This is a genomic window from Kangiella taiwanensis (assembly GCF_020005165.1).
Taxonomy (GTDB): domain Bacteria; phylum Pseudomonadota; class Gammaproteobacteria; order Enterobacterales; family Kangiellaceae; genus Kangiella; species Kangiella taiwanensis.
This window is the reverse complement of sequence record NZ_JAHCLT010000002.1, coordinates 57,672-115,342: the sequence shown is the minus strand read 5'-3', so window position 1 is coordinate 115,342 and position 57,671 is coordinate 57,672. Positions and strand designations below refer to the sequence as shown.

Sequence of the window (57,671 nt, the reverse complement as noted above, 5' to 3'; positions counted from 1 at the left end):
ATTTTTTGTCTGGCGAGGAAAAGTCCATTGAGGATTATCGTGGGCAATGGCTGGTGATTAATTTTTGGGCTGAGTGGTGCCCGCCATGCTTGGAAGAAATCCCTGAATTGGGCAAGTTAGTAAAAGAAAATCCACACATTGCTGTGATTGGGGTGAGCTACGATAAGCTTACTAATGAAGAGCTGGAGGCCTTGGTGGATAAGCTTGATATTCAGTATCCTATCGTCGCCACAGAGCCGATGCCTTATTTACCAGTCGCTAAACCGCAAAGTCTGCCAGGAACCTACCTGATCAGTCCAAGTGGCCAAACCATGGGGCCTATACTGGGTAAAATTGATCGCTCAAAAATTCTTGAAACTATTAAGAAAGTAGAAGGGCGTAACAAACCTAACGCTTAGCGGCAGCTTCGATCATGGCGCGCATTTTTTGTTTCACATCTTCCAGTCGCGCCTGTATTCTCGTTTGGGCATAAGGATCTTCAGAGGTAGCGTGTAAAGCCAATTCAAAATGCTTTTTGGCCGTCCTTAAGTCGCCAAGTAACATCAAATACTGGCCAGTCGTTTCGTACATTTCCGGAGTATGACCTGCATCAGCTTGCGCTTTCGCTAACAGCTTAAGATAAGCTGGGTTGTTCTGATTAAGATCCGAGTATCGTAGTAAAAGTTTCTCAGCTTTTTCTGCTTTTCCTGCAGTCAAATAAATTTCCGATGTTGAAAGAATAAGCTTTGTAGAGTCAGGAGTTTTTGCTAACTGCTCTTCCAGTAATGGCAACATTTGTTGGCCGCTACCATTGGCTAAGTGAGCTTCTGATAAGCTGAATAGTAACAATTGGTTGCCAGGGTTCTCATTGTATAGCTTCGATAAAATATCGATAGCCAGCCTATAGCGAGCATTGTTTTTAAGTAACTCGGCAAACAAATAACGCTGCTCAACGGTTTTTAGTTGGTTACTTTGATACTTTTGCTCTATATCCCGAAAGGCTTCTCTGTCATTAATTAATGCTTTACTTCGGATTCGTGACTTAACTAACGTGTAGTCCAAAGAGTCTTGGTGCTCGACCTTCGGGTACAATTCCGCGCGCTCGCGTGCCGCGGCAATACGGTTTCGTGATAAAGGGTGAGTGAGTAAAATTTCAGGTGGTTTAAACGTATAGCGACTTGACTGCTGTAGCGTTTCGAAAAAGTCAGCCGCCGCTCGTACGTCAAAGCCGGCGGCAGACAGCATCGTAATTCCTATTCGATCAGCTTCTCGTTCATTATCACGAGTATGATTGATGATACTTTGCTGCCCAGCTGCTTGAGTCGCTGCAACCCCGGCCATTCCAGCTTCTGGATCTTGTGTTGCGACTAGCACCGAAGCGAGAAGGCCGAGAATACTAGGAAGTGATAGTTCATTTTGTCTTTCTAGGCGCCGAGCTAGATGTCGCTGCGTAACGTGAGCAACCTCGTGCCCAAGCACTGATGCAAGTTCGCTTTCGCTACGAGACGCGTTAATTAGGCCCGAGTGGATTCCAATATAGCCGCCGGGTAGTGCAAAAGCATTGATTGAGTTTTCGTGGATGACAAAAAACTGGAATTGGCGCCCGAGTGCATCAGGGTTGGCTGCCACCAGCTTGTAACCTAAATGCTGTATGTAATCGGTTACAATAGGATCTTTCATCAGAAATTCGCTGCGATGAATTTGACGCATAATTTGATCGCCAATTTGCTGCTCTTGGGCTATAGACAGAGTCGAGCCAGCAGTTTCGCCAATTTTAGGCAAATCGATGGTGTTAGCCGAAGACATAGAAGCAAAAGCCAGCCCCACTACTAAGGTAGTGCTGCTGATTAAGCTGAGTGTGGTTTTTAACGCGCTTCTGCTCATTCTGATAAAATAAATGTTAAGTTACTGTATATGATGGGGCTTGTGTGGTAAAAGTTCAATCACAAGTCAGTTTTACCCAAGCAAACTCTCTGGTAGTGTAAAAAGTAACCGTTTGTCTTGCTTAATCAACCAAGAATTCGTGAGTCGCTCATGACATCTATCTTTACTCGCTGGTTTAGACGCAATTTTTCAAGTCCTGCAACAATCGTGCTGACAATGCTGATTATTGTGGGCTTTTTTGTGATTTTAACCGTTGGCGATATTCTTGCACCGATCCTGTGGGCTTTGGTTATCGCTTATTTGTTAGAGTGGGGCGTTACTGCACTGCAAAATAAAGGTTTAGGACGTTTAACCTCAGTGTTGCTAGTGTTTACTGCGTTTATTGGAATTTCCATCGTGATTTTCCTTGGTTTGGTTCCTCTGATTTGGAAGCAAGGCTCGAGGTTAATTGGTGAATTACCAAATATTATGCTTAAACTCAAAGAGCAAGTTCTCGAGCTACCCAATAAATACCCTAACTTTGTATCAGCTGAGCAAGTTGATGGTTTTATTACCAGTCTTAACTCAGAGCTTGGTAGCCTTGGTGAAGCTCTCCTCAGTGCGTCGTTTAGCTCTCTGATCAGTATTGCTAGTTTGTTAGTTTATATTATTTTAGTTCCCTTACTCGTTTTCTTCTTTTTGAAGGACCGCCACCAAATTTTTGGATGGTGTAGTCAGTGGTTACCGCAGGAGCGTCACTTGGCTGAACGTGTATGGTCTGAGGTCAACCGCCAAATAGGTAATTATATTCGCGGAAAAGTGGTTGAGATCATTATCGTTGGTGTCGTGTCGTATATTACCTTCGCCATCATGGGACTCAATTACGCGCTGTTACTAGGCGTCTGTGTCGGACTCTCGGTATTAATACCTTATGTCGGTGCGGCACTGGTGACGATTCCTGTGGCACTTATAGCTTTCTTCCAGTGGGGTTTGACTCAAGACTTTTATATTTTGATGGTGGCTTATTTCATTATTCAAATATTGGATGGCAATGTCTTGGTCCCGTTGATTTTCTCAGAAGCTGTTAACTTGCACCCCGTTGCTATTATCGGTGCCATTCTCTTATTCGGCGGTTTGTGGGGCTTCTGGGGGGTGTTCTTTGCCATTCCGCTCGCCGTATTGGTTAATGCAACACTCGATGCTGTAAAGGAACATAAAAAACAGCAAAGCCAAGAAGACGAGGTCGCAGGCACTTTAGAGCATCAGCCTGAAGCTGAGTAATGGTGTATCTAACAGGTTAATTATCTAATTCGCCCATTGAATTAAAAAAGGCTCCGTGTTGGAGCCTTTGTCTTGGTAGCCTACGAAAATTGCTTACAGTAACTCTGAAGCGTAATCGGCTAGGCGTGAACGTTCGCCGCGTTTCAATGTGATGTGTCCTGAGTGTTTCCAGTTTTTAAAACGATCCACCACAAAAGTGATGCCAGAGGTCGTCTCGGTCAGATAAGGTGTATCGATTTGAGCGACGTTACCCATACAGACCACTTTGGTGCCTGGTCCTGCTCGAGTAATCAGGGTTTTCATTTGTTTCGAGGTCAGGTTTTGTGCTTCGTCGATAATAATGAATTTATTAAGGAAAGTACGGCCACGCATAAAGTTAAGTGAGCGGACCTTGATCCATTTACGCAATAAGTCGTGAGTGGCTGCTACGCCCCATTCATCGTTATCCGTGGGCGAGAGCACTTCGAGATTATCCATCAACGCCCCCATCCAAGGCGTCATTTTCTCTTCTTCAGTTCCTGGCAAGAAGCCTATATCTTCTCCGACTGAAACTGTCACCCGGGTTACTATAATCTCCTTATAGCGTTTCATTTCAATCGCTTGCTCAAGCGCTGCGGCAAGGGCTAGTAATGTTTTACCGGTACCCGCGGGTCCCTGTAACGTTACGAAATCTATTTCTGGATCCATGAGCAGGTTTAGAGCAAAACTTTGTTCACGGTTTCGAGCGGTAATCCCCCAAATGTTATGACTATCATTCCTATAGTCCACTAACAGCTCGATTAGAGCGGTAGGGTTGTCGCTATCACCGTCCTCAATGTCTCTAACGATAGCTTCAAAATTATCATCGGGCTGGTATAGGCATTGATTAACAAACCATTCTTTAACTAAAGGCCCCTGAATTTTATAGAAGGTGTGTCCTTCCTCCTGCCACGAGTCGATATCTCGGCTATGGGTGTCCCAAAAATCATGAGGCAATTCGTAAAACCCAGTATGGAGTTGCTCCACATCATCCAACACCTTGTCGTTGAAGTAATCTTCTGAGTGGACGCCAACGATATTGGCCTTGATTCGTAGATTGATATCTTTAGAGACTAGGGTAATGGTCTTATCATCATTCTTAGCTTGAAGGGCTAAGGCGACGTTCAAAATGGTGTTATCAGCTTTGCTACTGGGAAGAGAGTCTGGGAGTCGATCGATATGATCTTTGGTTTGGAAATAAATCTTGCCGTGCTTGTCAGGATCTTGAATTTGGGGGAGCATGCCGATTGGGATGCCTTCTTTCATCGGGTCTTTATCGTCTTCGGCGATTGAAAGAAGATCGTCGAGATACCTACTAACTTGCCGTACATTTCGGGCCACCTCCGAAAGCCCCTTCTTACCAGCATCTAGCTCTTCGAGGACCACCATGGGTATCAGGATATCGTGTTCCTCGAAGCGAAAGAGGGCGGTCGGGTCGTGCATCAGCACGTTTGTGTCTAATACAAAAAGACGTTTACCAGCAATTTTCGGTTTTACCATTTGGGCTCCTTTTGTAGGCTCCTTAGGAAAAGGCTGAAATTACAGTGCTTTGACTGCTTCTAGTACTTCATCCGCATGCCCTTTAACTTTTACTTTGCGCCATTCTTGACGGAGCTTTCCGCTTTTATCGATGAGAAAGGTGCTGCGTTCGATGCCCATGTACTCTTTGCCATACATTTTCTTTAGCTTGATGACATCATAGGCTTTACACATCTCTTCATCTTTATCGCTCAGTAAGTCAAAAGGAAATTCGTGCTTCTTCTTGAAGTTTTCGTGCACCCTGACGCTGTCACGAGATACACCGAGGATTTCCGTATCGAGTTTTTGTAGCTCTTTATATAAGTCACGGAAGTTTTGACCTTCAGTGGTACAGCCGGGTGTATTGTCTTTAGGGTAGAAATAGATAATGAGGTTTTTATCTTTGAAGTCTTTTAAAGAGAGGTTTTGTTCCCCAGTCGCGGGTAAATCAAAATTTGGTGCTTTCTTATTCAGCTGCGGTTGGCTCAAATTCAGCCTCCTGTATGCTTTTTATACTATCTGTTCGTTTATTGAGCACTTTGCAAGCGCAGTGTCTCAATTTGGTTATATTTAACAACTTTAACGTTCTTTTATTGAACTAATATGAACGTTATCATCAGTGTTAATATCACTTTACGTTAGAATTTTTATTGTCGCAAGTTATCCCAGCGTTTTTTCTATTATAGGTTGTGTTTAGGGCTATTGCTGGCTAACATAGCGACGCGTAATCAGAGGATTTAAAGATGTTTTCAGGCAGTATTGTAGCGATTGTGACCCCGATGACAGATGAGCATCAGCTTGATCTAGAAGCTTTGCGTCAACTGGTAGACTGGCATATAGAGCAAGGCACTTCGGGTATCGTAGTAATGGGTACCACAGGTGAGTCGGGAACTGTCACAGAAGAAGAATATTTTCTAGCGATTAAAACCGTGGTGGATCATGCCGCTGGTAAGATCCAAGTCATTGCCGGTAGCGGTGCCATGAGTACGGACAAAACCATTAAGTTGACTCAAGAGGTTAAAGCGCTGGGCGTTGATGGTGCTTTGGTTGTGACGCCTTATTACTGCAAGCCATCACAAAAAGGTTTATACGAACATTTTAAAGCGGTCGCTACTGTCTGTGATTTGCCGATTATTTTATATAACGTACCGGGCCGAACTGCCGTGGACATGCTTCCAGAAACGGTGGCTAAGTTAGCAAAACTGGATAACATTGTTGCTATCAAAGAAGCCACAGGCGATGTTTCGAGAGTTACGGAACTAAATCGACGCTTCGAAACTCCAATCACCATATTAAGCGGTGATGACGCGACAGCTTACGACTTTATGAAGTTGGGCGGCCATGGTGTGATCTCGGTGACAGCCAACGTTGCGCCGGGTCTGGTCAGTAAGATGTGTCAGTTGGCTGAAGCTGAGAATTGGAAGCAAGCTGCGCTCATCAATGATAAATTAATGGGGTTAAACGAAACGTTATTTTTAGAAGCTAACCCTATCCCTGTGAAGTGGGCTTTGTCCCGTATGAAAAAAATGGGGCGTGGCATACGTCTACCTTTAACTGAGTTGGATGAACGCTTTCACTCACAAGTTACAGAAGCATTGGAACAAGCGAATGTTGAATTACCTTAAAACAATTAAAACGATTTCTTTAGCTGTCAGCGCTACTCTAGTGCTTTCGGCTTGTGCAACCACTGATGGAACCGAAGATATAGACGACCGCTACATGCGCAGTGAAAAAGGTCCGGAGTTGCAAATTCCCCCTGAGACAACCGAAGTTAAAGTTACGGATAGTTATCGCGTTCCGGAAGGTGTTGTGATTACTAAACGTGATGCTCAAGGTAAACGGTTAAGCCTTGAGCCGCCTCAATTGTTGCTGGTGGCTGGCGATGGCGTTTGGGAAGACTCTGAGCGTGACCAGCCGACAGTCTGGGTACGTGGTGATAGCGAACAGCTAGTGACTTACATTCAACGCTTCATGGATGCACACAATATCAATTACCAAAATACTGATACAACTAGTGTGACCACTGATTGGGTCACAGATAGCGATGAGAATCAGGTGTCAGAATATTTAGGAACTTACTCGGTTGATGGTGAGCGCCATAAATTTAGTTTAGAAGTTGTGGAGTCGAAGCCTAATGAAGTTGCTCTTCAGGCTAGACATATAGCTTATCAACAAAATACCGATGACCAATGGACTGATGTTGAAACTTCCAGTCGTGTCGCAAAACAATTCTTGAACTACTTTATTGGCTATTACGACTCTGAGCGTACGCGAGAAGCTCGCCAGCGTATTTTACAGCAAGCAAAGATCAACGTTGAGTTGGGCTATAATGACCAAGGCTCGCTAGCGCTTGTGACGGAGCGTGAGTTTTTAGCGGTGTGGGATCAGATGCCAAGAGTACTAGAATCTTTGAACCTTGAGATTACTGACCGGGATCGCTCTGACAGAACTTACTACTTTAGAGTTAATGAGCCTGAAGATGGTTTCTGGTCTTGGTTTGGTGATTCCAATGAGGCTAAAGTCGATTTAGCGCCAGGTGATTACCAAATTAAGCTTTCAGACTTGAACGTCGGTGGTGTTAGCTTAAGTTTCTATGGTGCTGAGGGTGATTTATTAGATTCAAGCACTGTGACTCGTATTTATCCTGAGTTTGCAGCTGAGTTCAAGCGCGGCACAGGCAAGAAGTAAATGAGGCATAGATTCGGTGCTTAAGGTCGCTTCGCTGGGCTCTGGAAGCAAAGGTAACGCTACTCTTATCGCAACAGAAAAAGCCACAGTCATGGTTGATTGTGGCTTTACTTTGAAGGAGACCCTTAAGCGATTAGAGCGTCTTGAGGTGGCTCCTAGTTCTGTTGATGCGATTCTGGTGACACATGAGCATCAGGATCATATCAGTGGTGTGGGCCCCTTGAGTCGCAAGTTTGATATTCCTGTTTGGTCCACCAAAGGCTCTTTGCTGTCTGGCAAGTGTGGAAAACTGAAGAATTATTCGATCATTGAAGGGTTTCAAGGCTTTGAAATAGGGGATATTGATATTCTGCCCATTTCAGTGCCACACGATGCTAGAGAGCCTTGTCAGTACCTTTTCAGCGCTCACCAAAAACGTTTGGCAGTTCTCACCGACCTAGGCTCATACACCCCAGAAATTGTAGAGACATTGCAAGACTGTCATGGCTTACTACTTGAATGTAATCATGATGAAGAGATGTTATGGAACGGACCATATCCTTATTCACTTAAGCAACGAGTTGGTGGGCCTTTAGGCCATATGAGTAATAACCAAGCCATTAAGCTCTTGCAACAAGTCATCAGTCAAAATCTTGAATTATTAATAGCCAGTCATATCAGTGAGCAGAATAACTGTCCTGATTTAGTGAAAAAAACCGTTGCTGAAGCTGCTGGCTGGCCGCCAGAAAGAGTGTTTATTGCTGAGCAGGATGAAGGTTTTGGCTGGTTCGAACTGACTAAGAATTGATACTAATGATTGTCGTGACTACGACGTTTGTTTTTGAATTTGAATGCTTTTCGAGACTTCTTTTTCTTATCTGAGTGCTTTAAAGCATCTTCGGCTTCAATAATTGGTGATTTCTGCTTTAACGGCATATGTATCGTCAGTACCGCTCCACCAAGCTCTCGGCTGTCTTCTGCCCAAATAGTTCCTTGATGTCGATTGATAATTCCTTTAGCGATAGCTAAACCAAGGCCTGCGCCACCTGAGTCACGACTGCGACTGAAGTCTAGGCGTGTAAAGGGTTCAAATACTCGTGCACGTTTACCGGGTGGTATCCCTGGGCCATCATCTTCAACCCGTATCTCTATACTGTTTTTAAACTGAATGAGTGCGACTTTTACGCGCTTATTCGAGAAGCGTGCTGCGTTTCGGATAAGGTTAATCATGACGCGTTCGATTAGGTTGCAATCTGCAAACAGCGGAATCGATTTTGAAGGTTCTGAGTATAGGACGAACTGTGTTTCTGGGTAGATCGTTTTTACTTTATCAATGGTTTCAGAGCAGATTTTTCGTAAGTCAAAATGCTCGAGGCTTAAAGGAAAGCGACCATCTTTAAGTCGAGAGTAACCTAATACTTCTTTTACGAGATCATCTAACTCTTGCAGAGCTTCGTCCATATCGTTACTAAGCTCTTTGCGTCGGTCTTCTGACTCGGTTTGCGCAAATAGGTCAAGTGCAAAACTGAGCCTCGCCATTGGACCTCGGAACTCATGTGCAACGGCATGCATTAAATCACGCTGGTTATATAGGCTTTGCTGATGTTGTTTGCTTAAACCATTGATATGATTTACAACTCTAGGGGTGTTGACCGCAATATTAGTAAGCGGTGACTTGATTGGCTTTAATCTCAATCCTGTTAAATCGAGTTCTCGAATGGCGCGGATCGCAACCTTTAGGTATTCGTTGACATGACGATAAACAATGAGCACTGCGATACCATTAAAAACCATCAGAATGATCAAATAAAAAAACCAGTCTCGCAATCGTATTGAGTTATCGATTTTTGGATAGGGGCCAACGGTTAGTATCGTTTCATTATCGTTCAATAAGAGGTACGCCAAAGGACCTTCAGGCCTGTCCATATTAATACCATAACGATTTTCTTTGAGTGTTTCGAAGTTGCTAGGTTCCATCCCGAGCTGCTCACGTGTTCGTGCAATGACTTTAGTTTTCAGCTCATGCTCGGCTTTGGCTATGGTTTGCGGCGAATAACTGTAGTCAAGTAGAGACAACCTGAAGTTCAAAAAGCGGATGTCGGACAGTATGGATTCTTGTTGCTCTTTTCGATCGAGCTTTTCCATCCAAGGAAAGTAGACGTAGTACATTGCAATAAAGCTGCAAAGGTTTACTGCTATGAGAATTAAGAGTAGGGCGATACTGCGTTTCATTAGATAGCGAGTAGGTAGCCTTCACCTCGAATTGTCTTAATAATATAAGGCAATTTAGGGTCATCACCAAGCTTGCGTCTTAACCTTGAAATCCTTAAGTCTATACTTCTATCCGTGCCATCATATTCAAGCTTGAATGTTTTTCTATGGAGTTCTTCACGGCTGACGACTTCACCGGAACGCTCCGCTAAAAGCCATAAGAGGTTGTATTCTGCCGTGGTCAAATGCACCTCTGTACCATCGCATATAACACTACGATTTTGAGCATTTATGGCAATATTTCCAGCATTAATGATCTTTTCATGGTCGGGTGTAGGGTCATCAGATTCAATTCGGCGTAGCAAGGCTCTAAGATGCGCTAACAAGACATGTGACTTGACGGGTTTACTCAAGTAGTCGTCAGCGCCATTCTCCAATCCTGCGATTTCGTCAATTTCGTCGCTCAACGAGGTTAGCATTAAAATGGGGCCTTGGTATTTAGGCCTTACCGTGCGGCAAATTGTGAAGCCATCACTACCTGGCAACATGACATCAAGGATAATTGCTCTAGGAGGGTTTTGCTCAATGAACTCAATGGCACGGTTGCCATGACCTTCGACCATCACATTAAAGTTGTGAGAGCGCAAGAAGTCCGCCATCATGCTGGACAATTTTTCATCGTCCTCAACAAGAAGAATTGTATCGTTCATAAATTAAGCTTATTAGAAACACCCAAAGAGTGAGATAAATTGCCTGATTTCTAGCATAAGGTCAATGTTTTAGCCTAAGTATTGAGCATAAGAAGATAATAATTTTACAAAGCAAATAATTTTAAAATTTATATTAGTTAACTAAAGCCCTTTAAAATCATGAGGTTAGGGGAGTAATTCAAACTTGCAATTAACTGTTAAACTCTTACAATATGAACTGTGTCATAAATTTTGACAATAAACATGTATTCTGACTATAAATGGCTGCACTTCTAATGAAAAAATTTATTCAAGTTATCTCTTATTTATTCGCTGTTTCTGTGCTTTTCGCCTTTTCTGGTAAAGCTACGGCTGCTGAGCAGACAACAGTAGCAGGAGCAACTCTGGAGTTGAATGGACTGGGCGTCCATAGTGAGCTTAGAAACGAGTGGTTTTTAAATGGATTATATTTAACAAATACAACTGATGACGCTGAAGAAGCTGTAAGTTCTTCGGGTGTCAAAAGAATGGAACTGAGAGTTCTAGCGGACAACTTATCAGGCAGACGCTTGAAGCGATTTTGGATTGAGCGCATTAAGAATAATAATGAAGCGAGTAGCGTTTTGTCTAACGCAAAATCAGTACGTGACTTTGCAACCTTAATGGATCAGGACTTAGTGAGTGGGGACTCAGTTACTATCGACTTATTGCCTGGTGACGCTACCGTCATTAGTATCAATGGTTCTGAAGTCGGTCGAACAGCTCCAGAAGCCTTCCCTCTAATTTTGAGAACTTGGGTCGGTGATAGACCGCCGAGTTCAGAGTTTAAAGATGCTATTCTAGGTGAAACTTCAGGTGCGCAACGTTCAGCGCTTATCACTCGTTTCTCTGCCGTTCAGCCTTCATCAGCACGTATCGCTAAATTTGACCAAGCGGCTATCGCTGCTCGTGAAGAAGAAGAACGTCAACAACGTGAAGAAGAAGAGCGTAAGCAAAAAGAGCTTGAAGAGCAGAAGCGCCTTGAAGAGCAGCAAAAGCTTGAAGAACAACAGAAGTTGTTAGAAGAACAGCAGAAGCAGGCAGCGGCTGATCAAAAAGCCGAGGAAGAAGCTGAAGCTGAGCGTTTAAGAAGAGAGCTTGAAGAAGCTAAACGCCAGTTAGCAGAACAGCAACAAGCTGCTGAAGCGGCAAAAGTAGCACAAGGGCCAAGTCCAGAAGAGCTAAGCAAGATACGAAATCAGTACTCTAGTGCGTTGGGTGCACACTATGTTCCTTATTTCGAGTATCCTCAACGCGATATTTTTCGTCGCCACGGCAAGTCGGCGCTTATGAGACCGCGTAAAGGCCAAACCCATGGTGATGTTTCTATTAGCATTGAAGTGGATCGTGAAGGCGAATTAGTCGGTGGTAGCCTAGTGAGCAGTTCAGGTGAGAAGATCTTAGATGATGCAGTGATGAACGCATTGTTTGACTCTGTTCCTTTCCCTGCAATGCCAGAGGAGTTACCAGGCGACACATTTAAAACCACGGTGAGTATTTCAATTCCTGCACCACAAATGTAGAATAATTGCTTATGTCTCAAAGGGGCCTAAGTGGCCCCTTTTTTGTTGTAGCAGGCGCTATGACAGTATATTTCAGGTTTTCACAAATATATTCGAGGGCTTATGAAAATTAACAGTTCATTCGATAGTGGCAACATCGAACTTGTATCAGCCGATACGCTATCAAATATTACATTAAAGATTCGCACGGATTCTAATAGCGAGTTTAAGCAATGGTTCCACTTTAAAGCGCATGCTGAAAGCGGCCAGAGTTACGGTTTTGAAATCTTGAACGCTAAAGACTGCTCGTACGTTGACGGTTGGGAAAACTATCAGGTAGTCGCTTCATATGATAGACAGTACTGGTTTCGAGTAGATACTGAGTTTACGTCGGAGAAAACCCTGAAGTTCAAGCATCACTTTGAACAGGCGACAGTTTATTTCTCTTATTTTGAGCCTTACTCTTATGAGCGCCATCAAAATCTTGTACAGGCGGCTCAATTGTCTGATTTATGTCAACATAAGATTTTAGGGCACACGGTCGATGGCCGCGACATGGATCTTTTGGTTATCGGTGATGAATCCAAAGAACGCAAAATGTGGATTACTGCTCGTCAACACCCTGGCGAAACAATGGCTGAATGGTGTGCTGAAGGCTTGATAGACAGACTATTAGATGAGAATGACGCGCTAGCACGTAGCTTATTGGATAAAGCTGTGTTTTACGTCGTACCGAATATGAATGTTGATGGTAGTTATCGAGGCAATTTACGTTCAAATGCGGCCGGAGCTAACTTAAATCGAGAGTGGCAAAACCCATCAATGGAAAAGAGTCCGGAAGTATACTTGGTACGTGAGCAGATGAAGCAGACTGGCGTAGATGCATATCTCGATTTACACGGTGATGAAGCATTACCTTATGTTTTTGTCGCAGGAACAGAAGGCGTGCCAAGCTATTCGGATAAGATCAAAGCATTAGAAGATGAGTTCAAAAGAATCCTAGAGTCAGTCAATCCAGATTTTCAGGATAAGTTTGGTTATGACAAAGATGAGCCAGGAAAAGCTAACCTGACAGTAGCTAATTCTTGGGTTGGCGAGGAATTTAAATGTTTGTCATATACTTTAGAAATGCCATTTAAAGATAATGCTAACCTGCCTAATAAAGAGACCGGTTGGTCAGGTGAACGAAGTTATATTCTTGGCCAGACGTTATTAAATCCGCTGTATCAGCTGGTTGATAAACTTAGAGCTTAATCAACTTTGTTTATCGCAGAAGCGCCTTCGGGCGCTTTTTTATTATTTATTTAACGTGGTCCTGTTCAAGAGACATACTTTGTTCATATAAATCAATGGTATAAGAATTATTTATCAGTTGGCGGATAAGTGTTATATAATACTCTAACGATCTAAGACTTATTGGTAGTAATGACCGACGTAATTACCTCAGTGGACATTGACGTTCCATTCCCCAAGCCACCGCTTGAATTAAGCCCAGCAGAAAAAGACACGCATAAAGCAACGATTAAAGAATTGTTGGTGAAGCATAATGCGGTACTGATAGCGCATTACTACACCGATCCTGAGATCCAGGCTTTAGCTGAAGAAACCGGTGGCTTTGTTGGCGACTCGCTCGAGATGGCAAAGTTTGGTGCTCGTCATGATGCAGAAACGCTGATTATCGCTGGCGTTAAGTTCATGGGTGAAACCGCTAAAATCTTGAGTCCTGAAAAGCGCATCTTAATGCCTACTCTTGAAGCTACTTGCTCATTGGACCTAGGCTGCCCTATTGATGAGTTTAGCAAGTTTTGCGATCAACATCCGGATAGAGAGGTTGTGGTTTACGCGAATACCTCTGCTGCTGTCAAAGCGCGTGCCGATTGGGTTGTGACTTCAAGTATTGCAGTCGACGTTCTTGAATATCTTGCTGAGCAAGACAAGAAAATTATCTGGGGGCCGGATAAACATTTGGGTCGATACATCCAACAAAAGACAGGTGCGGATATGCTGTTATGGCAAGGAGCCTGTATCGTCCATGATGAGTTTAAGACCAAAGCATTAAAGCAGACCATGGCGCTTCATCCTGATGCAGCTGTGCTAGTGCATCCTGAGTCACCTCAAGAAGTGGTGGACTTAGCAGACTTCGTTGGCTCAACGTCTCAGCTCATAAAAGCGGCTAATGACTTACCGCATAAGAAAATGATTGTTGCTACCGATAAAGGTATTTTCTACAAAATGCAGCAGAAAGCACCAACAAAAGAATTAATTATTGCTCCGACTGCTGGTGAAGGGGCAACTTGTCGCAGCTGTGCTCACTGCCCGTGGATGAAGATGAATGCTCTGCATGTGTTGTCAGAAGTTTTTGAAGGCAATGACAAAGAAATTTTTGTTGATGAGACTTTGGCGTCAAAAGCCTTGATTCCACTTGAAAAGATGGTCAACTTTGCTAAAACTATACAGTCAGAAGTAAAAAGTAACATCTAATTCATACAATCTTTTAGATTATTTAGGAGTCAAAACATGCATAAGTTGATGTTCAGTGCTTTAGCGCTGGCGCTTGCAGCGGGTTGTTCAAATGCTGACAGTAGCGATACTACCGAGAGCAAACCTAAAGAGACGACGAAGCAAGAACTTAAAGCTTCAGTTGATGCTGTTGTAGAAACATCTGATGGGATCAGTTTGTGGGAAGAGCTACTCACATCAGGACACCGTTCAGATAAGAACAAACAAAGAGATCAGTATCGCCACCCTAAAGAAACCCTCGAGTTCTTCGGTATCAAGCCAGGTATGACGGTAGTTGAGATTGCACCAGGTGGCGGTTGGTACACTGAAATCTTGTCTCCGTTACTAGGCCCCGAAGGAACACTCTACGCCGCACACTTTGATCCTAACAGTGAGGTCGAGTATTACCGTAATGGTCGTGCTAAATTCGAACGTAAAATGGATGTCGAGTCCGATGTCTATGGTAATGTGACGATCACAACGTTCCAACCGCCTGAAATTTTTGATATTGCACCAGATGGATCTGCTGATGCTGTTGTTACTTTCCGTAATGTGCATAACTGGCTACGAGGTGGTCGAGAAGCTACCGTTGATAGTTTTAAGGCTATGTATAAGGCACTGAAACCAGGAGGGGTGCTTGGAGTGGTTGAGCATCGCTTGCCTAAATCGCAAGAACAAGATGAAAAAGCCTCTAGCGGATACATGCATCAAGACTTTGTTATTAGTGTCGCGCAGGATGCTGGCTTTAAGCTTGTCGCTTCGTCAGAGATTAATGCAAACCCTAAAGATACAGCGGATCACCCCAAGGGTGTTTGGACTCTACCGCCAAGCTTGAGGTTAGGTGATCAAGATAAAGACAAATATATGGAGATCGGTGAAAGCGATCGTATGACTCTAAAGTTTGTTAAGCCAGCTAAAAAATAACCCCAGCTGGTAACCTTGAAAGTAAAACGGCTCCTTCGGGAGCCGTTTTAGTATAAGTATGCTAGTGAGCTAGCATTTAATCTACCTTGGAATTGATAAGTTAGTCTGATTCCATTATCTTGCTACTGAGCTCTAACATTTCTTGTACGTAATCATCCTTATCTTTCTGTAAATCTTCGTCCGTTGGCAACGGTTGACCTGTGTAAGCATGTAGAAAAGCCTCACATAGCAGTTCGCTATTAGTTGCATGGCGTAGATTGTTGACCTGACGGCGAGTTCTTTCGTCAGTTAACACCTTCAATACAGAAAAGGGAATCGAAACGGTAATTTTCTTTACTTTATCTTTCTTTTCACCGTGTTCTACGTAGGGATTAATGAATTCCCCATTCCACTTTTTGCTCATGTTCACCTCAAAATTAATTGTTCAAACAAATTATACACACATTCGGACGCCTAAACATCTTGACTTTTGCAGTCATGAAGTTATTATATCCAGACGTTTGGGCGTCTAAACGTTTATATTTTTAGATGTTCTGGTCTTGATGCCGCTAATAAGCAGATATCATAAGACAAAAAACACTTATATTCCATAGGGTTATAACCAATTAATAGGCAAAAGAATGGCAATTGCAACAACTGAGATACGAAATGCCCAAAAAACGCACGTTAAAGCGGTGTTTGGTGCTGTTGCAGTTAAAAAAGGAGTAACCCTTAGTTCTGGTACATCCACAGAAGAATGTACTCTTAAGTACTCTATTTATGGTGATCGTACTTTGCCTGTGGTTGTCGTGCTGGGTGGAATAACAGCCAGTCGTCATGTTTTACACTCTAATCAAGAGACTGCAGAGGATTGTGATGACAACTCTGTAAGTACTGGTTGGTGGGATGACCTTGTCGGTGATGGCAAAGCTATTGACACCCAAAAGTACTGTGTTATCTCATTTAATTACATCAGCACTCTACAATTCAAAAGTAAAGCTAATTACAAGGTTGTTCGTCATGTAACGCCAGCTGATCAAGCGTGTCTTCTGAGCGAGTTACTGAAATTACTTTCCGTTAATGAGCCCGTTCGCTTTGTAGGAAGCTCTTACGGAGGCATGGTTGGGCTCAACTTTGCCGAACAGTATCCGCACAAGGTTAAACACCTCGTTTGCATTTCTGCCAGCGATCGCAGTACTCATACCGCCAGAGCTATTCGAGCGATACAGAAGGGGATTTTTGAGCTGGCCGATACTTCAGAACAAAAACACCAAGCGTTGTCTTTAGCACGACAGCTTTCCATTCTTTTTTACCGTACAGACGATATTTTTGATACCCAGTTTGTGGATCCAATAGTGCAGTTACCGTTCGATAATATTCTCGGTTATGAGCAAACTATCTACAGTTATTTAAAACATCAGGGACAGAAGTTTGCGAATAAAACGACTATTTCTAACTACACAGCGTTACTTGACTCTATTGATGCTCACCGCGTCGAGCCAAACAAAATAAAGTGTTCGTCCAGCTTTGTTGCTGTACCTAGTGACCGACTGGTGAGTTTTGAATCGATGCGCAAGCTTGCGCATACGGTTAAAGGAACATCTGATTTTTATCGTCTTGAGTCTGTGTATGGCCACGACGCATTTTTAAAAGAATTTGAGCAATTAACTGATTTATTGAAAAAGATTTTAGGAGCAAGTGATGAGTCACCAGCAAGCTACGCAAGCCGTTAGAGCCGGCATTGAAACTGACGAGCAGTACGGAGCGGTAACGCCAGCATTATACTTTTCGAGTAACTACACTTTCGAGGGGCTTGGTAGCCCAAGAAAATATGATTATAGCCGTTCAGGCAATCCTACACGTGATGTGTTAGCGGATTGTTTGGCTGATTTAGAAGGGGGTGCTGGCGCCGTAGTAACGTCGAGTGGCATGTCTGCGGTTCATCTAGTGACGCAGTTGCTTGAGCCGGGTGATCTGGTTGTTGTGCCACACGACTGTTACGGCGGTACCTATCGTTTGTTCACATCGTTGGCCAAGAAGGGCGGTTGCCGCGTCAAATTTGTCGACCAAGGTAACGAAAGAGCCTACCAAGAAGCGTTAGCTGAGAAGCCGCGAATTGTTTGGATTGAAACGCCAAGTAACCCTCTGCTGCGCATTGTTGACGTTGAAAAGTTATGTCAGCAAGCTGGTGATGACGTAATCAAGGTGGTCGACAATACTTTCCTCTCACCTATACAGCAAAAGCCTCTAGAATTAGGCGCAGACTTAGTGATCCACTCAACGACAAAGTACATCAATGGTCATAGTGATGTTGTCGGTGGCGCCGTGGTTGCAAAAACAGAAGAATTGCATGAGCAAGTGGCATGGTGGGCTAACTGTATTGGCATCACTGCATCACCGTTCGATAGCTTTATCACGACACGTGGCGTTCGCACGCTGGGTATCCGAATCAAAAAGCATGAAGAAAACGCGCAAGCAGTGGCCGAATTTTTGGATAAACATCCTCTGGTTGATAACGTTTATTATCCAGGCTTAGAACACCATCCAGGACACTTAATTGCGCGTAAGCAGCAAAAAGGCTTTGGCGCAATGCTGTCTTTCACCACTAAATTCAATTCGGAAGCCTTGGCCGCCTTTATCAAAGAGCTGAAGCTGTTCTCATTGGCAGAGTCACTGGGTGGAGTGGAGAGTTTAATTTGCCACCCTGCGACCATGACGCATGCGGCGATGGATGAAGCTGCGCAGTTGGAAGCCGGAATCACACCTCGATTGTTGCGTGTCTCAGTAGGTATTGAAGAGCTTGATGACCTGCTCTCCGATCTAAAGACCGCGTTTGAGAAAGTACCTTATAGTGCGACTGATGTTGAAAAAGAGGTGAGCAATGGCTGATGAAAATTATGCTGTTGGCACAGCTAAAAACTATAAAGCAGGAGAGTATAAGGTTCATAAGTTTGGTGGGACCTGTTTAGCCACGCCAGAATCTATTAGCGCTGTTTCTGATATTGTGAAAGAGCAGACCAAAGCGGGCGATGTCGTTGTGGTGTCTGCTAATGGTAACGTCACTAACTGGTTGCTGGCGTTGATCGAGGGTGGCATACCGAACGGTCAGATCCTGCTAGATTATTTTTTAGATCTTCAGCAGGGGATTGGTTTTGATAAGTCTATCTTAGAGCGGATTGAGCAAGATGTTAAAGCGATAGAGCGGTTGATCGATACGAATCGCTACTCCCAGAGTGAGGTATTGGCCCACGGAGAAACATGGTCATCGCTTATCCTATCTGATGTGCTAAACAACAAAGGCAAAAAAGCACAAGCGATAGATAGTTGTCGATGTTTAAAGTTGAATACAGAAACCTATCAGTATCCCTTCGACCAGCATTTTGCTGATGATGCTCTATCGAACCTTTATAGCACTGAAACTGACTCGGTGTTTATCGTTACGGGCTTCGTTGCATTGGATAGCAGGTTACAGAAAACAACCTTAGGCAGAAATGGTAGTGACTTCTCTGCAACTGCGTTAGGTTACTTAATCAACTCTCCAAGCATTACAATCTGGACGGATGTTAATGGTATTTATACCGCTGACCCTAAGATTATTCGTGAGCCGCTGTTAGTAGAAAATCTAACGCTGTGCGAAGCGCAGGCATTGTCAGAATTAGGGGCTAATGTACTTCATGAGAAAACGGTACTGCCACTTTTGTTGTACAAGGGGAGTGTGAACATTAAAAGTTTCGAGCAGCCTGACGCTGCCGGAACGGTTGTGTCACAAGACACCACACCAACGAATCGTGTAAAAACTATTACTTTTAAGCCAAAGTTACATAAAGTTTGTATTCACTCGATTGATGAATTACAGGCTCGACGTATCCAAAAGAAGTTAGCAGAGAAAAGTATCGCCAGCTATGTGAATGGCTATGACATTACTCAGCACAAGCTCACCTTTTACATCGAGAAAAGTGATGTGTTTGCTGTGACTTCGACTATTAAAGCATTGCAGCATTATCCATCGGTACTGCTTTCAAACATGACTTTAATTTCTTTAGTCGGCCAAAACATCCGTCAGGACAAGCGTATCATTGAGCGCTTTATTCGTCGCTTAAGTACGTTTGATACCCAAGAAATTCATTATCCTAACAATAGCCATAGCTTGTCCGTTGTGATTGATGATGAGCATGCAGAGGCTTTGTTACGAGACTTACACACGAGCTTCTTTTATCAAGAGCCGACGGTTCCAATTGTGGTCTTGGGCTATGGTAATATTGGTAAAAAGTTTGTCGAGCTAATTGAAACGGGCGCTGAGCGCTTAGGTCAAAGCCTTAATCGTTCAATTCAAATTTTAGCTGTTGCAAACAGCAAGCGTTACACTTTTGATCCTGACGGTATAGAGTTATCAGAACTGGAGCAACTGTTACCAAAAGGAGAAGATAACTCAAACGACCAAATTTTCTCATGGCTGGAGCAATATGCTGGCCGTGAACTGATCATCGTCGATGCTACTGCGAGCAAATCAATATCTGAAAGGTACAGAGGATTTGCAGAAAATAAGTGGCATATTATTTCAGCCAATAAAATTGCTGCTTCAGACAAGCACTATGCTCGTGAAGTTGAGACTGTGCTTAAGACAAACCGTCGTATTTGGAAAAAGAACACGACAGCAGGTGCAGGATTACCGATTCAAGCAGCGATCAAAAATCTGCATGAGTCAGGTGATCGCATTGAAGAGGTTAGTGGTATTTTTTCAGGCTCACTGTCATGGCTTTTTAGTGAGTTTGACGGCGAGAAGCCATTTACTGAGTTGTTAAAGGTAGCCCAAGATAATGCCTTCACCGAGCCAGACCCCCGCGAGGATTTGTCGGGTAATGATGTTATTCGCAAGATTCGTATTTTAGCTCAGCAGCTTGGTTTTGAAGATGCTCCTGAGGATTTTGAGCCGGCAATTTCGGAAGAGTTGCTAGATGGAGAGCTTGATGAGTTTTGGCAAAAGGAATCCGCGATTAATGACTACTATCAAAAACTTCTGGAGAAAGCTAAAGCAAGCGGTGGTCTACTGCGTTACATCGCCACATTGTCACCAGAAAAGCTCTCTCTAAAACTTGAGCTCATTGAGCAGTCGCATCCGTTTGCGTCTTTAAACCCTTGCGATAACGTGTTCCAAGTCATTAGCGCCTGGTATAAAGATAACCCACTGATCATTCAAGGACCCGGGGCTGGGCGAGAGGTCACTGCAGGTGGTGTGTTAAATGATTTGTGTGATTTGTTGAGGGGGCACTAATGTCCTTTCCAATAATTACCTCCAGTAGTGAGAAGCCCAGCTATGAAGAAGCTCGGATTGCTGAGTTTTTAAACCAGCAGATAGCCGACTTAAATGGCAAGGTGAACGTTTCTTTTGAGTTCTTTCCGCCCAATACACCGGAGATGCAAAAGACATTGTGGTCAAGCATAAAAAAGCTCGAGCCATTACAGCCAGAGTTTGTCTCAGTCACTTATGGAGCGGCGGCATCTACTCGTTCTAGAACCCATGATGTGATTACAAAAATTATTCGTGAAACTGAGTTAACGGCAGTGCCGCATTTAACCTGTATTGGCTCTAGCGAAGCTGAGATAGAGCAAATTGCTGAGGATTACTGGTCTAAAGGAGTACGGCATATCGTCGCACTTCGTGGCGACTTAGGTGAGGATGCACAGCAGGGAGATTTTCGCTATGCCACGGACCTGGTTCATAAGTTAAAGCAACTTCACGACTTTGAAATTAGCGTGGCGGCTTACCCGGAAGTTCACCCAGAAGCAGAAAGTGCTAAAAGCGACTTGGCAAACCTGAAGCGAAAAGTGGATGCAGGCGCTAGCCGTGCTATTAGTCAGTTTTTCTTTAGTGCTGAAAAGTTCCTTAGGTTTCGAGATCAGTGTTCACGAGAAAACTTAAGTATTGATCTGACTCCTGGTATTTTACCAGTGACGAACTTTCCTCAATTGCAAAAGTTCGCCAAGTTTACTCAAGTGGATATACCAGACTGGATGTATAAGGTGTACGAGGGGCTTCAAAACGACCCTGAAACGAGCCGCTTGATTGCATCTCACATTGCTATTGAACAGGTTAAGCTCTTAGTTAAAGAGGGTGTCAGTGACTTTCACTTTTATACATTAAACCGTGCAGATTTAACCTACGCTATTTGTCACAGTTTAGGGAAACGAGGTTTATCTTCAGCTGCTTAAAATATTGCAAAAGCAATAAAAACAAATTAAAGTCTGCTTCGATATTGATTTGAAGCAGGCTATTTCTTTCTAAGTCAATTTACTCATTAGTCAAAGTAATAGGAAAGGCCTGTTCACTTTATTGAGAATCGTTTGCAAATAGAATCTATTCTTATATAATTCAGCTAAATCCTCCCAAGGGTGGAACTCATGAGTAACCTAAACATTGAAAAAGTCCTATCTGTAAAGCATTGGAACGATACTTTATTTACCTTTCAAACAACCCGTGATCAAAGCTTACGCTTTCGTAATGGCGAGTTCATTATGATTGGCTTGCCACTGGAAGGTGGTAAAAAAGTTATGCGTGCTTACAGTATCGCGAGCCCAAACTATGAAGAAAACCTTGAATTCTTCAGTATCAAGGTGCCAGACGGTGCTTTGACTTCTCGTCTGCAGCACTTAAAGCCTGGTGATGAAGTCATGGTCAGTAAAAAGCCCACTGGAACCTTAGTGGTTGATGACTTGAAAGCTGGTAGAAATTTGTATTTACTCGCTACCGGAACAGGCTTAGCTCCTTTTATGAGCATTATTCAGTGTCCGGAAACCTATGAAAAGTTCGATAAGGTGGTTCTTTGCCACGGTGTTCGATTTGTTAGTGAGTTGTGTTATCAAGAAAAGATTATGCAAGAACTGCCGAATCATGAGTACTTAGGTGATGTGATTGCTGAAAAGCTATTATATTACCCAACAGTGACTCGTGAGCCTTATCAAAACCAAGGTCGTTTAACTCACGCCTTAGAAGAGGGCTTGGTCGAGTCATCGCTAGGTCTAGACAAGTTAGATCCTAAGCATGATCGCGCTATGATATGTGGTAGCCCTGCGATGTTAGAAGATTTATCCACGCTTCTCGATAATAAAGGCTTCGAGATTAGTCCTAAGATGGGTATTCAAGGTGACTATGTTATCGAGCGTGCATTTGTCGAGTAATTTCATCTTTGCTTATAAATAACCTAGAGTTCTAAGCATAGTCTAATAAAGGCCCCATATTTTGGGGCTTTTGTGTATATCAACCTCAGTCAATGTTATTAGATCCCTATCAGATACTCCTATTTTTACTCTATATAACCATATGGCATACATTTATAGTGCTTAATTTGTAGAGAATAGACGTCTATACGCCAATAATAGCGGTCATAGTAATTAATAGATACAGTAACGTGACTGCGAAAGAACAACAGCCAAATTGGCTAGCGACAAAACTTATCGGCGATGAGTTAATAAGCAAAATACAAAGTTTAAGTTCTCAAGAACTGAGTTGGTTGAGTGGCTATTGCGCTGGGCTTGCAGAAGCAGGCGCTAATACTGGTGTACCACCAGTCTCAAGCTCCTTAGCGCAAGAAACTGTGGTGAGCGATGAAGCTGTTAAGCCTGCTCTGGTGCTGTATGCATCACAAACAGGTAACGCTCAGGCTGTCGCTGAAAGTCTACACCAAAGCCTAAACACCAATGGTGTTAATGCTGTTCTTAAGTCAACCTTGGAACTAAAAGTTAAGGACCTCAAAGATTACTCAGCAATTCTTGTGACTGCTTCAACTCATGGCGAAGGCGAGCCGCCAGATGATGCTATTGAGTTTCATGAAGCATTAACCAGTAAGAAAGGTGCAAAAAAACGCCCGAATCTCGCTGGTGTTAAGCATGCCGTGTTGGGACTGGGTGATTCAAGTTATGAGTTCTTCTGCCAAACGGCCAAAGACTTTGATGCTGCACTTTCGGCGAGTGGAGCAGCTTCGTTGAAGAGTCCAGTTTTATGTGATGTGGATTACGACGATGATGCACAAGCTTGGGTTAACGAGGTTACGGCGTCGCTAAAAGATTACTTCAAAAATTTAGTTGGCGGAGCGGGTAACGCTGCCGTTGAAACCATACAGACGCAAGAAGTTTCCTCAGGCGTTTCTTATGATAAGAACAATCCTTTTACGGCTACCGTTGAAACTATTCAGCGCATAACAGGTCAAGGATCACCCAAGGAAACCTATCATGTGGAAATTGATATTTCTGACTCTGGTATTGTTTACGAGCCGGGGGATGCATTAGGAGTTGTTGCGCATAATCAACATGAATTGGTTTCTGACATTATTCAGCAGCTGGGATTAGACCCCGAAGAAAACGTTATCTATAAAGATAAGAATATCAGCATTCGAAGTTTCCTAACGCAAACTGCTGAGTTAACGCTTGTTAATAAAGGCACCTTGAAAGCTCTGCTTGAAATCAGTCCTAACCAGCAGCTGCAAAAAATTCATGATGAAGAGTTTAGCGAATTCATTCAGCAGCATCAGTTTGTGGATGTATTACACCTTGCCGATCCGACGCTATCTGCGCAGCAACTGGTGGACATTTTAAAACCTATTAAACCACGCTTGTATTCGATCTCTTCAAGCTTGGAAGAGGCTCCAGATGAGGTTCACTTAACCCTAAATCATGTGTCTAACCGTAATGAACATGGCGAGCGTTATGGCCTAGCCAGTCACTTCTTGACCCAAGATCTTGAAGAGGGTGATGAAGTCAGTATCTTCATTGAAAAGAATCCGAAATTTAAACTGCCAGAGGATGATTCTCCGGTGATTATGGTAGGGCCTGGCACTGGGGTAGCACCATTTAGAGCCTTTTTGCAACATCGAGAAGCTCTTGATAACGAAGGCAAAAACTGGCTCTTTTTCGGCAACCCTCACTTTAATACTGACTTCTTATACCAAGTGGAAATCCAGCAGTACTTAAAAGCTGGCACTCTTTCTCGAGTGGACTTAGCTTTCTCGCGCGACTCTGAGGAAGGAAAAAAAGTTTATGTTCAGCACAAGTTGATAGAGCAAGCCGAAGGCGTTTGGAAGTGGCTAGAAGAGGGGGCTTACTTTTATGTCTGTGGCGACATGCATCGGATGGCGAAAGATGTTGAAGCAGCGCTGTTAGAAATCATTCAAACGCAAGGCCAGAAGAGTGAAGAAGACGCTAAGCACTATTTGAAGCAGTTAAAGTTAGATAATCGTTACCAGAGAGATATTTACTAATGAGCAAAGTAAAACCAACAGAATATGATCCAGAACGTCACTCTGAAGTAGAAACGATAAAAGTAAAGAGTAATTACTTGCGTGGCACCTTAGAGGAAAGTTTAAAAGCAGATGTTACAGGTGCTATTGCTGATGATGATCAAATGATCATCAAGTTCCATGGCTCCTATATGCAGGATGATCGTGATCTGAGAGCTGAGCGACGCAAACAAAAGCTTGAGCCTTTGTATTCGTTCATGATCCGCGCACGTTTGCCGGGTGGAATAGCAACTTCTGAGCAATATAAGGTCTTGTCAGATATCGCAGAACAATATGGCCACAGTAGTTTACGCTTAACAACGCGCCAGACGTTTCAGTGGCATGGGATTTTTAAGCGTGACTTAAAGAATACGATTGCTGGTATTAATAAAGCATTAGTCGATTCGATCGCGGCCTGTGGTGACGTTAATCGTAATGTGATGGCTAACCCTTTGTATGAAACGTCAAAGTTACAGACAGAGGTTTACGAGTGGTCGAAAAAAATCAGTGAGCATTTGTTACCAAATACCAATGCCTATCATGAAATTTGGTTAGACGGTGAAAAAGTTGAAACAACGGAGGAGCCAATATATGGCAAAACTTATTTGCCTCGTAAGTTTAAAATAGCCATTGCGGTTCCTCCATACAATGATGTCGATATCTACGCTAACGACATTGGTTTGGTAGCGATCGCTGATGGTGATAAGTTACTAGGCTTTAACATTCTCGTTGGTGGTGGCATGGGTAGCACCCACAGCGACACTGAAACTTACCCGCGAGCAGCTTCAGTCATCGGCTTCAGCAAGCCAGAAGATACTCTCGCAGTGGTAGAAAATATCCTTAAAGTGCAACGCGATTATGGTAACCGTGAAGTTCGTAAACTAGCGCGTTTAAAATACACCGTGGATCGTCTAACGGTCAATGGCTTTAAAGAGACTTTAGCTGATTACCTCGGTTACAGTCTAGAAGACGCTAAGCCGTTTAAATTTGATCACAATGGTGATCGTTTTGGCTGGGTTAAAACCGATGACGGGCTGTGGCACTTAACCTTGTACATTCATAGCGGGCGAATCAAAGATACAGACGAGTCTCGGGTTTTTACGGGCCTACGCGCCATTGCCGATATTCATGATGGCGAATTCCGTTGCTCGCCAAATCAAAACATTATTATCAGTAATGTTTCAGAAGCTAATAAGGCAGCGATACAGAAGCTTGTAGAGCAGCATGGAATCAGTATCGGAAAAACTGAAACACCAACACGACTCAATTCTCTGGCTTGTGTGGCTTTTCCAACATGTGCTCTAGCAATGGCTGAAGCGGAACGCTATCTGCCGACATTGATGGACAAGATTGAGTTACAACTTGAGAAGTATGACATTGCTGACAAGCCGATAAACATTCGTATGACAGGCTGCCCCAATGGTTGCGCTCGTCCTTATTTAGGTGAAATAGGTTTTGTTGGCAAGGCTCCCGGAAAATATAACTTATATTTAGGAGCGAGCCATGAAGGTGACCGGGTCAATAAGTTGTACCGTGAGAATATTAATGAAGCTCAGATTTTAGAAGAGCTCGATCCGATTTTTCAGCGTTATGCAGCTGAGCGTCATACTGATGAGCACTTCGGGGACTTTGTTATTCGTCAGGGTTATGTCAACGCTGTTCATAATGGCGTGGATTTTCATAGCTAAAGATTAGGGAGAAGGCATGTCTTTGCTCAATGAGTCGTGGTTTGAACAGGTTAATGCCAAGCTAGAGTCTGCTTCTGCTGAAGAGCGGGTGGCGTATGCTTTGGAGCACTTGCCTGGAAATGCGGCTTTAGCATCAAGCTTTGGAGCTCAGTCGGCGGTAAGCCTGCATCTTCTGACGCAAGCTAAGCCAGACATTCCTGTTATTTTAGTGGATACGGGCTACTTGTTCCCAGAAACCTACCAGTTTGTAGATGAGCTTACTGAGCGCCTCAATTTAAACTTGCGGGTTTACCAAAGTAATTTAAGCGCAGCTTGGCAAGAAGCCCGCTACGGCAAGCTGTGGGAAAAAGGTGAGCAAGGAATCAAGGACTATAATCAACGTAACAAAGTGGAGCCGATGGATCGAGCGCTTGATGATTTAAACGTTAGCACTTGGTTTTCTGGATTGCGTCGTCAGCAGGCTAGCTCTCGACAAGGTCTGCCTGTGGTTCAATCTTTCAAGGGACGAATTAAAGTTCATCCGATCATTGATTGGGATAACAAAATGATTCATGAATACCTAAAAAAGCACAGCTTGCCTTATCACCCTTTGTGGGAACAGGGATATGTTTCGATTGGGGATACTCATAGTACGGTTCCTTTAAGTTCAGATATGGATGAAGAAGATACTCGTTTCGGTGGTATTGTTCGCGAGTGCGGGCTACATGTGGATACTTTGTCTGGCCTTTAGATTGGTGTGTAGGCTTACTCATTAAATTAGTCGAAAAAGGCAGCTCTAGGCTGCCTTTTTGTATGCGGTATCAGTTAAGCACTAATAATGTTTAGATATGCCACATCTGGTGCATTGGTAATGCCTTTTCTTCTTTGTCTTCTTCAACGGTATTAGCCAGTTGCAATGAAGAGGTATAGTCCTGGTGAATATACTGACTCAACTGCTCGCTGGTAATGTGTGGTGCGAAATAGTTGATGAAGTCTTTCATGTATTTCTTCAGGAAAATATTTTTATTAAAGGCCAGCCAAGTTGTGCAGCGCGGCAAAATATCTTTGGTTGAGTAGCCTAACAGATCGCGATCTTGTTGTGGTGAGAAAGCCATACTCGCTATCACACCAATGCCAAAACCATTGCGGACGTAAGTCTTAATTACATCCGCGTCGCGTGCTGTAAAAACGATATTCGGCTCTAGCTGCTGCTTTTTAAACGCACTGGTTAAACTCGAGTTTTTAGCACTACCCATGAATGGGTAAGTCACGATAGGGTACTTAGCTAAATCATGCAGTTCAATTTTCCGGAGATCGCCTAACGGGTGATCGTGAGGAAATAAAATCGTGCGGTCCCACTGGAAGCAGGGAATCTTCACAATATTGGCACCCAGATCGATATTGCCGGATGCAATGGCAAAATCGACTTCTTGTTTTTGCAATTGCGATAAAATCTGATCCGAAGTTCCTTGCTGTAAATCTATCGTCAAATTTGGATAACGCTTATGGAAGTTAGCAAAAACTTTCGGCAACACATATTGCGCTTGAGTCTGCGTGGTAGCGATAGAAAAATTCCCAGAATCACTCTGGTTAGCCAGACTGGTAATGTTCTTTATGTGATTAACTTCGTGCAATACCTTTCGTGCTCGATTGAGTACTTCCTCACCAAGTTCGGTTATTCCCACAAGTTGTTTACCATTGCGTTCGAAAATTTTTGTCTCTAACTCGCTCTCTAACAATCTAAGCTGCTTACTGATGCCGGGCTGAGAGGTATAAAGTTTCTCTGCGGCCTTTGTAATGCTTAAATTGTTATCCGCAATCGCAATGAGATAGTTCAGTTGCTGTAGCTTCATAACAATTACTTCTTAAAACCCCCTAGAAAAGAGTGATAATATACGTATAGACGGCCAAAAGCAACCTTTATATTCCATTAGGTTATAAAGAACTGTCTAAAGATTATTTATTATGCGATGCCGATAAATGTTTAGATATAGCCATCTAAACGTCAGTAGTGGCAGGTTATCAGACAGGTTATGGAATACTTCCCAATTACAGTTCGGCTTCAAGAACAGCAATGTCTAATCGTTGGTGGTGGGGAGATTGCATGCCGAAAACTTAAAAGCCTGCTTAAAGCAGACGCGAAAGTCAGTTTAGTGGCGCTTGAGTTTAATGCTGAGATTAAAGAATTAGCAGCGCAACATGACCTAACTCTTTATGAGCAAGCCTTTGATGAAAGTTTGGTTGAGGGCAATTATTTGATTGTTGCTGCGACTGACAATAAAGCTTTAAACCAGCAAGTAAGTGAACTTGGTCGTCGGTACAATATATGGGTCAATGTGGTTGATGACTTAGAGTTAAGTACTTTTATTATGCCTGCGATCGTTGATCGTTCGCCGCTATTGGTGGCAGTATCGACAGGAGGCGTATCACCAGTTTTAGCTCGTAAGATACGAGAGAAGCTTGAATGGGTGTTACCAAATAATCTTGGTGGACTACTAAAGCGTTTGAAGGCATTTCGACCAAGCGTAAAAAAAAAGTTTCAAGACTTGAAGAGTAAGCGTGACTTCTCAGAGTGGTATATTGAAACTGCGATTAACGAACCTCAAACGTTAAACCGCGACTTTGACGAGACTGTAGCCCTTTATGAAGGTACAGCAGAAAAAAGTGGCAAGGTTTATTTAGTTGGTGCAGGCCCTGGTGACCCAGACTTACTGACCATTAAGGCGCTAAAAATCCTGCAAAAAGCAGATATTGTGTTGCATGATGCTTTGGTCTCAGACGCAATTTTAGATTTAGTCCGTCGCGATGCAACGCTAGTGAATGTCGGCAAGCGTGCGAAAAAGCACAGTGTGGTGCAAGAGGAGACAAATCGACTATTAGTGCATTATGCTCAGAAAGGGCTCTCAGTGGTTCGCCTTAAAGGCGGTGACCCTTTTATATATGGTCGTGGCGGAGAAGAATTGGAACAGCTGGTTGATGCTGCAGTCGATTATGAAGTTGTACCCGGTATCACCGCAGCATCTGGATGCTCGAGTTATGCGGGAATCCCACTAACGCATCGTGAGTACTCGCAGACGGTGATGTTTATAACGGCGCATTGTAAACAGTCGGAAGACACGCTTAATTGGCAAAGCCTAGCTCGGGAGCAGCAAACAGTTGTGGTCTACATGGGCTTGCTCAGAAATGAAGTGTTAGTGCAGCAACTCATTAAGCATGGGCGTGATGCTAATACGCCTATAGCTGTGATTGAAAATGGTACCTTGCCACAGCAAAGAGTGATTACGGGCAGTTTGACACAGTTGCCAGAATTAGTAGCACAGCATGGTATTGTTTCGCCATCTCTAATTGTTATTGGTGAAGTCGCTGCGCTTGCTAATACGCTGGGTTGGTATCAACACAGCAAGTTATTACAAGCAACAAGTGAGCCCCATCAGCATGACTTTGATGGTACAACAGAACAGAATTTTGTAGAAAAAGTTAAAGAGGCAGTGTAGGAATGAGTAGAATATACGATTCGATTTTAGACACGATTGGTAATACTCCAATTGTCAAAATTAACCGTTTAGGACCTAAGCACGTTAATTTATTTGTTAAAGCTGAATACTTTAACCCGCTTGCGTCAGTAAAAGACCGTTTGGCTTTTGCCATTATCAATGACGCTGAGCAAAAAGGTCTGTTAAAGCCAGGCCAAACTGTTGTTGAGGCAACGTCAGGTAACACAGGAATAGCGTTAGCGATGGTCTGTGCGGCTAAAGGCTATCCTTTTGTGGCAGTAATGACAGAGACGTTCTCTGTTGAGCGTCGCAAGATTATGCGCGCATTGGGTGCTAAAGTAGTGCTAACGCCTGCAGCAGAGCGTGGTACTGGCATGGTAAAGGTGGCAGAACAATTGGCTGAGAAAAATGGTTGGTTCTTAGCGCGCCAATTTGAGAACTTAGCAAACCCAGAATACCACCGTAATACGACCGCGCCAGAAATCCTACGCGCTTTTGCTAATCAAAAACTGGACTACTTTGTCAGTGGCTATGGTACTGGCGGTACTATTACCGGAGTTGGTGAAGTGTTGAAGCTGGCGCGTCCTGACATCAAAGTGATCGCAACTGAGCCAGAGGTGGCGTCGCTACTGCAAGGCAAAGAGTGGCAACCTCACAAAATCCAAGGTTGGACGCCAGACTTTGTGGCGGATGTGATGAACCAAGAGGTTTATGATCAGGTGATTCCAATTTCTGACGAGGTAGCTCGTGATACATCACTAGCATTAGCGAGAAACGAAGGGATCTTCTGTGGGATTTCTTCAGGAGCTACGTTTGCAGCAGCGCTAGAAGCCGCGCAGGATGCTCCAGAGGGCTCCAACATCCTTGCAATGTTACCTGATACTGGTGAGCGCTATTTGAGTACTTTCTTGTTCGACGGTATCGACGAAGGTTCAGATGAAGAAATTCTAGCGTCTTTGAATGATTAATAATTAACTATTTTGCATCAATGAGTCTTACTCCTATCGACTCACTAGCCCGCCAACTGTAAAGTGACGCGGGCTTTTTTTATGCTGTAACCCGAGTGCCCTAACTAACGCAACTCAAATTTGATGTTCTAACGCCAACTCAGCATAATGAACTCATCACGATAGCCATAGAGTTTTGCACCATGCAGTGGAGTTCACAAAGTTGCCGTGCTCACGTTTTTGCTGCGCCTGGATTAGAAGGCACTACAGCCAAGGTGTATTGTTTGGATGATATGTTAGAACCAGACGAAATGCAGCGATTGGCATCTATGGAGGAGGAGCCCGCAACATGCTTTATAACGCCACAAGAACCTCACGTTTTCAACATTCGATGTTTCAACACGACTCAGGAAATTCGACTTTGTGGTCATGGTCTTTTAGCCAGCGCAAGGGTTGTTTTAGAGCAGACAGGCAGTTCCAGCGTTACTTTTCAAACCTGTAGCGACTCTGTAAAAGCTCGTTATGACACTAAGAACGATTCTATTGAAATTGCCTTTGCACCACTTCACTCGGCCTCCGTTAGCCCTCCTAAATGGTTAAAAGAGTGCTTTAGCACGCTTCCCTTACAAGTGGCGCAAGCTGGACCTACCGATGGTTATTGGGTCATGCAATGGCCGCAAGGAACATTACAAAATCTGCAAGTCGATGCTGAAAAACTTAGCATGAATACACAAAGAGCCTTGATCGCGACTGAAGCAGCAACTGATGATATTTATGATTACTACTTCCGATATTTCGCGCCACAACATGGTGTGATAGAGGACAAGGCGACGGGCTCTGCACAACGAGTGCTGATCAGTTATTGGAGTGAAATTTTAAATCAATGTAACGTTAAAGCACGACAATACTCTAAAGAAGGAGCTGAGCTTTTAGGTCGAGTGGAAGACCAAGACGTCTGGATATCTGGTAATGTAGATATTGAGCGTTAAGATAGATTAAGAATTGTTAATGACTTTCTAGCGAATACGAAGGATAAGGTTGCGAGATGTTGGATAAGGTAAAGCCTGAAACCAGTATTGAGGCGGTTGTAGAGCAGTTTCACTCAGTGAGAGCACTGACAGAGTCATTGTGTGAACACTTGGATGTAGAAGATTATAACCTGCAGGCAATGCCTGAGACTAGCCCGGTAAAGTGGCACTTAGCCCATACATCGTGGTTCTTCGAAACTTTTATTTTAAAACCATTTCAGACAGGGTTTGAGCCTTTTGACCGCGACTTTGAGTACCTTTTTAACTCCTATTACAATGCTGTAGGAGCCCAGTTCCCAAGGCCTAGGCGGCATTTGTTGTCTCGTCCAACGGTAAGCCAAGTTGAGCAGTATCGCCACTCGGTCACTCAAGCCGTGATTAAACTTATTAAACAGTCTGAGCAACACTTAGAGCAAATATTGGCACTGGTAATTTTAGGAATAAACCATGAACAGCAACATCAAGAGCTGCTGTTAACTGATCTAAAGTATAACCTTTTCCAGAACCCGGTACTTCCTTGTTATCGTAACAGCCACTCAAGCAAAAGTAATACAAAACAAAAAACTGAGTTATCGAAGCATCAGTGGGTAGAGTTTGAGCCGGGGTTATGTCAGATAGGGCAGGATGTGGGTGACGGTGTTGATTCAAAGTTTGCTTTTGATAATGAATCACCGAAACATAAGCATTACCTCGAAGCGTTTCAACTCGGAAGTCGGTTAGTGACTAATGGTGAGTTCATTGAGTTTATGGACGATGGAGGATATTGTCGAGCTGACTTATGGCTAAGTGACGGCTGGGTTACGAAAAATGAACAAGATTGGTCATCGCCATTATATTGGTTTAAAGATGGTGACACTTGGTATCACTATACTTTAAATGGTGTCACAAAACTTTGCATGGACGAGCCAGTCAGCCACGTCAGCTTCTATGAGGCAGATGCCCACGCCACTTGGAAGGGGGCGCGCTTGCCTACCGAGCAGGAATGGGAACGCGTTGCTTTAGAGTATTCATTAGAGGGAAACTTCTTAGAAGCTCAACACTTCGCTCCAAGTCTTTCGAAACGCAAAAGGTTGGTAGAGCAACTTTATGGCGAGCTTTGGCAGTGGACATCCAGTAGTTACAGCCCTTACCCAGGTTACCAAATTTTGCCAGGAGCAGTTGGTGAATATAATGGTAAGTTTATGGCTAATCAGTATGTCTTACGTGGGGGCTCCTGCGTAAGTTCACGAGAACATTTAAGAGCTAGTTACCGTAACTTTTTTTATCCCGATGCTCGTTGGCAGTTTTCAGGGATCCGTTTAGCAAAAAACCTTTAAGGAGAGTACGTGAGCCATCCGCTAACGTTAGAGCAAGAGCAGGCCGCAATTTTAGAAGGGTTAGAGGCAGAACAAAAGTTCATTAACCCAAAATACTTCTATAATCATCATGGCTCTAAACTGTTTGAAAAAATTACACAGCTTGATGAGTATTACCCCACTCGAACAGAGCGAGACATACTAAAGGACAGAGCCGATGATATTGCTAATTTGATTGAAAAGAATGCCGTTATTATTGAGCCAGGAGCCGGCAGCTGCAAGAAAATTGAATATCTGCTCGAAGCTCTGCATCCAAAAGCATATGTGCCTCAGGATGTCTCTGCAGAATTTTTACAACAGTCAGCAGAGCGTTTATCCAACAGTTATCCATGGTTAAAAGTGGTTCCTGTGGCTAGCGACTTTTCCCAGCCTATCGAGATTCCACAGTCACTAAAATCAGAGCGTAAATATGTTTTTTATCCCGGCTCTACCATCGGTAATTTTGAGCCAGAAGATGCGTTACAATTTTTGAAGCAAATGCGCCAGTTGGTGGGAGATGGGGGCGGTATGATCTTAGGTGTTGATTTGCATAAGGATAATGACGTGCTTCATGCTGCATATAATGATAGCGAAGGCGTTACGGCAGCATTTAATTTAAACACACTGTCCCACATCAATGAGATTTTAGGCTCAGACTTTGATATTGAGAAATTTGAACATATAGCGCTCTATAATAATGAACAGCAGCGAATTGAAATGTATCTTAAAAGTCTAGAGTTTCAATCCTATGAGGTGTTGGGACGTACATTGACTTTTGCTAGAGACGAACTTGTTCATACGGAGCACTCCTACAAATACACTTTAAAAGGTATTGGAATGTTAGCTGAAAGAGCTGGCTTTGAGCTAGGGTATAGCTGGACCGATGCAGACAACCTTTTCAGTGTGAATTATTTGAATGCTCGGTAACGAGTAGCCTGCTAAGAACAGGCTGTTTTAAGTACTATAAGATTTTAACCGCGTTGGATTTAAGCTGATAAAGAGTGATTCCACTTTCAATCGCTGTTTCATCAAAAGCTTCACCAGCATCCTTAGCCATGTGTTTTAAGTAGGCAATGGTTTGCTCTTTGTTTAGATGTTTCGCGACGAATACTCCTGAGGCATAGGCTTCGGAGCCAATGGTATGAAGTGGGATTTCAATCTCACCATCGGCAACTTTTACTCTTAGCTTGCTGTTGCCTGATTCGAAATCTGCCCAACATCCACGTTTCTTACAGACCTTCCCAATGGTTCCCTTGATAGTGACTTCTTTGTCGACAAACTGTTGAGGGTTAGCCAGTAAGCTTTCGATAGGTTGCTCTAATTCCATTTTTACCGTGTTGCCTAACTGAAGTTCTTTGGCAGATAGGTTACTTGTCATTACTAAACATAAGGTTAATGCCAACAATAGCGACTTCATAGAATTCCTTTTGTGCTAAAAGAGTGTGTGAACACTATTTTTAGCAAATTGGGCGTTGCTGTGCAATTCTTACTAGTACAGATACAAAAATACCCGCATAAGGCGGGTATTTATCGTATGGCGGTGAAGGACTGAACTTGCTCCTGGCAAGTTCTAGTATTCCCTACATCCATGTAGGTTAGAGGGATTACTGTGCCCTGCGGGCCATCGCACCCAAGGGGCAGACCCTCGCGTTGCTCCGATGTTGTCTCGTAGCTAGCGCTACTCGGCTCGAACCCTTGAGGCTTCTCATCAACTACTTCATCAAATAAAAAAGCCTGCACATGGCAGGCTTATTGATTTGGCGGTGAAGGAGGGATTCGAACCCTCGATACGCTACTAACGTATACACACTTTCCAGGCGTGCGCCTTCAGCCACTCGGCCACTTCACCATAAACTATTAATCAGAGAGGTATTTGAAACACCTTCAACTGTATTCAAACGGCGCACTTAGGCGTGCGCGTTACTCGAAAGCTGTCGCTTTCTCGCCCTCCGGGCCGCTGCCGTAAACGCCAGCGTTCAAACCTTCGGTTTGTCAGCCACTCGGCCACTTCACCATAACACTGTATATTTTGAGGTGTTGCGAGACACCTTCCTTTATTCCGTCGGCACAAGTCCAAACCATTGTGCTTTCAGGGCGCGTAAGATAGCGGAAACTCGCCTTTATAGCAAGTGTCGCATGAACTGGGTTTAGTCTTAGTCAGACTGTATGTAGGCCTTGTGCGGGGAGACAAGGATGTTATGCATGGCTTCTCTGCCGAGGAGCATTTTATAACGCATTTTCTTACGATCGGCCAAAGTGATGTCAATATCCCAAGTAGTTCCGCCAATGGTAATAGGGGTTCTTATGACGTATCTGAGTTGTGTCTGACCATTGGAGCTGGTGATTTTTCGATAGTCGATGACTTCACTTTCGCATTCTACGATAGTTTTAGGGTGGCGTTTGTAAGGGCATGTCTTAAACTTCACATAACTCGTGCCATCTTTCTCGAAGGACTCTATATCGAAGGCATGAAGGCTTGATGTTTTAGCGCCCGTATCGACTTTGACTTTAATTGGGTCAATGTTGAGTTCAAGTAGCTTGGCTTCTTCTTTCCAGCCGACAGTCATTTTCGTCACTTTAAGCTCCTTATTGGTTCAATTATCAGTTTGCTCTAACCTTTACCTTTCGGCTTGTTAGGGCCTTTCAGTGAGTCTTTTTCTATATATCTGATAATCGCACCAGCAACATCTTTGCCTGTGGCTTTTTCAATTCCCTCAAGCCCAGGTGAGGAGTTCACTTCAATAACGAGTGGACCATGGGCGGAACGTAACAAGTCGACGCCAGCAACATCAAGGCCCATAACTTTGGCTGCTCTTACCGCTAAAGCTCGCTCCTCAGGTTTGAGTTTGGTCACTTCAGCGCTACCTCCACGATGAAGGTTTGAGCGGAACTCACCCTCTTTGGCGCTTCGCTGCATGGCTGCGATCACTTTGTCACCGACAACAAAACAACGAACATCGGAGCCACCAGACTCTTTGATGAATTCTTGGACTAGGAAGTCTGCATTCAGACTTCTAAAGGCATTGATCAAACTTTCAGCGGCTTTGTTCGTTTCAGCTAAAACAACTCCGTTGCCATGTGTGCTTTCGATAATCTTTACGATTAGAGGGGCGCCACCAACGGATTGAATGATTTCATCAGTAGCATCGATCGAGTGGGCATAGCTGGTAATCGGCATACCAACGCCTTTGCGAGCGAGTAATTGGTGTGCGCGCAATTTGTCACGAGAGCGCGTAATTGCGATAGATTCGTTTACGGAGTAGACGCCGCCCACTTCAAATTGTCGAAGCACAGCTGTTCCGTAAGCTGTTATAGATGCTCCAATCCTTGGGATAACAGCATCAAAGGTGAGTTGAGTTACCTCCCCACGAACCTTACTGTGAACCGTAGGGCGGTTAGCTGTAATATTCATAAAGCATTTCAGTACATCCACCACTTGTGGCTCGTGTCCACGTTCTTTGGCGGCTTCGACCAGTCGTCTCGTCGAATACAATTTAGCGTTGCGAGAAAGAATACCGATTTTCATGGGTTACCTTGTGTTGCTTTATGAATGTCATGATTTTTGTGGTGGCTAATATAGCACACGCCTATTGAAACCATATAGCAAATAATCATCAGTTTCAAAAGTGAGCCATGTCACAAAGGGAAATAAGAACACCGGTTTGTCATCAAGTTGCAACCAGAATGACAAGTGGATGTCACGGTATCGTCACCTTAGATAAATAGTCTATAGGCGCTAAATAAACAAACCCCATTTGAGGATAAATTTATGCGTCGTCTAAGTAAAACTATAATAGCTACGGCGGTGACTTGCGGACTGGTTTCTGTTGCGCATTCAGCCGTTCTTCCTGATGTTCAATCGAACAGCCCTTGGTTTACCGATGGTAAAGCTGCTATTGATAAACAATTAAACCTAGCTCCAAAAAAGAAAGCTAAGAACGTCATTTTATTCGTCGGTGATGGTATGGGTGTTTCCACTATCACTGCAGCCAGAATTTTAGCAGGACAGCGCCAAGGCGATACTGGGGAGGAAAATGTTTTGTCGTTCGAGAAGATGCCCTATAGCGCCCAGGTAAAAACCTATAACACAAACCAACAAACACCTGATTCTGCGGGCACCATGACTGCGATGATGACTGGCGTAAAAACCAAAGCCGGGGTGATCAATATTGCGCCAGATACTGATCGTGCGAACTGTGATACGGCATCAGGCTATGAGTTGAAAACGGCTTTAGAGATGGCTGAAGAAAAGGGCATGTCTACGGGGATTATCTCTACCGCTCGTGTCACGCACGCTACGCCTGCCGCAACTTACTCTAAAGTCCCTGAGCGTAACTGGGAAAGTGACGATGGACTACCTGAAGAAGCTAAAGCGGCAGGTTGTAAGGATATTGCTGCTCAGCTTGTTGAGTTAGAAGCAGGTGACGGTATTGATGTTGTTATGGGTGGTGGACGTCGTCACTTTATTCCAGAGACTACAACTGATTCAGAAGGAAAGTCTGGTAAGCGAACTGATGGTCGTGACTTAACTAATGAATGGTTGGAGCGCTACAACGACCAAGCGGCTTTCTATGTTGAAGACCAGTCCAGTTTTTCGGGTTTAGACTTAGCAAATACAGACAAGTTACTGGCGCTATTTAATTCTTCACACATGGAGTACAACACAGATCGTTTAAAAGATGTTGGTGGAGAACCTACGGTTGCAGAAATGACGGAAGGCGCATTAGAGGTCTTAAAGAAAAATGATAATGGCTACTTCTTAATGGTGGAGTCAGGTCGAATTGACCACGGGCATCACGCTGGGAATGCCTATCGAGCACTGGACGACACTATTGCCTTCGCAAACGCCATTCAGTATGCCATGGATAACACGGACCCTGAGGAAACATTGATTATTGTCACTGCTGATCACAGTCATGTATTTACGATTGCTGGCTACCCGCAGCGCGGTAATCCCATTTTAGGTGTGGTGAAGTCGACCGATGGCAATGGTCAGCCAAAAGCAGATCCTTCTCTGGCTGCAGACGGGATGCCATACACCACAGTGGGCTATGCAAATGGTTTAGGTTTTGCTGATTATGGGGATGGTAATGGTGGCGACCAACGTTACGGTGATGATGCTCATGCCGGTCGTGCTGATCTCACAAGTATTGATACAACTCACTCTGGTTTTCACCAAGAGGCACTGGTTCCTTTAGGTTCTGAAACTCACGCTGGGGAAGATATCACGGTTCACGCTGTTGGCCCTGGAGCACATTTGTTACAGGGTGTAATCGAGCAAAACGTTATCTTTCATGTCATTAACCAAGCAGCCGAACTTGGTGGCGTAGCTTATCAGTAAACACTGAGCAGCCATCACAATAGAATTAGAGGATTAAAACAATGAGTATTTTTAAAAAGAAGCAGCACTCTAAAAAACATGCTTACAAACTATTGAGTGTATTGGTATCAGCGACATTATTGACTGCTTGTTTTGGCGATGATGATGAAGATTCGACTCCAGACCCTGAACCACCGGTTTCAAGTGTTGACTGGACCAAAACCAACCAATGGTTCAATCAGGGCAAAGCGCAAGTTGATGCGGCATTAGATACTGAGGAGTTATTGGCTAAAGGTGCGGCTAAGAACGTTATATTGTTCGTTGGTGACGGTATGGGTGTTTCTACTGTGACTGCGGCACGAATTTTCGCTGGTCAAAAAGAGGGGGCGACAGGAGAAGAGTATCAACTGAGCTTTGAGAAGTTTCCTGTAGCGGGTTTCGCCAAAACTTATAACACCAATCAACAAACACCAGATTCAGCAGGCACCATGACGGCTATGATCAGTGGCGTCAAAACCAAGGCGGGTGTGATTGGTTACCCAGACCAAGCGCTACGTGCCGACTGTGGCTCTGCAAAAGGAAATGAGCTGGTTACCGCTGTCGAGCTAGCTGAAATGTCGGGTATGTCGACGGGTGTGGTCTCTACAGCGCGTATAACTCATGCTACGCCAGCGGCTACTTACGCAAAGTCACCAGAGCGTAACTGGGAAAGCGATGACGGATTAACGGATGAAGCGAAAAGCAATGGCTGTAAAGATATCGCAACTCAGTTGATTGATTTTTCTTATGGTGATGGCATTGATGTCGTTATGGGCGGTGGACGCCGTCACTTCATTCCCAACTCTTTGACCGATGAGGAGGGAAAAACTGGCAAACGCACCGATGGGGTAAACCTGATTGATTCTTGGAAGTCAAAATATGCCATGGGTAACTATGTTTATGACCAAGCTGGGTTCGATGCTCTGAATGCTGATACGACGACCAAGGTGCTAGGTTTATTTAACTCCTCGCACATGGAGTATGAGGCTGACCGTGAGAATGATGTGGCTGGAGAGCCTTCTCTGAGTGAGATGACGTCGAAATCGATCGATATCTTGAGTAAGAATGACAAAGGTTTCTTTTTAACGGTGGAGTCAGGTCGTATCGATCATGGTCACCACGCGGGTAACGCCTACCGTGCATTAGAGGACGCTGTAGAGTTCGCTAAGGCGGTACAGGCTGCTGTCGACAAAGTGGACTTGAGCGAGACTCTGATAGTCGTGACAGCTGATCATAGTCATGTGTTTACTTTGGCTGGTTACCCCACTCGAGGCAACCCAATTTTGGGTCTCGTTAAAGGGAATGATAGTCATGGACACGCTGAAGACGAGGCTGTGATGGCTGGTGATGATATGCCTTACACAACGGTTGGTTACACTAATGGATTAGGTTTTGCTGATTACGGAGAAGGCAATGGTGGTGATCAGCGGTATGCTGATGCTGGAGCTGCTGGCCGTCATGATTTAGCAGGTGTTGATACGCAATCATCGGGCTATCATCAGGAGGCGTTAATACCGCTTGGATCAGAAACACACTCAGGGGAAGATGTCGGTATTTATGCTATTGGGCCTGGAGCGCAGCTATTACGTGGTACCCATGAGCAAAGCAATATTTTCCATGCGATGAACCATGCCGCAGATTTAGTTGGCAAAGCTGAGGCTGCGCAATAACGCATACAATTGGCCGGCGCTCTTGAAAAAAGAGCGTTGGTCTCAATTGACCTTAGTTGAAGTTAAAGAGTGGTATTAAACGAGTCGAATATGTTGCAAACGAATAAGTTATTGAACCTTGCTGCAATTGTATGTTTCCTTGCATTGTCTCTATCAAGCTTAGCATTAGCCCAGCCGAAATCGATAGCTAAGAAAGCTGAGTTTGTTGTTACGAGTGGTAATCAATCGTCAGTGATTAGCGTCTGGTTAGTGGATGATACGCTAGCCTTTTCTCCACAAGGAACTCAACAAATTGCCTTGTGGCATTTATGGAAAACGGACCATCCCAGTTTTTATCAAGTGTATCCTGAAGTCGGTTACCGTATTGAGTTTGATCGATTAACCAGTCAAGAGACGTTGAAAATGCTGGATGAACTCAAGCTGCTGATTAATGGTCATGATTTTGTCGATCAAATGGACATTGATGGCAAGCAGTTCGAGTTATCGTCTCTTGAAAGCGGCCAAAGCATTGAAACCGCTGTGGCGAAATGGAGGTCTTACCAAACCTTTGATTATGCTGATATTGGTGACAATGAAGCGGATCCAGTTCTAGGAAAGTTGATCCAGCAGGGCTTCGTCAGAACACTATGAGGTTTTTGGGTAAGCTTAAAGCTTTGATGAATTTTTGTGACTCAGGGCTTTATTATTGAAATGGTTTGAGGGATAATGCGCGCAACTCAGCTGGTCCCCCCGCAACGATACGTTGTGAATCCCGCCAGGCCCGGAAGGGAGCAACGGTAGCAGCCGACTCGTGTGCCGGGGTGTGGCTAGCTGGGCCTTTAATTATTTAAGGTCTTTGATTTAAAGATAGTAAGAATTATGAAAAGCCGCTCGTGGAGACACTGAGCGGCTTTTTTGTTGAGACTGAATTTGAACAGCACTCTTAGGAGAGTCTGTAATCGTAGTTCTTAGCTAGCGAGGCTCATTACTGCCAGTCGGCGCGATCATCGACTCTAGCTTACTTTCATACGCTTCTACTTCAAACACGTCTCTTAAAGTGGTGATATCGCGAATCAGCTCTTGATCACTGATTAACTCGCCAATTGTATCACCATGACCGATGCCACCGCCGTTATCTCCGTCACCTGAAGCTAAGTTGTATTTATCAAAAATTTCTTCATAAGCACCGTAATCAGATTCAAAGCGCCATGAGCAACCATTACCTAACGACTCGCTGGGTAACCAAGTATCGCCATCACCAAAGTCTGCGTTACGCGCTTGATTGCAGTCTTCTTCCGTTGCGTAAGGGCCTCTTGATGCATAGTTATAACTGTAACTACCGGTATATTGCTGGGCGGTGTAAAACCAGCCTCCACAAGTCGCGCAACCTGATGCGCCATTTGCGGTAACTCCAAGCCCTGCTAGACCAATTGCTGATGCTATAAGAAGTGATGTTTTTAAATGTTTCATAGTGAGACCTCTGTTGTAATTTATGTGTTCAAAACGCAGTCTAGAAGAGTGCAGTTAGAACAGCGATAAATTTACAGGGCAAAATAGGGCATGGTTGGGAAAATAAGGGTAAAAAGCTATGTTATTGATTTTTATAGATAAAAGTAAGCTGGCTTTCGGTGTGGCCATGACAAATTGATTTTCCATTACTGCAAAGTGTGCTATGGTTTCTGCACTAAAACGATAAGCATTTCTAAACTGATTATTTTATGAGCTATCAAGTGCTCGCCCGTAAATGGCGCCCAAAAAACTTCCAAGAACTTCGTGGTCAAGAGCACGTTAGTCGTGCGTTGGTGAACGCTATTGAAAGTGGTCGTTTGCACCATGCTTATTTGTTCACCGGCACTCGTGGCGTAGGGAAGACCACCATTGCCCGAATTCTTTCGAAGTGTTTAAACTGCGAAGCTGAGGGTGTCACGGCAACGCCATGTGGCCAATGCGGTAGCTGCTCTGAAATCGATGAAGGCCGCTTTGTTGATTTGATTGAGGTTGACGCTGCTTCTCGAACGAAAGTCGATGATACTCGTGAGCTACTTGAGAATGTTCAATACCGGCCGACCCGCGGACGTTATAAGGTTTACCTCATCGATGAGGTTCACATGCTCTCTAACAGTTCATTCAACGCGCTACTGAAAACGCTTGAAGAGCCACCTGAACACGTTATCTTTTTACTCGCAACGACTGATCCGCAAAAATTGCCGGTGACCGTTCTGTCGCGCTGTTTGCAGTTTCACCTCAAGCACATGGATGAAGCTACAATTGCAAACCATTTACAATTTATTCTTGAGCAAGAGTCGATTAATTTTGAAGCGCCAGCGTTAAATCTTATTGCGCAATCAGCAGAAGGCAGTATGCGTGATGCTCTAAGTCTTCTCGACCAAGCGATTGCTTATGGGCAGGGTAAAGTACTCGAAGAAGATATTCGTACTATGCTGGGCACCATTGATCACAAGTTTATGGTGCGCTTGCTTGAGGCTTTAGCGAGTCGAGATAGCGTCATGGCGATTAAAGCTGTTGATGATATGAGTCACTATCCTGTAGATTTTGCGGATGCACTGAAAGAACTGCTGAGCAGACTTCATCAAGTCGCTGTGTATCAGGCGACTCAAGTGATGTTGGACTCTGCAGCATCCTACATTCCAGAGTTCGCAGAAGTGTTTGAGGCTGCGGATCTTCAAATGTATTATCAGCTAGGTTTGCATGCACGCCGAGATTTGGAGTGGGCACCGACAGCCAAGCAAGGCTTAGAGATGGCTTTGTTACGTATGTTGGCGTTCCAAATAGATTCAGGCGCTAATAGCCAAGGGCAATCTCCAAAAAAAAAAGTTAGTATAAAAGCCCCTGAAGCAGTTACGCCCTCTGAGTCCCGCTCAGTCACTGAGGCTAAAAAGAACTCCACTGAGTCGACCCAAAGCCAAGAGGCTCCAGCAAAACCACACACCAGCACTAATGAATCAGACAACAGTGCCGTTGTTGATAAACCGCTGGGCGGTGTGACACAAGAGCAGACACAGCCAGATGAGCCACAACACAAAAACACACCAGTCAGCGAGAAGGTTAACAGCTCGGCAGATGACTTTGCTGGCTATGAACAATTCATTCAGCAAGATGATTCCGAGGAAGAAGGTTATTCGTCTTACTTGGCGGGGGATAGTGAGCAAGTTTCAACAACCTCTAAGCCAGTATCTCGTTCAGATAACAATCCAGTAGATAATAACCCAGTAAAGCGTTCTCCAAGTCAAAGTAATAATCGTGATGAAAGTGATAATGAAGCCTTGGCCAGTCTTCATTCCGCGTTAGGTTTGAGTTTTTCATCAAATTCTGAAGATACTCAAGATTCCACCGGTAATACTCAGCAACCTCCTGCCACTACACAAAAGCCGCCGGCTTTAGAAGGGGCTCAGCCTACTATTGAAGAGCGACAGGGTGAGGAGCGATCGTTAGTCATTGATAAGACTTTCGAGGATGACGCGCCGCAACCTAGTGATAATGCTAAACCGAGCCAAGAATCCCAAGCTGAGGCCGAAAGTTACGATAGTGATATTGAGCGGTTGATGCGGGCGAGCCAAGAGCTTGGCGATCATGAAGACAGTACGCACCAAGAAGCACCAGTGGTTCCAATGGAAGTGGCAGAAAAGGACGAAGAGCCAGAGTTTATCCCAGAACTTAATGTGCCAGAAGAGGCTATGGAGTGGGCAAATTTAGTCAAAAAGCTTGAATTAGATGGGAGTTACCACCAAATAGCACAGTCCAGTTGTGCGATTTGGACTTCGGGAGATGCTCTAACGTTAGAGTTATCACCTGAACAAGAAGTGCTGCTTACAGATGGCGCTAAAGCTAATGTAAAGCAGTCTTTAGAAGTGTTTCTTGGCAAGCCAGTGACTGTCGAGTGGCAGCTCAAAGTACCTAGCATAGAAACGCCAGCACAAATCTGGCAGCATCAAGCGAAGTTACGATTGCAAAAGGCATGTGAAGATTTAAATCAGCATCGTTTTAGTCAACAGCTTCAGCAACATTTTGGTGCTAAAATAGATCGACAAACAGTGACATATTTAAATGATTAGAGTGGTTAGCTCTGATTGGAACCATTAAAAGATTGAGGTAACGCCATGTTTGGTAAAGGTGGTTTGGGCAACATGATGAAACAAGCCCAGCAGATGCAAGAAAAGATGCAAAAAGCTCAAGAAGAAATCGCTAATATGGAAGTCACAGGCGAAGCTGGTGCAGGAATGGTTAAAGTCACCATGACTGGGCGCCATGACGTTAAGCGTGTGGAAATTGATTCGAGCTTGATGGATGATGAGAAGGAATTGCTTGAAGACTTAGTTGCCGCTGCGACGAATGCCGCTGTACGTAAGGTTGAAGAGGTGACTAAAGAGAAGATGGGTGGGGCTACTGAAGGGTTGAATTTGCCTCCAGGAATGAACCTACCGTTCTAAAAGCTTATTAAGACGCTCTTTTTGCTCAATTTCATTGTTAAAACTATGCTCGAGCCCTCATGTATTATTATACACTCAGCCTCTCCGCGTAGTTTTGCCTTGAACTTGAGCAAAAATAACTGTCTTTCTAAGCGTTTTAGTCGATACTTACTAAGTAGGAATATGTTAAAACCGTAATAATAATTTGTATCTCATCCACTCACTAAGAAGTTTATATGCAGTCTCCGTTGATTAAAAAGTTGGTTGATGCGTTTACCTGTTTGCCAGGAGTTGGGCCAAAATCGGCCCAGCGGATGGCTTATTACCTACTGGAGCGCAATCGCGACGGTGGCGAGCATTTATCTGGTGCTTTAGCAGAGGCCATGGCGGGCGTTCACCATTGCCAGCGCTGCCGTGACTTTACGGAGTCGGACTTGTGCGGAATTTGCCAGTCTGAACGCCGCGATAAGAACTTATTGTGTATCGTAGAAAGTCCAGCGGATGTAATTGCAATAGAGGCAACCGGTGGGTTTCAGGGAACTTACTTCGTGCTAATGGGACATTTGTCACCGTTAGACGGCATTGGCCCTGAAGATATTGGGCTCGATCAGCTTAAGAGGGTGATTGACTCTGAAGCTCCAGACGAGGTGATTTTAGCGACCAACTCAACAGTTGAGGGTGAGGCAACGGCGCACTTTATTGCCGAAATGCTTAAAGGAACTGGGACTCAGTTATCAAGAATTGCTTCTGGTGTCCCTTTGGGTGGCGAGCTTGAATATATCGATGGCGGCACTTTAATGCATTCTTTCTCAGGAAGAAAACCTTACTCGTCTTAATAACATACTCTTAATTTCTGTCAGTATCTTTTACAACACTCTTTATTTCGGTATATTGAATGTTGTGTGTTTTTTATACAGAGGTGCTGATTTGATGATTAAAACAAAAGAAATGATCGCACTGGGACTTATGATCTCAGTTTTGACGGCTTGCGGTGGTGGTGGCTCAGACGATTCTACAGAACCTGAACCGCCCATAAGCGAGGCACCAACATGGACCGCGGGTGTTTTTGAAGATGAAGACAACTTTAAAGACCGTTGTGAAAACCCTCGTTCAGGCAATGATATCAATGGCAACCCTTGGCCTGACCAAGCGGGGAGTCATTTGTATGAAAAGCACTGGCTTCGTTCATGGAGTAATAATACCTATCTTTGGTATGACGAAATACAGGATCAAAATCCTGCTAACTTTGGCCTTCCTACGGAATACTTTGACGTTTTAAAAACTGAAGAGTTGACGAGCTCTGGCGCTCAAAAAGATAATTTTCATTTTTTCCAAGACACAAATGAGTACCAGCAGAGAGTATCTTCTGGGGCATCGTCTGGTTATGGTGCTCGTTTTGCTATCCTTCAATCTGCTCCACCAAGAAAGATAGTTATCGCTTATACCGAGCCTAACTCTCCAGCGACAGGGCAGAGCTTAACCCGTGGTGCCGAGATTATTGAGGTTGATGGTGCTCAAGTTTCTAATGGCGATGCAAATACATTGAATGCGGGCTTATTCCCAGCGAATGATGGTGAAACGCATGAATTTGTGGTTCGTGATCTAGGCGCAACTAACACACGAACTATCACCATGACATCCGTTACGGTAACTTCAGATCCTGTACAGAATGAACAAGTATTTAACACGCCAAGTGGTAAAGTAGGCTACATGCAGTTCAACACCTTCGGCACGCGTATCGCTGAGCAAGAAATCATTGATGCTTTTGTCGACTTCTCTAATGAGGGGGTGCAGGATTTGGTCGTTGATCTCCGTTATAACGGCGGTGGGTTCCTGTTTATTTCTAGCCAACTCGCTTATATGGTTGCTGGCCAAGCGCAAACTCAAGGAAGGGTTTACGAAGAAACTGTCTGGAATGACAAGCATCCAAACATTAACCCAGTGACTGGTGAGGCTTTAGAGCCGACGCCTTTTTATAATGTCACCTCTGATGAAGCTACGGCTCCAGGTGGTACTTTACCTAGCGTTAACCTCAACCGCGTATTTGTATTGTCGACCTCGGGCACTTGCTCGGCGAGTGAAGCTTTTATCAACGGCTTACGCGGTATTGATGTTGAAGTCATACTTATAGGTGGTACAACGTGTGGTAAGCCTTACGGTTTCTATGCGACCGATAACTGTGGTACGACTTATTTCACCATTCAATTCCGTGGCGAAAATGAAAAGGGCTTCGGTCAGTATGCGGATGGTTTTGTTCCGTCCTCGACAGATAATGGTCAAGACTTTGTTCGTGGTTGTACTGTGGCGGACGACTTTGATCACCTGCTAGGAGATCCTGATGAGGCGATGTTAGCCGCGGCATTAGAGTATCGTGATACCGGCAGTTGTCCCACAACGACTAAAGTGTCCAAGCGTCATTCTGCCAAAAGGTACATTTCAGATGATTCATTATTTAAATCTCAGCGCGTTCAGCAACGGTTATTCCTAGAGCAGAACCGAATCATGAATACGCCTAAGGAGTTAAAGCAATGAAACTAGGACTAATTCTTAGCATCGGGGTGATATTCGGGCTTATGGGTTGTAAGACTACGGAGTGGAGTGACGAAGCCGTTCCCGCGGTGGTCGTAAACTTTAATTCGGAAGCGAAAGAAGAGATTGCAGGCATCATCAATCAGGTGATGCCAGGCGCAAACGTTAAGTTGGCCCAAGATATCTTCAGCAATGACCACCGGTTATTTATTCAGAAGCAAGCGATGATAGTCGATGGTAATCCGGTTCAAGGGCGAATTACCGAAATGCCAAGAAAGTTTGAGTTACATCATTTAGAGGACACCTGTTTTTTAGTTGATGATAAGACGAAAGACGCTTACTTGTTAAGTTTGGTTCAGTGTAAGCCTAAGTAATCAGCCTCAGAACCAACTTAATTATTGAAAGCCAGCCCGCTTGGTAAAACAGGTCGGCTGGCTTTTTCATGAATAGCGTATTTTTGCTATTGAAATCTAAAGCTGTGCCCCCACTTTTTTATCATCGTGGTAACTATGTGTGAAAAGACTATGACGGAAACAGCTACTAAACAAAAACATGCCTTTCAAACTGAAGTGAAGCAACTTTTGCACTTGATGGTGCACTCGTTGTATTCCAATAAAGAAATCTTTCTTCGAGAGCTCATTTCGAACGCGGCTGATGCTGCTGATAAGTTGCGCTTTAAAGCATTAAAAGATAGCAGCTTATATGGCGATGAAACCGAGTTAGCAATTCGTATTACGACTGATAAAGACGCCAAAACCATTACCATTTCAGACAACGGTATTGGTATGACCGAGCAAGAAGTCATTAATAATCTAGGGACTATCGCTAAATCGGGTACAGCGGACTTTTTGCAACAACTAACGGGTGATCAGAAAAAAGACTCAAAACTGATTGGTCAGTTTGGTGTAGGTTTTTATTCAGCTTTTATCGTTGCAGATAAAGTCACAGTGACAACACGTGGAGCTGGCGCAGGTATCAATGAAGCCGTCATTTGGGAATCTGCCGGTGACGGTGAGTTCACTATTGAGCAAACAGAAAAAGAGTCTCGAGGTACTGATATTACGCTTCACTTGAAAGAAGGTGAAGAAGAGTTTCTTGAGGAAATGCGTCTACGCAATGTTATCAGTAAGTACTCAGATCACATCTCCTTGCCTGTAGAAATGAAGAAAATGGCACCTGATGAAGAAGGCTCTGATGCCAGTGAGTTTGAGGCTGTAAATAAAGCCACTGCGTTGTGGACTCGTGCAAAAGCGGACATCTCGGATGAAGAGTATCAAGAGTTCTATAAACATATTTCACATGACTTTCAGGAACCCTTAACTTGGAGCCATAATCAGGTAGAAGGTACCCAAGAGTACACCAGTTTGCTGTATATCCCATCAAAAGCACCTTTTGATTTATGGAATCGAGATCGCGTGCGTGGTGTAAAACTATACGTTCAACGTGTCTTTATCATGGATGATGCTGAACAGTTCTTGCCCGTTTACTTAAGATTTGTTCGTGGCTTGTTGGATTCAAACGATTTGCCATTGAATGTTTCAAGAGAAATTTTGCAAGACTCTAAAGTAACCCAGTCATTGCGTAGCGCTACCGTTTCTCGAATTTTGAAAATGCTAGAGCAGTTGGCGAAGAAAGATAAGGAAAAATATCAACAATTTTGGGATGAGTTTGGTCAAGTACTAAAAGAAGGTTCTGGCGAAGATTTTGCCAATAAGGAAAAAATCGCTAAATTATTCCGTTTCAGTTCGACGCATACTGATGAAAAGGCTCAAACGGTCTCGCTTGATGATTACATTGAGCGTATGAAGCCTGAGCAAGAGAAAATCTATTATATTGCTACGGATAGCTTCTTGGCGGCTAAAAATAGCCCGCATTTAGAGATTTTCCGCAAAAAAGGTATTGAAGTTTTACTGATGCACGACCGAATCGACGAGTGGACTATCTCACACTTGAACGAATACGAAGGTAAGCAGTTTGTTTCAGTGACTCAGGGCGACTTAAACTTAGGTAATCTTGAAGACGCTGAAGATAAAAAAGCACAAGAGAAGGCATCAGCAGAGCATAAAGACTTTGTTGAGCGCGTTAAGTCTGCGTTAGGCGATAAAGTGGCGGATGTGAAAGTGACTATGCGCTTAACTGATACGCCGGCTTGTATTGTGGCTGGTGAGGGTGAAATGCCACTGCAGATGGTAAAAATGCTCCAAGCTGCGGGGCAGGAAGTGCCTGATGTGAAGCCTGTGTTCGAAATTAATCCTGAGCATGCACTGATCAGTTTAGTCGAAAAAGAGCAAAGTGACGAGCAGTTTGCCGAATGGGTAGACGTTTTGTTTGACCAAGCACTATTGGCGGAACAAGGACAGCTTGATGATCCTGCGAGTTTCGCTAGTAAGCTTAATAAGCTCTTGTTAAAATTAGCGCATTAAGTCAGCGAATAGCCGCCCTTGAGGCGGCTTTTTTATGAAAGCATTTTTATCCAGTAAGTTATTCAAAGTGTTATTCGCACTTGGTGTCATCGTTATTGCCATTGGCTCAGTCATGCCAGGTAAACAGCTTCCTAGCAGCTTACCTTGGGACAAAGCGTTGCATTTTGTTGGCTATTTCGGCCTAGGCTTTCTTGCGAGAATGGGGTCGGATCGACGTCCTGCATGGCTTTTGATGGTGGCATGTATCGTATTTTCGCTAGCTATTGAGATTGCTCAAATGTTTATTCCTAACCGTGGTTTTGAGTGGCAAGATCTTGTGGCTAACGCGTTAGGCGTGGTCAGTGGTGTTTTAGTCGGTATTTTGGGCAAAAAGCTATTAATCACTCATACTAAAGCGTAACTTCCAACCAGTTAATTTTTCGAGCAAAATCTTCCTAATATGCCCGTATTTCGGTATTTTTTACTTGAGATACTGGGCTATTCCAAGTATCTTTAGCGCCTACAAAGTCAATATTTACACATAAGGCTAGGAGACTTCGCTCATGCGAATTATTTTGTTGGGTGCACCAGGCGCAGGTAAAGGCACTCAAGCGCAATTTATCAAAGAAAAATACGGTATTCCTCAAATCTCAACAGGCGACATGCTAAGAGCAGCGGTTAAAGCCGGTACAGAGATGGGCCTCCAAGCTAAAAAGAAGATGGATGCAGGTGAGTTAGTGTCTGACGACATTATTATCGGCATCGTAAAAGAGCGTGTTAAAGAGTCGGATTGTGAAAACGGTTATTTACTTGATGGTTTCCCTCGCACAATCCCTCAAGCAGACGCAATGCGAGAAAACAGCATTGATGTTGATTATGTGGTTGAGATTGATGTTGAGCACGAAGAGATTGTAAAACGTCTAAGCGGGCGACGCGTACACCCCGAGTCTGGCCGCGTGTATCATGTGACCTATAACCCGCCGAAGGAAGAAGGTAAGGATGATGTAACAGGCGAACCTTTGATTCAGCGTGACGATGACCAAGAAGATACTATCCGTCGCCGTTTGGCTGTTTACGAAGACCAGACGCGTCCGTTAGTTGATTATTACTCTAACTGGGCGGAGCAAGAGCCGCAAAAAGCACCGCAATATGTCAGTGTGAAAGGCGTGGGTTCTGTTGAAAGTATCCGTGACGCTATTTTTGCTGGTTTAGAGCAGTAACTTAGTCAGCACGATTCACGAAATAATATTCATAAAGCGAGAAAAAATTTGAAGAAACAAGGTGTATTGCTGTGTAATTTAGGTACTCCAGACGAGCCAACGCCACAGGCGGTTCGTCGTTATCTTTCCGAGTTTCTTCATGACAAGCGCGTTGTTTCTATTTCTCGCTGGGTGTGGTGCTTAATTCTCCATGGCATCATTTTGCGGATTAGACCTGCGAGGGTTGCCAAAGCCTACAAAAAGATCTGGCTAAAGGAAGGTTCTCCTTTATTGGTGATCACGCAAAAACAGCGTCAGAAACTTCAAAACGAAATCAATGAACGCTTCGTTGATCAACGTTATGGCAAGCATGTACCGGTCGAGATTGCCATGGCTTATGGCAATCCATCCATTCCAAATGCCTTGCAGGCCCTCAAAAACCAAGGGTGTGAGCGTATTATTGTTTTGCCACTGTACCCACAGTACTCTTCAGCGACCACTGCATCAATATTTGACCGGGTAGCAAAGCATTTTAAGAATGAATTCTATGTACCTGAAATTAGCTATGTTGGGGACTATCATGATCATCCTCACTACATTCACTCGTTGGTTCGGTCGGTAGAGCGTTTTCGTGAGCAACACGGTTCTGCACAAAAGCTCCTTTTTTCATTTCATGGCGTTCCAGAGCGCTTTAGTGTTAAAGGTGACCCCTATGAAGCTCAATGCCGCAAGACAGCAGAGTTAGTGGTTAAAGAGTTAGGTCTGACCGAGGAAGAGTTTGCTGTTTCATTTCAATCACGATTTGGCAAAGAAGAGTGGGTTAAACCTTATACCGATGAATTATTGACGGGTTGGGCTAAAGATGGTGTCGAGTCGGTTCAAGTCATCAGCCCAGCGTTCAGCTCTGATTGCTTAGAAACTCTTGAAGAGTTGGCGATTGAGAATCGAGACACATTTATTGAAAATGGCGGTAAAGAATACCAGTACATTCCTGCATTGAATGATGACCGTGGCCATATTGAGTTGATGCTCCAGCTTATTGAGCAGCGTTTGCTTAAATAATTGCTGAAGCGAGAGCACTGTGTCGAGCAATTCAGAGTCGTTTAATCTTAATGACCTATTTTCTTCGGAAGGTCCTCTCTCCAAAATTTTTACTGGGTTTAAGCAGCGGGTTGAGCAACTTGAGATGGCGCAAGCCATTGAGTCAGCCTTAGAAGCTGACGAATCGATTTGTATAGAGGCCGGAACTGGTACTGGCAAAACCTTTGGTTACTTAGTCCCTGCGCTCAAGGCGTGGTATCTCAACGATAAGAAAGTTATTGTCTCAACGGGCACTAAAAACCTTCAGGATCAGTTATTTTACCGTGATCTGCCCAATATGCGTGATGCTCTCACAGTCTCACCCAAAACAGCGTTACTCAAAGGTCGTAATAATTACTTATGTACCTACCGTATGGATCAAAGTCTTGACTCTGGTCAATTCCAGAGCCGTAGCATGGTCGATACTCTGGCGAAGGTAAAAGCATGGGCGGGGCAAACAAAAAGCGGTGATTTGACTCAATGCAAAGACCTAGCTGATAACGATCCTCTTTGGCCATACGTGACATCTACTAACGATAACTGCTTAGGTGTAGAGTGCCCAGATTTCGCTGACTGCTATGTGGCTAAAGCTCGGCAAAAAGCCACTGCTGCGGATGTTGTGATTGTTAATCATCACCTCTTGTTGGCCGACATGGTGCTAAAAGATGATGGGTTTGGTGAGCTGCTTCCCGATGCTGATACGGTTATTGTCGATGAGGCGCATCAACTCACGGATATTGCTCATGCATTTTATGGGCAACGTTTAACCAGCCGCCAGTTGATGGAGCTGTGTAGAGATACTGAGCTAGAAGCTCTAACCACAGCTAAAGATGATCGTCAGTTAAGCGTTGCCGTTCGCCGAGTTGAAGGGGCGGTTAATGAAGTACGCTTGGAACTGGGTGAGGCGGGCAAAAAAATTAACTGGCAATTGATTGCAACACCTAAGCTTCAGTCAGTTTTAAAAGAGTTAGAAAAAGAAGTCACTGCACTGTGTGAGAGGCTAGAGCGGCATGCCAGCCGTTCGAAAGGCCTAGATAGTTGTCACCGTCGTTGCGAGGAGTCTTTACAAGCATTGGCCTTGTTTAATAGTACTTTTAATCAGGATGCTAGCGAGAAGGCTTATGAGGCAGTACGCTGGGTTGAGACCTATCGTAATGGATTCGCGGTACTTGAAACGCCATTGAATGTTTCAGAATCTTTCTCAAGAAGTCGTAATGAACACGCTGCAAGAAGCTGGATTTTCACGTCGGCAACTTTGACCCAAGCAGATGACTTTAGCTTATTCAAAGAGGAACTGGGGCTAGAGAAAGCTAAGGACCTAGTGTTACCGAGTCCATTCAATTATGGACAACAAGCCATTCTTCATATTCCCAGACATTTGCCCGATCCCCGAGACAGAGAGTATGTAGACCGCTGGCAGAGACAAGTTCTACCCTTAGTTGAAGCTAATGCGGGCGGTACTTTTGTCCTATTCACAAGCTATGCAGCTTTGAATAAGGTTAAAGATTTATGGAAGGAGAAGCTCGATAACAAAACAGTATTTGCTCAGGGCGACTTACCTAAAAATGAACTGATAGAACAGTTTCGAGACGCTGGTGATGCGGTTTTATTGGCAACTTCAAGCTTTTGGGAAGGGGTGGATGTTAAAGGAACTGCACTGAGCTTAGTGATTATTGATAAACTGCCTTTCTCGGCGCCCGATGAGCCACTTATCGAGGCTAAAATTCAAGCAGCTCGAAAGTCTGGTAAGAATCCTTTTTTTGACATCCAAATTCCAGAAGCCATTATTGCTTTGAAGCAGGGGGCAGGGCGCTTAATTCGTGACTATGATGATAAAGGCGTACTTGTGCTTTGTGATCCGCGACTTATTGCCAATAAATATGGGCAAAAGTTTCTGCAAAGCTTGCCACCGATGAAGCGAACCCGTGAGCAGCAAGTTGTGATAGAATTTTTACACCAGTTATCTCAAGACATACAAACCGACGATTAAGGTCATGCCAAACTTATTAGTTATTGATACAGCTACAGAAGCCTGCTCCGTCGCCCTTTTGCTTGATGGGGTTGCCTATACGCAATCAAAGGTTGCACCTCGTGAGCATGGTGAGTTGATATTGCCAATGGTCGATCAGGTACTATCTGATGCGGACGTTACTTTGCAGCAACTCGATGCCATTGTTTACGGACAGGGCCCAGGTGCGTTTACAGGGCTGAGAATTTGCATCAGTGTCGTACAAGGACTGGCATTTGGCGCTGATTTACCGGTAATAGGGGTATCGAGTCTACAGGCCATGGCACAGGCGGCTTATGAAACACTCGGCGCTGAGCATGTACTGAGCGCGATTGATGCTCGTATGGGAGAGGTTTATTGGGGAGAATACAGCGTTAATGCTAATGGTGTGATGCACTTGGTTGGGACTGAAAAAGTGTGTGCGCCGAATCTTGTCACAATTTCAAGTGCTGATTCGTCTAAAATATACAGTGCGGTAGGAACAGGATGGAAAACCTATGCCAAAGAGCTGGCTGAGACGCTTAATTTGCCCACTGTGATATATAAAGAGCCGCTTTACCCCTCTGCGGAGGCTATGTTGCCTATGGCTTTAGAGTTATATAACCAAGGCAATACTTTTTCAGCCGAACAGGCAGTTCCTGTTTATCTTAGAGATAATGTGGCCAAAAAAGCTCAACATTAGCGATTGTCGTTCTTGAGTGATCTTGCGAAATGTTCAGCTTAAATTCACTAACAATGACTTAGAATGTTTGCTATATCATTTAGATAGAGCTCGAGCGTTACTTTGAAGGAGATTTCTAATGGGTAAGTTTTTAAGGTTAACATTGGCTGTGTTAGGAGCTACTTTGGTGGCAGCCTGCGCCAGCACACCTCAACAAATTGCCTTTGATGATGCACAAAATTTAAATTTTACACGTGTAGCACAGAACCCCGAAGCTTTTACAAAACAAGAAGTCCGGTGGGGTGGTATCGTAGCACGTGTGGAAAATCTTGAAAAAGACACTTTGATCGAAATCGTTAATTTGCCACTTGGACGCCAAGCGAGACCTGTGGCGAGCCAAGAAACTGGCGGACGTTTCATCGCTCGTGTTCCTGGCTTTCTTGACCCTATGATATATAAACAAGGCAAAGAAATTACTGTGGTAGGTATGTTAGCTGAACCAATGCCCGGTAAGGTCGGTGAACACAAGATAAATTTCCCGGTGGTAGATACCCGAGGTCATCAGCTTTGGGCTGAACGACCTAATTATGAATATGTTGAAGTCTATTCAGCTTGGGACCCTTATTGGTTCTATCACCGTCCTTACTATTGGCCATATCATTATCGGTATCGTGTGATTCGCCATGACTATCGACATGATCGCAGGCGTGATTTGAATGGTGAAGCTTTAAATCCGAATACCGAAAATTATCGAGGTGTGCCTTCTGAGCCTAGAGTGCAAAGGAAGTCGCCGACTTCAAAGCCACCAGTAAACTCTCGAAGCTCAGGTGACCAAATTTTAAAGCAGAAGTAATGATGATATGAAAAAAGGAGCCTTGTGGCTCCTTTTTTCATCTAGTGTTTATTCTGGCTTGTCATGGCCATAAAACTTAATGTTACGTTTAATTCTGTCTCGTCCATTCGACTTCCGCCAACGATTTGTATCACGTAATGAGTAAACACAACCGCAGTATTCTTGCTGATAAAATTCTTCACGCTTTGATATCTCAATCATGCGCTGCGCACCGCCTTTTTTGCGCCAATTAAATGTCCAATACCTAACATCATCATAGCGATTAGCAGCTCGAACCCCGCAGTCGTTAATTTGCTCCATATTTTTCCAACGTGAGATTCCAAGAGTGCTGGTGATTAAGTCAAAGCCATTTTCGGCTGCGTAGAGCGCAGTTCGTTCGAAACGCATATCAAAGCATACTGTACAACGCGCACCACGCTCAGGCTCGTCTTCTAGCCCTTTAACGCGTTCAAACCAGTTATCCTTGTCATAGTCAGCATCGATAAACTCAATGCCTAACTTGTCACAAAAACGCTTGTTTTCGTTTTTGCGGATTTCGTACTCTTCTATAGGATGAATGTTTGGGTTGTAGAAAAAGACCGTTTGTTGAATACCTGAGGCATGCACTGCTTCCATAACCTCTGCTGCACAAGGCGCGCAACAAGAGTGCATCAGTATCTTGTCTTCGCCGTGTGGCGTTTCGAGTACTGGGCGTTCATAATGGTCAACAGAATAAGGGTTCACGCTAAACTCCAAGAGTGCTTCACTCATGCTTTATAAATGTACTATACAGGCGTAATGGTAAACTGATGCTTCATAAGTGGCAAGCCTATCAATCATTGGCTTTGCGCATATTCGATGGCGAATTTAGAACGCCTGATAAATCTAAACAATAATAATATTGCAGCAATTGATAAACCAACAATAATGCCTATCCAAAAACCTTCGACTTTAAGTCCTTGTTTTTCTGCTAAATAATAGCCTATAGGAAAGCCGAATATCCAATAAGCGATGGCCATGTATATCATAGGAATAGTGGTATCTTTCATACCCCGTAGGGCGCCAGCGCTGTTGATTTGTAGTCCATCCGAGAACTGGAAAATAGCGGCTAGGAATATTAAGCTCGCTGCTAGGTTAATCAGTTCAGTGTTATCTGTGTAAAAGCCAACAAAGTCATGCCGGAACAGCAACATTAGAGTGACCGACGTGGCCTGGAAGATCACGCTGAGTCCTATACCACAGAAGCCTGCAAGGCGCATTTGGCGGAAATCTTGTTTACCACGCCAAAAACCAACACGTGCTGTAATTGCTACCGATAGCCCCAGTGGCACCATAAAGGCTACAGTGGCGATATTCATGGCAATCTGGTGGGCACCAGTCAGATCGACGCCATAACGCGCCACCATGATACCAATCATACCGAAAAGCCCAACTTCCATGAGCATGCCTACCGCGATAGGGCTACCCACAGTAAAGTATTCTTTGATGAGGGTCATACTCGGCCAGCTAAGGTTTTTGAAAATATCTAAGTGTTCATAGCGGCGATTTTTGTAAGTATAGATAAGTAAAAATAGGAACAGCAGGGTCCAAACAAGGCTGGTCGCATAACCCACACCCACAGCGCCCATGGCTGGCAACCCTAACCCACCATAGATAAACCAAGTGTTAAACACAATATTAAAGGGGATCACTAAGAATGAACATATCATGATCGCCTTCGTCGAGAAGAGACCTTCGTTGCATGCGCGTAGTGATAAAAATAAGAAGGCTGGAATAGCACCCCAGCTCAAAGCTGTTAGATAATCTGCGGTCAATCCTGCGATATCTGGCGTGACTCCCATAAGGAGCAATGGAGTCTCCATATTACGAAGAATAAAAAAAGTGACTAAGCCAAAAGCCACACCAACAACCATGCCCATCTGGAAGGTTTTGCCGATCTGTTTGAATTGTCCTTGTCCGTTGAAGTGCGACACCATTGGGTTAAGGGCGAAACTTAAGCCAAGGTATAACGCAAAAATGATCATAAAGGTGTTGGCGCCAGTACCAACAGCAGCCAGTGCGTGTTTACTGTAATTACCTGCCATTAGCGTATCGACAACGCCCAAAGTCATTTGTGCTAATTGAGCCAATATCGCAGGAATGGCAACTTTTATCAGAGCGCTACTTTCTTCACCAATTTGGCGTAACGAGTGTTTTTCCATAAAGTTGATCTTCGTAGACTAGCTTGCTTGGCGATTTAGCGATAAAGCGCCAAGTGCGATACCGTGAGTTAGGAATTCTCCTAAAGGGAGTCGGGGCAGTTCTTCTAAGTCGCTTTTGCTTAACTGGTGCTTTTGATTTAGTTTCTGAAAAGCACCTTCTAACCCCTTAGGGAACTGAAAGTAAACACCGTTAATAAAAGTTAACAGTGCTTGCTCATGCTCAAAGTATGCAATTCGAGCTAATGGGTTGAGGTGGATGCCTTCGGTCAGTGCGATTTCTGACAACTCTTGTGATTTTGGCAAATCTACCGTATCCAGCATTTCAGGATACTTTAAATCGGTCACCGTCTTGCCTGCGGCAATCAACAGCTCACGGCGGTTGAGGAGGGTTTTTAACTCACCTAGCGCCCAGTCAG

General features: G+C 44.1%; 51 protein-coding genes, 1 tRNA gene and 1 other RNA gene (2 of these 53 cut by a window edge). 38 read left to right on the top strand and 15 right to left on the bottom strand.

Annotation, left to right across the window (positions count from 1 at the left end):
- On the top strand, positions 1–398 hold the 3' portion of the coding sequence (locus KFK88_RS06020) for a TlpA family protein disulfide reductase (protein ID WP_223577797.1). The gene continues 76 nt to the left of window position 1, outside the view; only the last 398 of its 474 coding nucleotides appear in the window; its start codon lies off the left edge, out of view; its stop codon occupies positions 396–398.
- Here the strand turns inward: KFK88_RS06020 and KFK88_RS06015 are convergent.
- Positions 388–1,863 (bottom strand): beta-barrel assembly-enhancing protease, encoded by a 1,476-nt coding sequence (locus KFK88_RS06015; RefSeq protein WP_223577796.1) that lies wholly within the window; start codon positions 1,861–1,863, stop codon positions 388–390. The genes KFK88_RS06020 and KFK88_RS06015 overlap by 11 nt on opposite strands.
- A 150-nt stretch (positions 1,864–2,013) precedes the next feature.
- On the opposite strand from KFK88_RS06015, the gene KFK88_RS06010 reads away from it, so the two are divergent.
- Positions 2,014–3,123 carry an AI-2E family transporter gene (locus KFK88_RS06010; RefSeq protein WP_223577795.1) on the top strand — a complete coding sequence of 370 codons (1,110 nt, stop codon included), beginning with the start codon at positions 2,014–2,016 and terminating at the stop codon, positions 3,121–3,123.
- A 93-nt stretch (positions 3,124–3,216) separates the two neighbouring features.
- Here the strand turns inward: KFK88_RS06010 and KFK88_RS06005 are convergent, their stop codons facing one another.
- Together KFK88_RS06005 and bcp are read right to left on the bottom strand one after the other, a co-directional pair.
- Positions 3,217–4,641, bottom strand: a complete 1,425-nt coding sequence (locus tag KFK88_RS06005; protein WP_223577794.1) for a PhoH family protein — start codon at positions 4,639–4,641, stop codon at positions 3,217–3,219.
- A 39-nt stretch (positions 4,642–4,680) separates the two neighbouring features.
- Positions 4,681–5,148, bottom strand: coding sequence for a thioredoxin-dependent thiol peroxidase (bcp, locus tag KFK88_RS06000; RefSeq protein ID WP_223577792.1), 468 nt, complete (start codon positions 5,146–5,148; stop codon positions 4,681–4,683).
- A gap of 254 nt (positions 5,149–5,402) precedes the next feature.
- On the opposite strand from bcp, the gene dapA reads away from it, so the two are divergent.
- Genes dapA through KFK88_RS05985 form a run of 3 tightly spaced genes read left to right on the top strand, consistent with a single transcriptional unit; the run spans position 5,403 to position 8,134 of the window.
- Positions 5,403–6,284 (top strand): 4-hydroxy-tetrahydrodipicolinate synthase, encoded by an 882-nt coding sequence (dapA, locus tag KFK88_RS05995; RefSeq protein ID WP_223577790.1) that lies wholly within the window; start codon positions 5,403–5,405, stop codon positions 6,282–6,284.
- A complete protein-coding gene (gene bamC, locus KFK88_RS05990; RefSeq protein ID WP_223577788.1) occupies positions 6,268–7,347 on the top strand; it encodes an outer membrane protein assembly factor BamC in 1,080 nt (359 codons plus the stop codon). Before dapA ends, bamC begins: the two co-directional genes overlap by 17 nt.
- 16 nt (positions 7,348–7,363) lie before the next feature.
- Positions 7,364–8,134 (top strand): MBL fold metallo-hydrolase, encoded by a 771-nt coding sequence (locus KFK88_RS05985; RefSeq protein ID WP_223577787.1) that lies wholly within the window; start codon positions 7,364–7,366, stop codon positions 8,132–8,134.
- Between the two features lie 2 nt (positions 8,135–8,136).
- Here KFK88_RS05985 and KFK88_RS05980 read toward each other — a convergent pair whose 3' ends face one another.
- Positions 8,137–9,558: a sensor histidine kinase gene (locus KFK88_RS05980; RefSeq protein WP_223577786.1), complete on the bottom strand. Its 1,422-nt coding sequence runs from the start codon at positions 9,556–9,558 to the stop codon at positions 8,137–8,139.
- The gene (locus tag KFK88_RS05975) at positions 9,558–10,247 is read right to left on the bottom strand and encodes a winged helix-turn-helix domain-containing protein (RefSeq protein ID WP_223577784.1); all 690 of its coding nucleotides are present in this window, start codon (positions 10,245–10,247) and stop codon (positions 9,558–9,560) included. Before KFK88_RS05975 ends, KFK88_RS05980 begins: the two co-directional genes overlap by 1 nt.
- 275 nt (positions 10,248–10,522) lie before the next feature.
- On the opposite strand from KFK88_RS05975, the gene KFK88_RS05970 reads away from it, so the two are divergent.
- The 4 genes from KFK88_RS05970 to KFK88_RS05955 all read left to right on the top strand — a co-directional run bounded on the left by KFK88_RS05970 (position 10,523) and on the right by KFK88_RS05955 (position 15,190).
- On the top strand, positions 10,523–11,788 hold the full coding sequence (locus KFK88_RS05970) for a TonB family protein (RefSeq protein WP_223577782.1): 1,266 nt from the start codon (positions 10,523–10,525) through the stop codon (positions 11,786–11,788).
- Positions 11,789–11,890: 102 nt separating this feature from the next.
- Positions 11,891–13,021 carry a M14 family metallopeptidase gene (locus KFK88_RS05965; protein ID WP_223577780.1) on the top strand — a complete coding sequence of 377 codons (1,131 nt, stop codon included), beginning with the start codon at positions 11,891–11,893 and terminating at the stop codon, positions 13,019–13,021.
- Positions 13,022–13,192: 171 nt separating this feature from the next.
- Entirely contained in the window at positions 13,193–14,248 is a 1,056-nt protein-coding gene (gene nadA, locus KFK88_RS05960) for a quinolinate synthase NadA (RefSeq protein WP_223577779.1), read from the top strand.
- A 36-nt stretch (positions 14,249–14,284) separates the two neighbouring features.
- Positions 14,285–15,190 (top strand): class I SAM-dependent methyltransferase, encoded by a 906-nt coding sequence (locus tag KFK88_RS05955; protein WP_223577778.1) that lies wholly within the window; start codon positions 14,285–14,287, stop codon positions 15,188–15,190.
- A 100-nt stretch (positions 15,191–15,290) separates the two neighbouring features.
- Here KFK88_RS05955 and metJ read toward each other — a convergent pair whose 3' ends face one another.
- Positions 15,291–15,593, bottom strand: coding sequence for a met regulon transcriptional regulator MetJ (gene metJ, locus KFK88_RS05950; RefSeq protein ID WP_223577777.1), 303 nt, complete (start codon positions 15,591–15,593; stop codon positions 15,291–15,293).
- 217 nt (positions 15,594–15,810) lie between these two features.
- Here metJ and KFK88_RS05945 point away from each other — a divergent pair, with 217 nt between their 5' ends.
- The 8 genes from KFK88_RS05945 (at position 15,811) to KFK88_RS05910 (ending at position 26,856) form a co-directional block, all read left to right on the top strand.
- The gene (locus KFK88_RS05945; RefSeq protein ID WP_223577776.1) at positions 15,811–16,902 is read left to right on the top strand and encodes an alpha/beta fold hydrolase; all 1,092 of its coding nucleotides are present in this window, start codon (positions 15,811–15,813) and stop codon (positions 16,900–16,902) included.
- Positions 16,871–18,058 carry a cystathionine gamma-synthase gene (metB, locus tag KFK88_RS05940; protein ID WP_223577775.1) on the top strand — a complete coding sequence of 396 codons (1,188 nt, stop codon included), beginning with the start codon at positions 16,871–16,873 and terminating at the stop codon, positions 18,056–18,058. The genes KFK88_RS05945 and metB overlap by 32 nt, the downstream gene beginning before the upstream one ends.
- Positions 18,051–20,441 (top strand): bifunctional aspartate kinase/homoserine dehydrogenase II, encoded by a 2,391-nt coding sequence (gene metL / locus KFK88_RS05935; RefSeq protein ID WP_223577774.1) that lies wholly within the window; start codon positions 18,051–18,053, stop codon positions 20,439–20,441. The genes metB and metL overlap by 8 nt, the downstream gene beginning before the upstream one ends.
- Positions 20,441–21,379, top strand: coding sequence for a methylenetetrahydrofolate reductase (gene metF, locus KFK88_RS05930; protein ID WP_223577773.1), 939 nt, complete (start codon positions 20,441–20,443; stop codon positions 21,377–21,379). Before metL ends, metF begins: the two co-directional genes overlap by 1 nt.
- A gap of 189 nt (positions 21,380–21,568) precedes the next feature.
- Positions 21,569–22,345 carry a ferredoxin--NADP reductase gene (locus KFK88_RS05925; RefSeq protein WP_223577771.1) on the top strand — a complete coding sequence of 259 codons (777 nt, stop codon included), beginning with the start codon at positions 21,569–21,571 and terminating at the stop codon, positions 22,343–22,345.
- Between the two features lie 230 nt (positions 22,346–22,575).
- Positions 22,576–24,420 (top strand): assimilatory sulfite reductase (NADPH) flavoprotein subunit, encoded by a 1,845-nt coding sequence (locus KFK88_RS05920; RefSeq protein WP_223577769.1) that lies wholly within the window; start codon positions 22,576–22,578, stop codon positions 24,418–24,420.
- The gene (gene cysI, locus KFK88_RS05915) at positions 24,420–26,126 is read left to right on the top strand and encodes an assimilatory sulfite reductase (NADPH) hemoprotein subunit (RefSeq protein WP_223577767.1); all 1,707 of its coding nucleotides are present in this window, start codon (positions 24,420–24,422) and stop codon (positions 26,124–26,126) included. Before KFK88_RS05920 ends, cysI begins: the two co-directional genes overlap by 1 nt.
- Before the next feature lie 16 nt (positions 26,127–26,142).
- On the top strand, positions 26,143–26,856 hold the full coding sequence (locus tag KFK88_RS05910; protein ID WP_223577765.1) for a phosphoadenylyl-sulfate reductase: 714 nt from the start codon (positions 26,143–26,145) through the stop codon (positions 26,854–26,856).
- A gap of 91 nt (positions 26,857–26,947) precedes the next feature.
- Here the strand turns inward: KFK88_RS05910 and KFK88_RS05905 are convergent, their stop codons facing one another.
- Positions 26,948–27,958 (bottom strand): LysR substrate-binding domain-containing protein, encoded by a 1,011-nt coding sequence (locus KFK88_RS05905; RefSeq protein WP_223577764.1) that lies wholly within the window; start codon positions 27,956–27,958, stop codon positions 26,948–26,950.
- A 180-nt stretch (positions 27,959–28,138) separates the two neighbouring features.
- Here KFK88_RS05905 and cysG point away from each other — a divergent pair, with 180 nt between their 5' ends.
- The 5 genes from cysG (at position 28,139) to egtD (ending at position 33,835) form a co-directional block, all read left to right on the top strand.
- A complete protein-coding gene (cysG, locus tag KFK88_RS05900; protein WP_223577763.1) occupies positions 28,139–29,599 on the top strand; it encodes a siroheme synthase CysG in 1,461 nt (486 codons plus the stop codon).
- 2 nt (positions 29,600–29,601) lie between these two features.
- Positions 29,602–30,567, top strand: coding sequence for a cysteine synthase A (cysK, locus tag KFK88_RS05895; protein ID WP_223577762.1), 966 nt, complete (start codon positions 29,602–29,604; stop codon positions 30,565–30,567).
- A 182-nt stretch (positions 30,568–30,749) separates the two neighbouring features.
- Positions 30,750–31,535, top strand: a complete 786-nt coding sequence (locus tag KFK88_RS05890; RefSeq protein WP_223577761.1) for a PhzF family phenazine biosynthesis protein — start codon at positions 30,750–30,752, stop codon at positions 31,533–31,535.
- Positions 31,536–31,591: 56 nt separating this feature from the next.
- Positions 31,592–32,890, top strand: coding sequence for an ergothioneine biosynthesis protein EgtB (gene egtB / locus KFK88_RS05885; RefSeq protein ID WP_223577760.1), 1,299 nt, complete (start codon positions 31,592–31,594; stop codon positions 32,888–32,890).
- A 9-nt stretch (positions 32,891–32,899) separates the two neighbouring features.
- Positions 32,900–33,835 carry an L-histidine N(alpha)-methyltransferase gene (gene egtD / locus KFK88_RS05880; protein ID WP_223577759.1) on the top strand — a complete coding sequence of 312 codons (936 nt, stop codon included), beginning with the start codon at positions 32,900–32,902 and terminating at the stop codon, positions 33,833–33,835.
- Positions 33,836–33,869: 34 nt separating this feature from the next.
- Here the strand turns inward: egtD and KFK88_RS05875 are convergent, their stop codons facing one another.
- From KFK88_RS05875 to rimK, 4 genes are all read right to left on the bottom strand, one after another.
- The gene (locus tag KFK88_RS05875; protein WP_223577757.1) at positions 33,870–34,325 is read right to left on the bottom strand and encodes a DUF4920 domain-containing protein; all 456 of its coding nucleotides are present in this window, start codon (positions 34,323–34,325) and stop codon (positions 33,870–33,872) included.
- Positions 34,326–34,666: 341 nt separating this feature from the next.
- A tRNA-Ser gene (locus KFK88_RS05870) sits at positions 34,667–34,757 on the bottom strand.
- A gap of 304 nt (positions 34,758–35,061) precedes the next feature.
- Positions 35,062–35,475, bottom strand: coding sequence for an ATP-dependent zinc protease family protein (locus KFK88_RS05865; RefSeq protein WP_223578797.1), 414 nt, complete (start codon positions 35,473–35,475; stop codon positions 35,062–35,064).
- Positions 35,476–35,519: 44 nt separating this feature from the next.
- Entirely contained in the window at positions 35,520–36,434 is a 915-nt protein-coding gene (rimK, locus tag KFK88_RS05860; RefSeq protein ID WP_223577755.1) for a 30S ribosomal protein S6--L-glutamate ligase, read from the bottom strand.
- 243 nt (positions 36,435–36,677) lie between these two features.
- On the opposite strand from rimK, the gene KFK88_RS05855 reads away from it, so the two are divergent.
- From KFK88_RS05855 to ffs, 4 genes are all read left to right on the top strand, one after another.
- Positions 36,678–38,249: an alkaline phosphatase gene (locus KFK88_RS05855; RefSeq protein ID WP_223577753.1), complete on the top strand. Its 1,572-nt coding sequence runs from the start codon at positions 36,678–36,680 to the stop codon at positions 38,247–38,249.
- A gap of 41 nt (positions 38,250–38,290) precedes the next feature.
- Positions 38,291–39,937: an alkaline phosphatase gene (locus KFK88_RS05850; protein WP_223577751.1), complete on the top strand. Its 1,647-nt coding sequence runs from the start codon at positions 38,291–38,293 to the stop codon at positions 39,935–39,937.
- A 90-nt stretch (positions 39,938–40,027) separates the two neighbouring features.
- Entirely contained in the window at positions 40,028–40,567 is a 540-nt protein-coding gene (locus KFK88_RS05845) for a hypothetical protein (RefSeq protein ID WP_223577749.1), read from the top strand.
- An 88-nt stretch (positions 40,568–40,655) separates the two neighbouring features.
- Positions 40,656–40,752, top strand: an RNA gene (gene ffs / locus KFK88_RS05840) — signal recognition particle sRNA small type.
- A gap of 136 nt (positions 40,753–40,888) precedes the next feature.
- On the opposite strand, the gene KFK88_RS05835 is transcribed toward ffs, so the two are convergent.
- Positions 40,889–41,386, bottom strand: a complete 498-nt coding sequence (locus tag KFK88_RS05835; RefSeq protein ID WP_223577747.1) for a hypothetical protein — start codon at positions 41,384–41,386, stop codon at positions 40,889–40,891.
- A gap of 248 nt (positions 41,387–41,634) precedes the next feature.
- On the opposite strand from KFK88_RS05835, the gene dnaX reads away from it, so the two are divergent.
- The 12 genes from dnaX (at position 41,635) to KFK88_RS05775 (ending at position 55,075) form a co-directional block, all read left to right on the top strand.
- Positions 41,635–43,989, top strand: coding sequence for a DNA polymerase III subunit gamma/tau (dnaX, locus tag KFK88_RS05830; protein ID WP_223577745.1), 2,355 nt, complete (start codon positions 41,635–41,637; stop codon positions 43,987–43,989).
- A 45-nt stretch (positions 43,990–44,034) separates the two neighbouring features.
- Complete coding sequence (locus KFK88_RS05825) at positions 44,035–44,364, top strand: YbaB/EbfC family nucleoid-associated protein (RefSeq protein WP_223577743.1); 330 nt, start codon at positions 44,035–44,037, stop codon at positions 44,362–44,364.
- Between the two features lie 215 nt (positions 44,365–44,579).
- The gene (gene recR / locus KFK88_RS05820) at positions 44,580–45,179 is read left to right on the top strand and encodes a recombination mediator RecR (RefSeq protein ID WP_223577741.1); all 600 of its coding nucleotides are present in this window, start codon (positions 44,580–44,582) and stop codon (positions 45,177–45,179) included.
- Between the two features lie 94 nt (positions 45,180–45,273).
- Positions 45,274–46,875, top strand: coding sequence for a S41 family peptidase (locus KFK88_RS05815; protein WP_223577739.1), 1,602 nt, complete (start codon positions 45,274–45,276; stop codon positions 46,873–46,875).
- The gene (locus KFK88_RS05810) at positions 46,872–47,246 is read left to right on the top strand and encodes a hypothetical protein (RefSeq protein ID WP_223577737.1); all 375 of its coding nucleotides are present in this window, start codon (positions 46,872–46,874) and stop codon (positions 47,244–47,246) included. The genes KFK88_RS05815 and KFK88_RS05810 overlap by 4 nt, the downstream gene beginning before the upstream one ends.
- Before the next feature lie 150 nt (positions 47,247–47,396).
- Positions 47,397–49,295, top strand: a complete 1,899-nt coding sequence (gene htpG, locus KFK88_RS05805; RefSeq protein WP_223577735.1) for a molecular chaperone HtpG — start codon at positions 47,397–47,399, stop codon at positions 49,293–49,295.
- A 34-nt stretch (positions 49,296–49,329) separates the two neighbouring features.
- The gene (locus KFK88_RS05800) at positions 49,330–49,695 is read left to right on the top strand and encodes a VanZ family protein (RefSeq protein ID WP_223577733.1); all 366 of its coding nucleotides are present in this window, start codon (positions 49,330–49,332) and stop codon (positions 49,693–49,695) included.
- Between the two features lie 142 nt (positions 49,696–49,837).
- Complete coding sequence (gene adk, locus KFK88_RS05795; protein ID WP_223577731.1) at positions 49,838–50,494, top strand: adenylate kinase; 657 nt, start codon at positions 49,838–49,840, stop codon at positions 50,492–50,494.
- 48 nt (positions 50,495–50,542) lie between these two features.
- Entirely contained in the window at positions 50,543–51,535 is a 993-nt protein-coding gene (gene hemH / locus KFK88_RS05790) for a ferrochelatase (protein WP_223577730.1), read from the top strand.
- Between the two features lie 19 nt (positions 51,536–51,554).
- Positions 51,555–53,543 (top strand): ATP-dependent DNA helicase, encoded by a 1,989-nt coding sequence (locus tag KFK88_RS12005; RefSeq protein WP_223577728.1) that lies wholly within the window; start codon positions 51,555–51,557, stop codon positions 53,541–53,543.
- A 4-nt stretch (positions 53,544–53,547) separates the two neighbouring features.
- Complete coding sequence (gene tsaB / locus KFK88_RS05780) at positions 53,548–54,243, top strand: tRNA (adenosine(37)-N6)-threonylcarbamoyltransferase complex dimerization subunit type 1 TsaB (protein WP_223577726.1); 696 nt, start codon at positions 53,548–53,550, stop codon at positions 54,241–54,243.
- Positions 54,244–54,361: 118 nt separating this feature from the next.
- Positions 54,362–55,075: a Slp family lipoprotein gene (locus KFK88_RS05775; protein WP_223577724.1), complete on the top strand. Its 714-nt coding sequence runs from the start codon at positions 54,362–54,364 to the stop codon at positions 55,073–55,075.
- A gap of 48 nt (positions 55,076–55,123) precedes the next feature.
- On the opposite strand, the gene KFK88_RS05770 is transcribed toward KFK88_RS05775, so the two are convergent.
- The 3 genes from KFK88_RS05770 to KFK88_RS05760 form a co-directional block, all read right to left on the bottom strand.
- Positions 55,124–55,825, bottom strand: coding sequence for an epoxyqueuosine reductase QueH (locus KFK88_RS05770; protein ID WP_223577723.1), 702 nt, complete (start codon positions 55,823–55,825; stop codon positions 55,124–55,126).
- Positions 55,826–55,890: 65 nt separating this feature from the next.
- The gene (locus tag KFK88_RS05765) at positions 55,891–57,255 is read right to left on the bottom strand and encodes an MATE family efflux transporter (protein WP_223577721.1); all 1,365 of its coding nucleotides are present in this window, start codon (positions 57,253–57,255) and stop codon (positions 55,891–55,893) included.
- Between the two features lie 18 nt (positions 57,256–57,273).
- Positions 57,274–57,671, bottom strand: the 3' portion of a protein-coding gene (locus KFK88_RS05760; protein ID WP_223577720.1) for a cupin domain-containing protein. Its footprint extends 775 nt past the window's final position; the window shows 398 of its 1,173 coding nt (coding positions 776–1,173); its start codon lies off the right edge, out of view; the stop codon is at positions 57,274–57,276.

Coding starts and splice junctions, on each gene's coding strand:
- KFK88_RS05825 (WP_223577743.1), top strand. CDS start 44,035: ATGTTTGGTAAAGGTGGTTTGGGCAACATGATGAAACAAGCCCAGCAG.
- cysK (WP_223577762.1), top strand. CDS start 29,602: ATGAGTAGAATATACGATTCGATTTTAGACACGATTGGTAATACTCCA.
- KFK88_RS06015 (WP_223577796.1), bottom strand. CDS start 1,863: ATGAGCAGAAGCGCGTTAAAAACCACACTCAGCTTAATCAGCAGCACT.
- cysI (WP_223577767.1), top strand. CDS start 24,420: ATGAGCAAAGTAAAACCAACAGAATATGATCCAGAACGTCACTCTGAA.
- KFK88_RS05810 (WP_223577737.1), top strand. CDS start 46,872: ATGAAACTAGGACTAATTCTTAGCATCGGGGTGATATTCGGGCTTATG.
- metJ (WP_223577777.1), bottom strand. CDS start 15,593: ATGAGCAAAAAGTGGAATGGGGAATTCATTAATCCCTACGTAGAACAC.
- KFK88_RS06005 (WP_223577794.1), bottom strand. CDS start 4,641: ATGGTAAAACCGAAAATTGCTGGTAAACGTCTTTTTGTATTAGACACA.
- metF (WP_223577773.1), top strand. CDS start 20,441: ATGTCCTTTCCAATAATTACCTCCAGTAGTGAGAAGCCCAGCTATGAA.
- KFK88_RS05925 (WP_223577771.1), top strand. CDS start 21,569: ATGAGTAACCTAAACATTGAAAAAGTCCTATCTGTAAAGCATTGGAAC.
- cysG (WP_223577763.1), top strand. CDS start 28,139: ATGGAATACTTCCCAATTACAGTTCGGCTTCAAGAACAGCAATGTCTA.
- KFK88_RS05815 (WP_223577739.1), top strand. CDS start 45,274: ATGATTAAAACAAAAGAAATGATCGCACTGGGACTTATGATCTCAGTT.
- KFK88_RS05905 (WP_223577764.1), bottom strand. CDS start 27,958: ATGAAGCTACAGCAACTGAACTATCTCATTGCGATTGCGGATAACAAT.
- KFK88_RS05980 (WP_223577786.1), bottom strand. CDS start 9,558: ATGAAACGCAGTATCGCCCTACTCTTAATTCTCATAGCAGTAAACCTT.
- KFK88_RS05835 (WP_223577747.1), bottom strand. CDS start 41,386: ATGAAACATTTAAAAACATCACTTCTTATAGCATCAGCAATTGGTCTA.
- KFK88_RS06010 (WP_223577795.1), top strand. CDS start 2,014: ATGACATCTATCTTTACTCGCTGGTTTAGACGCAATTTTTCAAGTCCT.
- KFK88_RS05965 (WP_223577780.1), top strand. CDS start 11,891: ATGAAAATTAACAGTTCATTCGATAGTGGCAACATCGAACTTGTATCA.
- KFK88_RS05890 (WP_223577761.1), top strand. CDS start 30,750: ATGCAGTGGAGTTCACAAAGTTGCCGTGCTCACGTTTTTGCTGCGCCT.
- KFK88_RS05955 (WP_223577778.1), top strand. CDS start 14,285: ATGCATAAGTTGATGTTCAGTGCTTTAGCGCTGGCGCTTGCAGCGGGT.
- KFK88_RS05865 (WP_223578797.1), bottom strand. CDS start 35,475: ATGACTGTCGGCTGGAAAGAAGAAGCCAAGCTACTTGAACTCAACATT.
- KFK88_RS05945 (WP_223577776.1), top strand. CDS start 15,811: ATGGCAATTGCAACAACTGAGATACGAAATGCCCAAAAAACGCACGTT.
- KFK88_RS05855 (WP_223577753.1), top strand. CDS start 36,678: ATGCGTCGTCTAAGTAAAACTATAATAGCTACGGCGGTGACTTGCGGA.
- KFK88_RS05765 (WP_223577721.1), bottom strand. CDS start 57,255: ATGGAAAAACACTCGTTACGCCAAATTGGTGAAGAAAGTAGCGCTCTG.
- KFK88_RS05850 (WP_223577751.1), top strand. CDS start 38,291: ATGAGTATTTTTAAAAAGAAGCAGCACTCTAAAAAACATGCTTACAAA.
- recR (WP_223577741.1), top strand. CDS start 44,580: ATGCAGTCTCCGTTGATTAAAAAGTTGGTTGATGCGTTTACCTGTTTG.
- tsaB (WP_223577726.1), top strand. CDS start 53,548: ATGCCAAACTTATTAGTTATTGATACAGCTACAGAAGCCTGCTCCGTC.
- KFK88_RS05910 (WP_223577765.1), top strand. CDS start 26,143: ATGTCTTTGCTCAATGAGTCGTGGTTTGAACAGGTTAATGCCAAGCTA.
- htpG (WP_223577735.1), top strand. CDS start 47,397: ATGACGGAAACAGCTACTAAACAAAAACATGCCTTTCAAACTGAAGTG.
- KFK88_RS05800 (WP_223577733.1), top strand. CDS start 49,330: ATGAAAGCATTTTTATCCAGTAAGTTATTCAAAGTGTTATTCGCACTT.
- KFK88_RS05970 (WP_223577782.1), top strand. CDS start 10,523: ATGAAAAAATTTATTCAAGTTATCTCTTATTTATTCGCTGTTTCTGTG.
- KFK88_RS05975 (WP_223577784.1), bottom strand. CDS start 10,247: ATGAACGATACAATTCTTCTTGTTGAGGACGATGAAAAATTGTCCAGC.
- rimK (WP_223577755.1), bottom strand. CDS start 36,434: ATGAAAATCGGTATTCTTTCTCGCAACGCTAAATTGTATTCGACGAGA.
- KFK88_RS05775 (WP_223577724.1), top strand. CDS start 54,362: ATGGGTAAGTTTTTAAGGTTAACATTGGCTGTGTTAGGAGCTACTTTG.
- egtB (WP_223577760.1), top strand. CDS start 31,592: ATGTTGGATAAGGTAAAGCCTGAAACCAGTATTGAGGCGGTTGTAGAG.
- adk (WP_223577731.1), top strand. CDS start 49,838: ATGCGAATTATTTTGTTGGGTGCACCAGGCGCAGGTAAAGGCACTCAA.
- KFK88_RS05875 (WP_223577757.1), bottom strand. CDS start 34,325: ATGAAGTCGCTATTGTTGGCATTAACCTTATGTTTAGTAATGACAAGT.
- KFK88_RS05770 (WP_223577723.1), bottom strand. CDS start 55,825: ATGAGTGAAGCACTCTTGGAGTTTAGCGTGAACCCTTATTCTGTTGAC.
- KFK88_RS05845 (WP_223577749.1), top strand. CDS start 40,028: ATGTTGCAAACGAATAAGTTATTGAACCTTGCTGCAATTGTATGTTTC.
- bamC (WP_223577788.1), top strand. CDS start 6,268: ATGTTGAATTACCTTAAAACAATTAAAACGATTTCTTTAGCTGTCAGC.
- nadA (WP_223577779.1), top strand. CDS start 13,193: ATGACCGACGTAATTACCTCAGTGGACATTGACGTTCCATTCCCCAAG.
- dapA (WP_223577790.1), top strand. CDS start 5,403: ATGTTTTCAGGCAGTATTGTAGCGATTGTGACCCCGATGACAGATGAG.
- metB (WP_223577775.1), top strand. CDS start 16,871: ATGAGTCACCAGCAAGCTACGCAAGCCGTTAGAGCCGGCATTGAAACT.
- dnaX (WP_223577745.1), top strand. CDS start 41,635: ATGAGCTATCAAGTGCTCGCCCGTAAATGGCGCCCAAAAAACTTCCAA.
- metL (WP_223577774.1), top strand. CDS start 18,051: ATGGCTGATGAAAATTATGCTGTTGGCACAGCTAAAAACTATAAAGCA.